At 74.6% G+C, this 57445-nt stretch carries 50 protein-coding genes, 3 tRNA genes, 1 pseudogene and 2 riboswitches (1 of these 56 cut by a window edge); of the genes and pseudogenes, 22 read left to right on the forward strand and 32 right to left on the reverse strand.

The window, feature by feature from the left end:
- Positions 1 to 117: 117 nt before the first annotated feature.
- Genes ACRYR9_RS06490 through ACRYR9_RS06500 form a run of 3 tightly spaced genes read right to left on the reverse strand, consistent with a single transcriptional unit; the run spans position 118 to position 3679 of the window.
- Positions 118 to 999, reverse strand: a complete 882-nt coding sequence (locus tag ACRYR9_RS06490) for a MaoC family dehydratase (RefSeq protein WP_432498640.1) — start codon at positions 997 to 999, stop codon at positions 118 to 120.
- A complete protein-coding gene (locus ACRYR9_RS06495) occupies positions 996 to 2366 on the reverse strand; it encodes a 3-oxoacyl-ACP reductase (protein WP_432498642.1) in 1371 nt (456 codons plus the stop codon). Before ACRYR9_RS06495 ends, ACRYR9_RS06490 begins: the two co-directional genes overlap by 4 nt.
- On the reverse strand, positions 2366 to 3679 hold the full coding sequence (locus ACRYR9_RS06500) for an acetyl-CoA C-acetyltransferase (RefSeq protein WP_432498645.1): 1314 nt from the start codon (positions 3677 to 3679) through the stop codon (positions 2366 to 2368). The genes ACRYR9_RS06495 and ACRYR9_RS06500 overlap by 1 nt, the downstream gene beginning before the upstream one ends.
- An 85-nt stretch (positions 3680 to 3764) precedes the next feature.
- Here ACRYR9_RS06500 and ACRYR9_RS06505 point away from each other — a divergent pair, with 85 nt between their 5' ends.
- From ACRYR9_RS06505 to ACRYR9_RS06520, 4 genes are all read left to right on the forward strand, one after another.
- The gene (locus ACRYR9_RS06505; RefSeq protein WP_432498647.1) at positions 3765 to 4469 is read left to right on the forward strand and encodes a TetR/AcrR family transcriptional regulator; all 705 of its coding nucleotides are present in this window, start codon (positions 3765 to 3767) and stop codon (positions 4467 to 4469) included.
- A gap of 98 nt (positions 4470 to 4567) precedes the next feature.
- Entirely contained in the window at positions 4568 to 6532 is a 1965-nt protein-coding gene (locus tag ACRYR9_RS06510) for an acyl-CoA dehydrogenase family protein (RefSeq protein WP_432498666.1), read from the forward strand.
- 9 nt (positions 6533 to 6541) lie between these two features.
- Positions 6542 to 7591: a lipoate--protein ligase family protein gene (locus ACRYR9_RS06515; RefSeq protein ID WP_432498649.1), complete on the forward strand. Its 1050-nt coding sequence runs from the start codon at positions 6542 to 6544 to the stop codon at positions 7589 to 7591.
- Between the two features lie 55 nt (positions 7592 to 7646).
- A complete protein-coding gene (locus tag ACRYR9_RS06520; protein WP_432498651.1) occupies positions 7647 to 7901 on the forward strand; it encodes a hypothetical protein in 255 nt (84 codons plus the stop codon).
- Here ACRYR9_RS06520 and ACRYR9_RS06525 read toward each other — a convergent pair.
- Positions 7880 to 8575, reverse strand: a complete 696-nt coding sequence (locus tag ACRYR9_RS06525) for an SDR family NAD(P)-dependent oxidoreductase (protein WP_432498654.1) — start codon at positions 8573 to 8575, stop codon at positions 7880 to 7882. The genes ACRYR9_RS06520 and ACRYR9_RS06525 overlap by 22 nt on opposite strands.
- 103 nt (positions 8576 to 8678) lie before the next feature.
- Here ACRYR9_RS06525 and ACRYR9_RS06530 point away from each other — a divergent pair, with 103 nt between their 5' ends.
- The 7 genes from ACRYR9_RS06530 to ACRYR9_RS06560 all read left to right on the forward strand — a co-directional run bounded on the left by ACRYR9_RS06530 (position 8679) and on the right by ACRYR9_RS06560 (position 12449).
- On the forward strand, positions 8679 to 9554 hold the full coding sequence (locus ACRYR9_RS06530) for a helix-turn-helix domain-containing protein (RefSeq protein ID WP_432498656.1): 876 nt from the start codon (positions 8679 to 8681) through the stop codon (positions 9552 to 9554).
- Positions 9555 to 9614: 60 nt separating this feature from the next.
- Positions 9615 to 10733: a DNA topoisomerase IB gene (locus ACRYR9_RS06535; RefSeq protein WP_432498659.1), complete on the forward strand. Its 1119-nt coding sequence runs from the start codon at positions 9615 to 9617 to the stop codon at positions 10731 to 10733.
- A gap of 62 nt (positions 10734 to 10795) precedes the next feature.
- Positions 10796 to 10868, forward strand: a tRNA-Glu gene (locus ACRYR9_RS06540).
- 107 nt (positions 10869 to 10975) lie between these two features.
- Positions 10976 to 11049: transfer RNA gene (locus ACRYR9_RS06545), tRNA-Asp, on the forward strand.
- Positions 11050 to 11079: 30 nt separating this feature from the next.
- A tRNA-Phe gene (locus ACRYR9_RS06550) sits at positions 11080 to 11152 on the forward strand.
- A gap of 98 nt (positions 11153 to 11250) precedes the next feature.
- Positions 11251 to 11556, forward strand: a complete 306-nt coding sequence (locus ACRYR9_RS06555; protein ID WP_432498662.1) for a hypothetical protein — start codon at positions 11251 to 11253, stop codon at positions 11554 to 11556.
- The gene (locus ACRYR9_RS06560) at positions 11553 to 12449 is read left to right on the forward strand and encodes a GGDEF domain-containing protein (RefSeq protein ID WP_432509295.1); all 897 of its coding nucleotides are present in this window, start codon (positions 11553 to 11555) and stop codon (positions 12447 to 12449) included. The genes ACRYR9_RS06555 and ACRYR9_RS06560 overlap by 4 nt, the downstream gene beginning before the upstream one ends.
- Here the strand turns inward: ACRYR9_RS06560 and xylB are convergent.
- The gene (xylB, locus tag ACRYR9_RS06565; protein WP_432494756.1) at positions 12430 to 13854 is read right to left on the reverse strand and encodes a xylulokinase; all 1425 of its coding nucleotides are present in this window, start codon (positions 13852 to 13854) and stop codon (positions 12430 to 12432) included. The genes ACRYR9_RS06560 and xylB overlap by 20 nt on opposite strands.
- 186 nt (positions 13855 to 14040) lie before the next feature.
- On the opposite strand from xylB, the gene ACRYR9_RS06570 reads away from it, so the two are divergent.
- The gene (locus ACRYR9_RS06570; RefSeq protein WP_432494758.1) at positions 14041 to 14289 is read left to right on the forward strand and encodes a DUF3073 domain-containing protein; all 249 of its coding nucleotides are present in this window, start codon (positions 14041 to 14043) and stop codon (positions 14287 to 14289) included.
- 120 nt (positions 14290 to 14409) lie between these two features.
- On the opposite strand, the gene purM is transcribed toward ACRYR9_RS06570, so the two are convergent.
- The 18 genes and pseudogenes from purM to iolC form a co-directional block, all read right to left on the reverse strand.
- Entirely contained in the window at positions 14410 to 15498 is a 1089-nt protein-coding gene (gene purM, locus ACRYR9_RS06575) for a phosphoribosylformylglycinamidine cyclo-ligase (RefSeq protein WP_432494760.1), read from the reverse strand.
- Positions 15495 to 17000 (reverse strand): amidophosphoribosyltransferase, encoded by a 1506-nt coding sequence (gene purF, locus ACRYR9_RS06580; protein WP_432494832.1) that lies wholly within the window; start codon positions 16998 to 17000, stop codon positions 15495 to 15497. The genes purM and purF overlap by 4 nt, the downstream gene beginning before the upstream one ends.
- A gap of 72 nt (positions 17001 to 17072) precedes the next feature.
- Entirely contained in the window at positions 17073 to 17420 is a 348-nt protein-coding gene (locus ACRYR9_RS06585; RefSeq protein ID WP_432494762.1) for a hypothetical protein, read from the reverse strand.
- A gap of 23 nt (positions 17421 to 17443) precedes the next feature.
- Positions 17444 to 17827 (reverse strand): sterol carrier family protein, encoded by a 384-nt coding sequence (locus ACRYR9_RS06590; protein ID WP_432494764.1) that lies wholly within the window; start codon positions 17825 to 17827, stop codon positions 17444 to 17446.
- Positions 17828 to 17864: 37 nt separating this feature from the next.
- A complete protein-coding gene (locus tag ACRYR9_RS06595) occupies positions 17865 to 19286 on the reverse strand; it encodes an L-serine ammonia-lyase (RefSeq protein WP_432494834.1) in 1422 nt (473 codons plus the stop codon).
- A gap of 5 nt (positions 19287 to 19291) precedes the next feature.
- Positions 19292 to 20398 (reverse strand): glycine cleavage system aminomethyltransferase GcvT, encoded by a 1107-nt coding sequence (gcvT, locus tag ACRYR9_RS06600; RefSeq protein ID WP_432494766.1) that lies wholly within the window; start codon positions 20396 to 20398, stop codon positions 19292 to 19294.
- Between the two features lie 44 nt (positions 20399 to 20442).
- Positions 20443 to 20531, reverse strand: a riboswitch (glycine riboswitch).
- A 10-nt stretch (positions 20532 to 20541) separates the two neighbouring features.
- Positions 20542 to 20619, reverse strand: a riboswitch (glycine riboswitch).
- Positions 20620 to 20712: 93 nt separating this feature from the next.
- Positions 20713 to 21102: a tautomerase family protein gene (locus ACRYR9_RS06605; protein WP_337061431.1), complete on the reverse strand. Its 390-nt coding sequence runs from the start codon at positions 21100 to 21102 to the stop codon at positions 20713 to 20715.
- A 69-nt stretch (positions 21103 to 21171) separates the two neighbouring features.
- Positions 21172 to 22171 (reverse strand): annotated as a pseudogene (locus ACRYR9_RS06610) (sugar phosphate isomerase/epimerase family protein).
- 88 nt (positions 22172 to 22259) lie between these two features.
- A complete protein-coding gene (locus ACRYR9_RS06615) occupies positions 22260 to 23114 on the reverse strand; it encodes a sugar phosphate isomerase/epimerase family protein (protein ID WP_432494769.1) in 855 nt (284 codons plus the stop codon).
- Positions 23115 to 23126: 12 nt separating this feature from the next.
- Positions 23127 to 24173 (reverse strand): Gfo/Idh/MocA family protein, encoded by a 1047-nt coding sequence (locus ACRYR9_RS06620; protein WP_432494771.1) that lies wholly within the window; start codon positions 24171 to 24173, stop codon positions 23127 to 23129.
- Positions 24174 to 24183: 10 nt separating this feature from the next.
- The gene (locus ACRYR9_RS06625) at positions 24184 to 25059 is read right to left on the reverse strand and encodes an ATP-binding cassette domain-containing protein (protein ID WP_432494773.1); all 876 of its coding nucleotides are present in this window, start codon (positions 25057 to 25059) and stop codon (positions 24184 to 24186) included.
- Between the two features lie 7 nt (positions 25060 to 25066).
- Positions 25067 to 26128 (reverse strand): ABC transporter permease, encoded by a 1062-nt coding sequence (locus ACRYR9_RS06630; protein ID WP_432494775.1) that lies wholly within the window; start codon positions 26126 to 26128, stop codon positions 25067 to 25069.
- 7 nt (positions 26129 to 26135) lie between these two features.
- Positions 26136 to 27131 carry a sugar ABC transporter substrate-binding protein gene (locus tag ACRYR9_RS06635; protein WP_432494777.1) on the reverse strand — a complete coding sequence of 332 codons (996 nt, stop codon included), beginning with the start codon at positions 27129 to 27131 and terminating at the stop codon, positions 26136 to 26138.
- Between the two features lie 138 nt (positions 27132 to 27269).
- A complete protein-coding gene (locus tag ACRYR9_RS06640; protein ID WP_432494779.1) occupies positions 27270 to 28166 on the reverse strand; it encodes a sugar phosphate isomerase/epimerase family protein in 897 nt (298 codons plus the stop codon).
- A gap of 188 nt (positions 28167 to 28354) precedes the next feature.
- Positions 28355 to 30286: a 3D-(3,5/4)-trihydroxycyclohexane-1,2-dione acylhydrolase (decyclizing) gene (iolD, locus tag ACRYR9_RS06645; RefSeq protein ID WP_432494781.1), complete on the reverse strand. Its 1932-nt coding sequence runs from the start codon at positions 30284 to 30286 to the stop codon at positions 28355 to 28357.
- Positions 30287 to 30323: 37 nt separating this feature from the next.
- A complete protein-coding gene (gene iolB / locus ACRYR9_RS06650) occupies positions 30324 to 31223 on the reverse strand; it encodes a 5-deoxy-glucuronate isomerase (RefSeq protein WP_432494783.1) in 900 nt (299 codons plus the stop codon).
- Positions 31224 to 31258: 35 nt separating this feature from the next.
- Positions 31259 to 32152, reverse strand: a complete 894-nt coding sequence (locus tag ACRYR9_RS06655) for a Cgl0159 family (beta/alpha)8-fold protein (RefSeq protein ID WP_432494785.1) — start codon at positions 32150 to 32152, stop codon at positions 31259 to 31261.
- Positions 32145 to 33086 (reverse strand): 5-dehydro-2-deoxygluconokinase, encoded by a 942-nt coding sequence (gene iolC, locus ACRYR9_RS06660; RefSeq protein WP_432494836.1) that lies wholly within the window; start codon positions 33084 to 33086, stop codon positions 32145 to 32147. Before iolC ends, ACRYR9_RS06655 begins: the two co-directional genes overlap by 8 nt.
- Positions 33087 to 33404: 318 nt before the next feature.
- Between iolC and ACRYR9_RS06665 the strand changes: the two genes are divergently transcribed.
- From ACRYR9_RS06665 to ACRYR9_RS06680, 4 genes are all read left to right on the forward strand, one after another.
- The gene (locus ACRYR9_RS06665) at positions 33405 to 34142 is read left to right on the forward strand and encodes a GntR family transcriptional regulator (RefSeq protein ID WP_432494787.1); all 738 of its coding nucleotides are present in this window, start codon (positions 33405 to 33407) and stop codon (positions 34140 to 34142) included.
- A 50-nt stretch (positions 34143 to 34192) separates the two neighbouring features.
- On the forward strand, positions 34193 to 34969 hold the full coding sequence (locus ACRYR9_RS06670; protein WP_432494789.1) for an SDR family oxidoreductase: 777 nt from the start codon (positions 34193 to 34195) through the stop codon (positions 34967 to 34969).
- Between the two features lie 73 nt (positions 34970 to 35042).
- Positions 35043 to 36065, forward strand: coding sequence for a Gfo/Idh/MocA family protein (locus tag ACRYR9_RS06675; protein ID WP_432494792.1), 1023 nt, complete (start codon positions 35043 to 35045; stop codon positions 36063 to 36065).
- Between the two features lie 43 nt (positions 36066 to 36108).
- A complete protein-coding gene (locus ACRYR9_RS06680; RefSeq protein WP_432494794.1) occupies positions 36109 to 37296 on the forward strand; it encodes a phytanoyl-CoA dioxygenase family protein in 1188 nt (395 codons plus the stop codon).
- A gap of 75 nt (positions 37297 to 37371) precedes the next feature.
- Here ACRYR9_RS06680 and ACRYR9_RS06685 read toward each other — a convergent pair whose 3' ends face one another.
- The 6 genes from ACRYR9_RS06685 to ACRYR9_RS06710 form a co-directional block, all read right to left on the reverse strand.
- Entirely contained in the window at positions 37372 to 37740 is a 369-nt protein-coding gene (locus ACRYR9_RS06685; protein WP_432494796.1) for a universal stress protein, read from the reverse strand.
- A gap of 63 nt (positions 37741 to 37803) precedes the next feature.
- Complete coding sequence (locus ACRYR9_RS06690) at positions 37804 to 39261, reverse strand: sugar porter family MFS transporter (protein ID WP_432494798.1); 1458 nt, start codon at positions 39259 to 39261, stop codon at positions 37804 to 37806.
- Between the two features lie 448 nt (positions 39262 to 39709).
- Positions 39710 to 42055 (reverse strand): phosphoribosylformylglycinamidine synthase subunit PurL, encoded by a 2346-nt coding sequence (gene purL, locus ACRYR9_RS06695; protein ID WP_432494800.1) that lies wholly within the window; start codon positions 42053 to 42055, stop codon positions 39710 to 39712.
- Complete coding sequence (gene purQ, locus ACRYR9_RS06700) at positions 42052 to 42732, reverse strand: phosphoribosylformylglycinamidine synthase subunit PurQ (protein WP_432494802.1); 681 nt, start codon at positions 42730 to 42732, stop codon at positions 42052 to 42054. The genes purL and purQ overlap by 4 nt, the downstream gene beginning before the upstream one ends.
- Positions 42729 to 42989 (reverse strand): phosphoribosylformylglycinamidine synthase subunit PurS, encoded by a 261-nt coding sequence (purS, locus tag ACRYR9_RS06705; protein WP_432494804.1) that lies wholly within the window; start codon positions 42987 to 42989, stop codon positions 42729 to 42731. Before purS ends, purQ begins: the two co-directional genes overlap by 4 nt.
- A gap of 53 nt (positions 42990 to 43042) precedes the next feature.
- Positions 43043 to 44140 carry a VanZ family protein gene (locus tag ACRYR9_RS06710; protein WP_432494806.1) on the reverse strand — a complete coding sequence of 366 codons (1098 nt, stop codon included), beginning with the start codon at positions 44138 to 44140 and terminating at the stop codon, positions 43043 to 43045.
- Positions 44141 to 44353: 213 nt separating this feature from the next.
- Here ACRYR9_RS06710 and ACRYR9_RS06715 point away from each other — a divergent pair, with 213 nt between their 5' ends.
- A complete protein-coding gene (locus tag ACRYR9_RS06715) occupies positions 44354 to 45355 on the forward strand; it encodes a LacI family DNA-binding transcriptional regulator (RefSeq protein WP_432494808.1) in 1002 nt (333 codons plus the stop codon).
- Between the two features lie 30 nt (positions 45356 to 45385).
- Here ACRYR9_RS06715 and ACRYR9_RS06720 read toward each other — a convergent pair whose 3' ends face one another.
- The 3 genes from ACRYR9_RS06720 to ACRYR9_RS06730 form a co-directional block, all read right to left on the reverse strand.
- Entirely contained in the window at positions 45386 to 46372 is a 987-nt protein-coding gene (locus tag ACRYR9_RS06720; protein WP_432494810.1) for a carbohydrate ABC transporter permease, read from the reverse strand.
- A complete protein-coding gene (locus tag ACRYR9_RS06725) occupies positions 46369 to 47277 on the reverse strand; it encodes an ABC transporter permease (protein WP_432494812.1) in 909 nt (302 codons plus the stop codon). Before ACRYR9_RS06725 ends, ACRYR9_RS06720 begins: the two co-directional genes overlap by 4 nt.
- 104 nt (positions 47278 to 47381) lie before the next feature.
- Complete coding sequence (locus tag ACRYR9_RS06730; RefSeq protein WP_432494814.1) at positions 47382 to 49067, reverse strand: extracellular solute-binding protein; 1686 nt, start codon at positions 49065 to 49067, stop codon at positions 47382 to 47384.
- A 233-nt stretch (positions 49068 to 49300) separates the two neighbouring features.
- Between ACRYR9_RS06730 and ACRYR9_RS06735 the strand changes: the two genes are divergently transcribed.
- The 5 genes from ACRYR9_RS06735 to ACRYR9_RS06755 all read left to right on the forward strand — a co-directional run.
- Positions 49301 to 52132 carry a glycoside hydrolase family 3 C-terminal domain-containing protein gene (locus ACRYR9_RS06735; RefSeq protein WP_432494816.1) on the forward strand — a complete coding sequence of 944 codons (2832 nt, stop codon included), beginning with the start codon at positions 49301 to 49303 and terminating at the stop codon, positions 52130 to 52132.
- A 209-nt stretch (positions 52133 to 52341) separates the two neighbouring features.
- Entirely contained in the window at positions 52342 to 53523 is a 1182-nt protein-coding gene (locus tag ACRYR9_RS06740; RefSeq protein ID WP_432494818.1) for an endo-1,4-beta-xylanase, read from the forward strand.
- Positions 53524 to 53584: 61 nt separating this feature from the next.
- Positions 53585 to 54610: a LacI family DNA-binding transcriptional regulator gene (locus ACRYR9_RS06745; protein ID WP_432494820.1), complete on the forward strand. Its 1026-nt coding sequence runs from the start codon at positions 53585 to 53587 to the stop codon at positions 54608 to 54610.
- Positions 54611 to 54640: 30 nt separating this feature from the next.
- Positions 54641 to 56854: a SpoIIE family protein phosphatase gene (locus ACRYR9_RS06750; protein WP_432494822.1), complete on the forward strand. Its 2214-nt coding sequence runs from the start codon at positions 54641 to 54643 to the stop codon at positions 56852 to 56854.
- A 43-nt stretch (positions 56855 to 56897) separates the two neighbouring features.
- On the forward strand, positions 56898 to 57445 hold the 5' portion of the coding sequence (locus ACRYR9_RS06755) for an MBL fold metallo-hydrolase (RefSeq protein WP_432494824.1). It continues 97 nt past the right edge of the window; the window shows 548 of its 645 coding nt (coding positions 1–548); the start codon lies at positions 56898 to 56900; its stop codon lies beyond the right edge, outside the window.

Genomic DNA, 57445 nt, shown 5'->3' on the forward strand with positions numbered 1-57445 from the left:
CGGGCCGCCCCCCCCCCCCCCCCCCCCCCCCCCCCCCCCCCCCCCCCCCCCCCCCCCCCCCCCCCCCCCCCCCCCCCCCCCCCCCCCCCCCCCCCCCCCCCCCGCAGGGGTGGGGGTTCACAGGGGGGTGACGGCGGTGAGCAGGTGGGTGCGGGCGCCGCCGCGGCTGCGCACGGCCGTGCGCCAGGCGCCGCCGTCCGGCCCGGGCACGCGCTCGTGCAGGTGCTCCACCGTCGCGGGCAGCAGCAGCGGCGCCTTGAAGCGCACGTCGGCGCGCACCGCGTCCGGCAGCCGGCCGTCCAGGACCGCCAGGCTGTGCGAGGCCGTCCACAGCCCGTGGGCCAGCGCTCGCGGGAACCCCAGCAGCCGCGCCGCCGGGGCGGCCAGGTGGATCGGGTTCACGTCGCCGCTGACCTCCGCGTAGCGCCGGCCGGTGTCCGCCCCCACCCGCCACCGCCCGACCGCGGCACCGGTCCCGGGGGGCGGCAGCTCCTCCTCGGCCGGCGGTACCGACCCCGGCAGCCGCGCCCCCGGGGCGAGGTAGCGGCTGGTGCCGGACCAGGCCGGCGGCTCGTGCGGACCCTCGGCGGCGCCGCGCACCTCGGTGACCAGTTCCACGACGGCGCCGCGCCGGTGCGGGTACATCGCCACCGCCCGCACCGACACCTCCAGCTCCTCGACGACCCCCAGCGGCCGGCGCTGGGTGAACCCCTGGGCGACGTGCACGAGGCCCAGCAAACGGAAGGGGAACGGCTCGGAGACCAGCAGCTGCACCTGGGCGGCGAAACCCAGCAGGTGCGGGTACGGCAGCGGCAGCCGCGAGCGCAGCGGGTACCCGCACACCCGCGACCACGCCGCCAGGCGGTCGGGGTCCACCCGCAGCCCGCGCTGCTCGTACCGCCGTCGGGGCAGGTCCACCGCACCGCGCGACCGGGGCACCACGAGGGAGCGCAGGTAGTTCACGGCCAGGGGCTTCGGGGAGCCCGGCACGGCGCTCACGCCCCCGTCAGGTGCTGGCCGCACACGCGCAGCACCTGCCCGTCGATCCCGCCGGCTCCCGGCGAGGCCAGCCAGGCGACGGCCTCGGCGACGTCCACGGGCAGCCCGCCCTGCTGCAGGCTGCTGGCGCGCCTGCCCACCTCGCGCGGCACCGGCGGCATCGCCGCGGTCATGGGCGTCTCGATGAAACCCGGGGCGACGGCGTTGACCGCCATCCCGCGCTGCGCCAGCGGACCGGCCAGCGCCTGCACGAACCCCACGAGCCCGGCCTTGCTGGCGGCGTAGTTCGCCTGCCCCTTCGCCCCGGCGAGGCCGTTGATGGACGACAGGCACACGAACCGGGCGCCCGGCGCGAGGGCGCCGTCGGTGCCGAGCAGCCCCTCGGTCAGCCGCAGCGGTGCTGCGAGGTTCACCCCGAGCACGCTGTCCCAGGCCTCGGCGTCGAGGTTCACGAACGAGCGGTCGCGGGTGATGCCGGCGTTGTGGACGACGACGTCGGCGCCGCCGAACCTGCGCCGCAGGTGCTCGGCGAGGACCCGCGGGGCGTCGGCGGCGGTGACGTCGAGCGTCAGCGCGGAACCCCGCACCCGGTTGGCGACCCGGGCGAGCTGCTCCCCGGCGGCGGCGACGTCGGCGCACACGACGTGCGCGCCCTCGCGGGCCAGGACTTCGGCGATCGCCGCGCCGATGCCGCGCGCCGCCCCGGTGACCACGGCCACGCGGCGCTCGCGGCCGGGTGCCGCGGCGGGGACGGCCGGCGCCGGTCCGACCAGCAGGGGCTGGCCGGAGACGAACGCCGCACGGGCCGAGCAGAGGAACTCCACCGGGGAGCGCAGGGCTCCACCCGCCCCCTCGGCGACGCGCAGCAGGTTCACGGTGGTGCCGCCGCGGGCCTCCTTGGCGAGGCTGCGCACCAGGCCGTCCAGGCCCTGCTGCACGGCGCGGGCTTCCACGCCGCCGGGCCCCTCGCCGGCCTCGGCGGGCACGGCGCCCAGCAGCAGGACCCGGCCGTTGCGGGCCGTGCGCCGGAACGCCGGCGCCAGCAGTTCCCGCAACCGCCCCAGGTCCTCGACGCGGCGGGCGGCGGTCGCGTCGACGACCACGGCGCCGAGGCGCTCGTCCCCGGCGGCGTCGAGGTCGGCGAGCACGTGGGCACCGGCGGCGGCCAGCCACACCGCGACGTCGTCGGCCACCGGGGCGGCACCTGCGCGCAGCACCACGGCGGGTCCGGTGAGGAACTCCTGCCCGGGGGCGTACCGGCGCAACCGCGGCGGCACCGGCAGCCCGAGACGCTTCGCCGCCGCGCCGCCCGGGCCGGAGGACACGAGGTCGCCGTACAGGTCGTCGGGGAACCCGGTGCGGGCCATCACGCCTCCACCAGCGCGGCGATGCCCTGCCCGCCGGCGGCGCAGATCGAGATGAGCGCGCGCCCGCCGCCGCGCTCGGCGAGCAGCTTCGCCGTGGTGGCCAGGATGCGCGCGCCCGTGGCGGCGAACGGGTGCCCGGTGGCCAAGGAGGAGCCGGCGACGTTGAGCGTCGAGCGGTCCACGCGCCCCAGCGGCCCGTCCAGCCCGAGCCGCTGGCGGCAGAACTCCTCGTCCTCCCACGCGGCCAGCGTGGCCAGCACGGTGGAGGCGAACGCCTCGTGGACCTCCACGACGTCCAGGTCGTCCAGGCTCCAGCCGTTGCGGCGCAGCAGGACCGGCACGGCGTGCACGGGTGCGGTGAGCAGCCCCTCGCCGCGGTGGACGTGGTCCACGGCAGCGGTCTGGACGTCGACGAGGTGGGCCAGGACGTCCAGGCGGTGCTCGGCGGCCCACTCCTCGGTGGCCAGCAGCACCGCGGCGGCACCGTCGGTCAGCGGGGTGGAGTTGCCCGCCGTCATCGTCGCGGGCGCCTCCAGGTCGCGGCCGAACACGGGTTCCAGCGCCGCGAGCTTGTCCAGCGTGGTGTCCGGGCGCAGCAGCCCGTCGCGGCGCACCCCCAGGTACGGGGTCACCAGGTCGTCGAAGAACCCGCGCTCGTAGGCGGCCGTGAGGTTGCGGTGGCTGGCCAGCGCCAGTTCGTCCTGCGCCTGCCGGCTCACCCCCCAGTGCGCGGCGGTGCGGGCGGCGTGCTCCCCCATCGACAGGCCGGTGCGCGCCTCGGCGTTGCGGGGGAACTCCGGCACCACCTGCCCGGGGCGCAGGCCCGCGAGCGCCTTCAGCCGGGCGCCGGGGGTGCGGGCGCGGTTCAGGGCCAGCAGGACGCGCCGCAGGCCCTCGTCCACGGCGATCGGGGCGTCGCTGGCGCTGTCGGCGCCACCGGCGATCCCGGCGTCCACCTGGCCCAGGGCGATCTTGCCGGCCAGCAGGGCGGCGGTCTCCAGGCCGGTGGCGCACGCCTGGGAGACGTCGAAGGCGGGGGTGGCCGGGTCCAGCGCGGTGGACAGCACGGCCTCGCGGGTGAGGTTGAGGTCGCGGCTGTGCTTGAGCACGGCACCGGCGACGACCTCGCCGAGGCGCTCGCCGGCCAGGCCGGTGCGGGCCACCAGGCCGTCGATCGCGGCGACGAGCAGGTCCTTCGCGGAGGCCTGCGCGTAGCGGCCGCCCGCCTTGGCGAACGGGGTGCGGTTGCCGGCGACCACGGCCACCGGGCGCACGGCCCGGGTGGTGCGGGGCGGGGGCGTGGGTGCGGTCACGGGACCTCCTCGTCGAGCCTGGACCGGGAAAACGTAACAGGTACCGGGGGTACCCGGTACCCGTCGTCCGGGGTACCGTCGAGACGTGGAACCCGTCACCGCCGACGCACCCGCCGCCGCCGTCGCACCGCGACCGGACGGCCGGCGCACGCGCTGGGCCGAGCACCGCCGCGCCCGCCGCGAGGAGCTCGTCACCGCCGCGCTGCGCGCCATCACCACGCACGGCGCCGGGCTCGGCATGGACGAGCTGGCCGCGGCCGCCGGCACCAGCAAGACCGTCCTGTACCGGCACTTCGCCGACAAGGAGGACCTGTACCTGGCGGTCGCGCGCCGGGTGAACCGGCTGATCGTGCGCGAGCTGCGCAGCGCCGTGGAACGGGCCGGCAGCCCCCGCGAGGCGCTCGCCGGGATCGTGACCACCTACCTGGGTCTCGTCGAGGCGGACCCGGAGGTGTACCGGTTCGTCGTCTCCCACCCGTTCGGCGCCACCGCCCGCGATCCCGAGCGCGACCCCGTGCAGCGCCTCACCAGAGCGCTGGCCGACGAGACGGCCCGCACGCTGACCGCGCACCTGCGCGCCGCCGGAGCCGCCGACAGCTCGGCCGACGCCCTCGCGCACGGCCTGGTCGCGCTCATCCGCTCCGCGGCCGACCGCTGGATCTCCACCCCGGGCCGGATCGGTGCCGCCGAGATGAGCGCCGCCCTCACCGACCTCGCCTGGGGCGGCCTCGACGCCGTCCTGGGCGCCACCACCACCCCCACCCGCCCCCAGACCGAGGAGGTCCCGTGACCGCCACCGAGTTCGACACCGCCGTCGACGATCGGGTCGCCGCCGAGCAGGCCGCTGCGACCCCCGCGGCACCGGCCCCCGAGCCCCCCGCCCGCGAGATCGGCCCCGTCGACACCGGCGTGCTGCGCACCGTCCTCGACGGCAGGTCCGCCGCGCTGCGCGAGCGGGCCCGCCGCGAGTTCCCCGCCGACCTGTTCGGCCCGATCGACCACCTGAGCACCGCCGAGCAGCGCGACCTGACCCGCGCCCGGCTGCGGGTGCTGGCCGAGATGGGCGGGCACGAGGCGGGTTTCTCCTCCCGGTACGGCGGCGGCGACTCCCCCGGCGCGCAGGTCGGCCAGTTCGAGGTGCTGGGTTTCGGTGACGCCTCCCTGATGATCAAGTCCGGTGTGCAGTGGGGGCTGTTCGGCGGCGCCGTGCAGGCGCTGGGCACCGATCGCCACCACGCCGAGCTGCTGCCGCGGCTGCTGCGCCTGGAGCTCGTCGGCTGCTTCGCGATGACCGAGACCGGCCACGGCTCCGACGTCGCCTCCCTGGGCACCACGGCGACGTACGACCCCGCCGCGCAGGAGTTCGTCGTCCACACCCCGGACGTCTCCTGCCGCAAGGACTACATCGGCGGGGCGGCCGAGGACGCCGAGGTCGCCGTGGTGTTCGCGCAGCTGATCACCGGCGGGACGTCCCACGGGGTCCACGCGTTCGTCGTCCCGCTGCGCGGCGAGGACGGGAACGACCTGCCCGGGGTGCGGCGCTTCGACGACGGCCGCAAGGCGGGCCTGAACGGCGTGGACAACGGCCGCCTCGAGTTCGACTCCGTGCGGGTGCCGCGCACCGCCCTGCTGGACCGCTACGCGCACGTCGCGCCGGACGGCACGTACTCCAGCCCCATCGCCAGCAAGAACGCCCGGTTCTTCACGATGCTCGGCGCACTGGTCAAGGGCCGCGTCAGCATCTCCGGCGGCGCGATCGGCCAGACGAAGGTGGCCCTGGAGATCGCCCTGCGCTACGCGCTGCGCCGCAAGCAGTTCGCCCGCCCCGGAACGCAGGAGGGGGAACGCGGCGAGGAGGTCGTGCTGCTGGACTACCTGGCCCACCAGCGCCGCCTGCTGATCCCGCTGGCCACCACCTACGCGCTGAGCTTCGCCCAGGACGAGCTGCTGGGCGAGATGGACGACCTGCTGCGCGTGCAGCTGGCGGGCGGTGACCCCGACCCCGCACGCCAGCGCGCCTTCGAGGCGCACGCCGCCGGCATGAAGGTGGCCGCCACCTGGCACGCCACCCGCACCATCCAGACCTGCCGGGAGGCGTGCGGCGGCAACGGCTACCTCGCCGACTCGCGCCTGCCCCAGCTGAAGGCCGACACCGACGTGTTCACCACGTTCGAGGGCGACAACACCGTCCTGCTGCAGCTGGTCGCCAAGAGCCAGCTGACCGCGTACGCGCAGCAGTTCTCCGACATGGACACCCTGGGCATGGCGCGGTTCGCCACCCGCGACTTCGTCACCACCCTCGCCGGGCGCAGCCCCGCCCGTTCCCTGGTCGCCGACGTCGTGGAGGCGGGCCGGGTGCCCGACGACCTGCACGACCGCGCGTGGCAGCTGCGGATGCTCGCCGACCGCGAGCGCCACGTGGTGGAGTCCCTGGCCAAGCGGATGCGCAAGGCCCGCTCCCGCAGCGAGCGGGACGAGTTCGAGGCCGTCGACGGCCTGCAGGACCACCTGCTGCTGACCGGGCGCGCGCACGTCGACCGCGTGGTCGCCGAGGCGTTCGCCGCGGCCATCGCCCGCACCGAGGACCCCGCCGTCGCGGCGCTGCTGGGCGAGGTGCTGGACCTGCACGTGCTGGCGCTGCTGGAGGCGGAGAAGGGCTGGTACCTGGAGCACCGCCGGATGACGACGCTGCGGGCCAAGGCCGTCACCCACGCGGTGAACGAGCTGTGCCGCCGGCTGCGCCCGCGCACCGGGGAACTGCTCGAGGGTCTCGGGATCCCCCGGCACTGGCTGGCGTCCTCCCTGGTGCCCGGGTCCCTGGCCCACGCGCCGGACGGGGGGACGCTCTCGTAGGGTCGGGGCGTGCACGGTGAGTACAAGGTCCCCGGTGGCAAGCTCGTGGTCGCCGACCTGGAGGTGGTCGACGGCGCACTGGCCGCGGTCCGCGTCTCCGGCGACTTCTTCCTCGAGCCGGACGACGCCCTGGAGACCGTCGACGCGGCGCTGACGGGCCTGCCCGCCGACGCGGACGCCGCGGCGATCGCCGGCCGGGTCCGCTCGGCGCTGCCGCCGGACGCCGTCCTGCTGGGTTTCTCCCCCGAGTCGGTGGCGACCGCGGTGCGCCGCGCGGTCGGCGGGGCCAGCGGCTGGCTGGACCACGACTGGCAGCTGGTGCACACCGGCCCGCAGCCGCCGCAGGTGCACATGGCCCTGGACGAGGTGCTGGCCCGCGAGGTCGCCGCGGGCCGGCGCCCGCCGACGCTGCGGGTGTGGGAGTGGGCCAGCTCGGCCGTCGTCATCGGCAGCTTCCAGTCGCTGGCCAACGAGGTGGACGGCGAGGCCGCGCAGCGCCTGGGGGTTCAGGTGGTGCGGCGCATCTCCGGCGGCGGGGCGATGTTCGTCGAACCGGGCAACACCATCACGTACTCGCTGTACGCGCCGGCCTCCCTGGTGGAGGGGTTGTCGTTCACCGAGTCGTACGCGTTCCTCGACGACTGGGTGCTGGTGGCGCTGGGCGACCTGGGCGTGAAGGCCTGGTACCAGCCGATCAACGACATCGCCACCGAGCAGGGCAAGATCGCCGGTGCCGCGCAGAAGCGCCTGGCCGACGGCACCGTCCTGCACCACGTGACGATGTCCTACGACATCGACGCCGCCAAGATGCTGCAGGTGCTGCGCATCGGCCGGGAGAAGCTGCAGGGCAAGGGCCTGGCCAGCGCCGCCAAGCGGGTGGACCCGCTGCGCCGGCAGACGGGCCTGCCGCGCGAGGAGGTCATCGAGCGGATGGCCGCCACGTTCCGCCGCCAGTACGGGCTGACGGGCTCCTCCCTCACCGACGCGGAACTGGCGGCCGCCGACGAGCTCGTGGCCTCGAAGTTCGCCACCCGCGACTGGATCGCCCGCGTCCCCTGACCCGGGCGGCCCAGCACCCCTCGACACCGGGGGCGCCGCGGCGCACCATCGACGGGTGGACGACGCGGCGGTGCGGGCCAGGCACGGGATCCCCACCGGCGTGCTGCGCGACGCCGACCGCCCCGGGCGCGCCCTGCGCGTCAGCGCCCACCCCGACGACGACCGGGTCGTGCTGTCCACCTGGCAGGGCTCCTCCTGCGTGTCCACCGTCCGGCTGGACCGCGCCGAGGTCGTCGAGCTGCTCGCGGCCCTGGGGGCGGCGCTGCTGCCGCCCCCGGAGCGCGGGGTTCACCAGGGCACGACGCCGTAGCGGTCGCGGAACACCCCCGTCGGCCCGTCCGGCCCGATCGTCGCGAGCTCGACGATCGCGTCGGTGCCCTCGGTGACGCTCTGGGTGCCGCTGTGGCCGTTGAGGTCGGTCGCGGTGTACCCGGGGTCGACGGCGTTGAACCTCACCCCCGGCAGCGCCTTGGCGTACTGGGTGGTGAGCATCGTCACCGCCGCCTTCGAGGACGTGTACAGCGGCGCGACGACCCGGCCCTCGATCCGGTCCGGGTCGTGGGTGACGGCGAAGGAGCCAAGCCCGCTGGTGACGTTGACGACGACGGGGCCGGCCGACTTCCGCAGCAGCGGCAGGAACGCGTGGGTGACCCGCACGATCCCGAAGACGTTGACGTCGTAGACGGCGAGGGCGTCGGCCGCGGTGAGGTCCTCGGCGGGGTTCTGCGGGCCGCCGACGCCCGCGTTGTTGACCAGGACGTCGACCGCCCCCTCGTGGGCGGCGACGTCGGCGGCCGCGGCCGCGACGGAGGCGTCGTCGGTGACGTCGACCTGGACGAAGCGAGCGCCGAGCGCCTCGGCGGCCGCTCGGCCGCGCTGCGGGTCGCGGGCGCCGACGATGACGGTGTGCCCGGCATCGACCAGGCGGCGGGCGGTCTCGTACCCGAGGGACTTGTTGGCTCCGGTGATGAACGTGGTGGTCATGGCGCCACCCTCGGCGACGGGCCGGGGGCCGGCCAGTGCCCTGCGCGACGGTGGGACGGCCAGTACCAGGCTGCGGGCGCGGGGCCGGGGGGAGGATGGACCGGTGGTGGAGGGCGAGAACCTGGGCACGGCCCTGCGGCGCTGGCGCGACCGGCTGTCCCCCCTCGACGTGGGCCTGCCCGCCCGCGCCCGGCGCCGTGCCGCGGGGCTGCGCCGGGAGGAGCTGGCCGACCTGGCCGGGCTGTCGGTCGACTACGTCGTGCGCCTGGAGCAGGGCCGGGCGGTGAACCCCTCGGCGCAGGTCGTGGCGACGCTGGCGCGGGCGCTGCAGCTGAGCCCGGCCGAGCGCGACCACGCCCACCGGCTGGCCGGCTTGCTGCCGCCGGCGGACGGCGTCGTCTCGCACCTGGTGCCCGCCGGCGTGCAGCGCATGCTGGCCCGGCTCGTCGACCTCCCCGTGGGCGTCTTCGCCGCCGACTGGACGCTGCTGACGTGGACCCCGTCGTGGGCGGCGCTCATCGGCGACCCCGGCGACCTGCCGCTGGAACAGCGCAACCTCGTGCGCGCGGTCTTCGGCGGCGAGGACGGCGGGCTGGCGAGCTGGCCGGTGCGGCACGCCGACGTCGGGATGCCCGCCGCGCTCGTCTCGGACCTGCGCGAGGCGCTGGCGCGCTACCCGCGGGACGAGGGCCTCGTGGCGCTGACCGAGGAGGTCAGCCGCACCAGCCCGGAGTTCCGGCGACTGTGCCGCGAGGGCACCGTCGGCCGGCACGTCTCGGCGCGCAAGACGATCGAGCACCCCGTCGTGGGCGACGTGACGTGCGACTGCGACGTGCTCACCGCCCCCGGCAGCGACGTCCGGCTCGTGCTGTACAGCGCCGCGGCCGGCTCGCCCGACGCGGAGAAGCTGGAGTTCCTGCGCGTCACCGGGGGGCGACCCGCCGCCGCACCGGCCGCAGCACCCCCGGCGACGCCCTGACGTCGGCCGGTTCGACCGGTTCGAGGTGCGGCTGGTCGCCGCGCTCTGCACCATCACCAGGTGCCCCGCCTGCGCCGCGTCTCCAGCTCCTCCCCCGGTTTCACGCGCCGCCGGTGCGGGCGGGGCTGGACGTACCTCGACACCGCCGGGGAACGGATCACCGACCCCGCGGTGGTCGAGCGGATCTCGAAGCTGGCGATCCCGCCCGCCTACACCGACGTGTGGATCTGCCCGCACCCCAACGGGCACCTGCAGGCCGTCGGCACCGACGACCGCGGCCGGCGGCAGTACCGCTACCACGAGCAGTGGCGCACCGAGCGCGACCGCGCCAAGCACGACCGGGTCCTGGAGGTCGCCGCGCAGCTGCCGCGCGCCCGCGAGGTCGTCGCCGGGCACCTGCAGCTGCCGGGCCTGCCCCGCGAGCGGGTGCTGGCCGCGGCGTTCCGCCTGCTGGACCTGGGGTTCTTCCGCGTCGGCGGCGACACCTACGCCGAGGAGAACGGGTCCTACGGGCTGGCGACGCTCAAGCGCGAGCACGTGGTGCAGCACGGGGGCGAACTGGTGTTCCACTACGTCGCCAAGTCCGGCAAGGACCGCACGGCCGTCATCGCCGACCCCGCCGTGGTGGAGGTGGTGCGCTCCCTCAAGCGCCGCCGCGGCGGCGGTGACGACCTGCTGGCGTGGAAGCACGGCGGCCGCTGGCACGACGTCACCAGCGACGACGTCAACGCCTACCTGCACGAGACGATCGGCCCGGACGTGTCCGCGAAGGACTTCCGCACCTGGCACGCCACGGTGCTGGCCGCCGTGGCGCTCGCGGTGTCCCTGCGGGCCTCGGCGACCCCGACGGCGCGCAGGCGGGCGGTGACCCGGGCGGTGACGGAGGTCTCCGAGTACCTGGGCAACACGCCGTCGGTGTGCCGCAGCAGCTACGTCGACCCGCGCGTGGTGGACCTGTTCGAGGACGGCGTGACGATCGCGCCGGCGCTGGAGCAGCTGGGCGAGGACGCCGCGTTCGGGCACCCCGCCACCCACGGGGCGGTCGAGCGGGCGGTGCTGGACCTGCTGCACACCGACCCCGTGGCCGTCTCGCGGGCGGTCGCCCGCGGGCGGCGGGCCCCGGTGCTCTCGCGGCGGCTGTCGTCGCCGGGCGGTCCGGGGGACGCCGCGGCCGCGTGAGCGGCGAGCGGCACCGCACCGGCACCCCCTATGCTGGACGGGCTCCCGCGAGCGGGAGCTGCGCCCTCATCGTCTAGTGGCCTAGGACGCCGCCCTTTCAAGGCGGTAGCACGGGTTCGAATCCCGTTGGGGGTACGCGAGCGGCACCCGCCGGCGCGGTCCGCAGGACGGTGTCACGAACACCGCCGAGGATCGGGTACTGTTGGTCTCGCAAGCGAGCAAGACAAGCAAGGCCTCCTTGAGGCCCCGTAGCGCAGTTGGTTAGCGCGCCGCCCTGTCACGGCGGAGGTCGCGGGTTCGAGTCCCGTCGGGGTCGCTCGTCGTGCCGGTTGATCCGGCCCGGCACGGCCAGGTAGCTCAGTTGGTAGAGCGTCCGACTGAAAATCGGAAGGTCAGCGGTTCGACCCCGCTCCTGGCCACCTGAGTCCCGCTCCCTGAAGGCCGCCGCGTTCCGCGGCGGCCTTTCGCATGCCCGATTCCCCGCGCGTCAGTGCGCCACTCTCAGTAACCTGCGCCCGTGCCCCGCACCCCCACCTCCCCCGTCGTCGCCGGTGCCGTGCTCGGCGGGTACGCGATCGGCCGCAGCACCGGGGACCGCCGCCTCGCCGGCGTCGCCCTGCTCGCCGCGCTGGGCTGGTCGGCCTCCCGGTGGGCCACCACCTCCGCCTCCCTGGCGGTGGGGCTGAGCGCCGGCACCGTGGCCCTCGTGGGCCTCTCGCACCCGCTGTCCCGGCGCGTGGGCCCCTGGCCCGCCGTGCTCGTCTCCACGGTCGCAGCGGCAGCGCTGGCCGCTGTCGGCGACGGGGCCGCGAGACGCCGGTGAGCACCCCCGGCGACGACCGCACCGACTGGCGCGCCGTCGCGGAGCGCGGGCCGGCCGGCGCGGTCCTCTCCGGCGGCGTCGTCGCCTGGGCCTCCGCGGCCGCCCACGCCCTCGTCGGCGTCCCCGCGGGGACGCTGCCCGGGCGGGACGCGCTGGATCTCCTGGTGGGCGCCGACCGGCCCCGCGCGCGCCGTGCCCTGGAGGAGGCGCGCCGGGCCCCGGGGACCGCGCACCCGCCGCTGCGGGTGCGTGCGGCCACCCGCCCCGAACGCCGGCTGGAGGTGTCGGTGCACCCGCTGGACGGCTCCCTGGTCGCCGTGGCGGCGTGGGACGTCACCGCTCGGGTGCGCCGTGAGCGCGAGCTGCGGCACCGCGCCGGTCACGACGCCCTCACCGGCCTGCCCAACCGCGCGCTGCTGGCCGACCGCTGGGAGGTCTCCCGCTCGCGCAGGCCCGGCCCCGGGGGCAGCGGCACGTACGTGCTGGTGTGCGACGTCGACGGCCTCAAGCAGGTCAACGACCGGCACGGGCACGCCGCCGGGGACCGGCTGCTGCGGGAGGTCGCGCACGCGCTGCGCGCTCACGTGCGCCCCGGCGACACGGTGGCCCGCACCGGCGGCGACGAGTTCGTCGTCCTGGTGGACCGGGTGGCCGCCGAGCACGTCGAGGAGCTGGCCGCCCGGCTGCGCGGGGACGCGCCGGGCGGGACGCCCGGCGCGAGGGTCTCGGTGGGCTGGGCCGCGGACTGCCCCGCCCGCTCCCCGGCGTCCGTGCTCGCCGAGGCGGACGCGCGCATGTACGCCGACAAGCGCGCCGCCCGCGAGCGCGCGGGCGGCGCGCTGCCGGCTCCCCGCCACGGCGAGGAGACCGAGGTCAGGGACGCGTCGCCGTGAGGTCGCGGACCTGGGCGTAGCGCTCGCGCACGGCGGGTCGCGGGTCCGCCTCGAAGGTCTCCTCCGCCCCCAGCGCCCACTGCGGCGGCTGCGCCCCGCCCCGGAGCACCCACGCCGCCTGCCGCGCCGCGCCGTCCGCGACGTACTCGCCCGGCGGGGGGACCACCACGGGCCGGCCCAGCACGGCGGGGGCCAGTCGGCGCACGGCCTCCGAGCGCGCCCCGCCGCCGACCAGCAGCACCCGCTGCACCGGCACGCCCTGGGCGACGAGGGCGTCCAGGCCGTCGGCGAGCCCGCACAGCAGCCCCTCCACGGTGGCGCGGGCCAGGTGGGCGGGGGTGGAGGTCTCCAGGGTCAGCCCGTGCAGGGCGCCGGTGGCGTCGGGGCGCACGGGGGTGCGCTCCCCCTCCAGGTAGGGCACCAGGACCAGCCCGCCGGCACCCGCCGGCGCGCTCAGCGCCAGCCGGGACAGCTCGGCGTGGTCAACGCCGAGCAGCCGGGCCGCGGAGTCCAGCACGCGGGCGGCGTTGAGCGTGCACACCAGCGGCAGGTGCCTGCCGGTGGCGTCGGCGAAGCCGGCGACGGCGCCGCTCGAGTCGCGGGTGGCCACGTCGCTGACCGCGCTGACGACCCCGGAGGTGCCGATGGAGACCACGACGTCGCCCGTGCGGGCCCCCACCCCGAGCGCGGCGGCCATGTTGTCGCCCGTGCCGGGCCCCAGGAGCGCACCGCGGGTCAGGTCCACGGCGCTCTCGCCGGCCGTCTCGCGCGGGCCCAGCACCCGCGGCAGCTGCGGGCGGGCGCCGAAGGCCCGCTCGAGCAGGTCGGTGCGGTACTCGCCGGTGGCGGCGGAGTAGTAGCCGGTGCCGCTGGCGTCGCCGCGGTCGGTGACCGGTTCCGCCCCGCCGGCGGGCCCGCCGGCGAGGCGGGCGGTGAGCCAGTCGTGGGGCAGGCAGACGCTGCGGGTGCGGGCGGCCGCGGCCGGTTCGTGCTCGGCGATCCAGCGCAGCTTGGTGACGGTGAAGGAGGCCACCAGGACGCTGCCGACCTGCTCGGCCCACGCCCGCGGGCCGCCGAGCTCCGCGGTGAGCTCCTCCGCGGCGCGCGCCGAGCGCCCGTCGTTCCACAGCAGCGCCGGGCGCACCACCGCGCCGGCCTCGTCCAGCAGGACGGAGCCGTGCTGCTGGGCCCCCACCGACACGGCGGCGACGTCGTCGAGGCCCCCGGCGTCGGCCACGGCCGCGGTGAGCGCGCGCCACCAGTGCTCGGGGTCCACCTCCGTGCCGGGCGGGTGCGCGGCGCGGCCGGAGCGCAGCAGGCGCCCCGTCGCGGCGTCCCGGACGACCACCTTGCAGGACTGCGTCGAGGAGTCGATCCCGGCCACCGTGGCCGTGCGCTGCGCCATGGGGACCATCGAACACCACGCCCGGCGACGGCGGGGGCGGCCCTCCGTCGCCCGTCCGGGCGCGCGGCGCGCCGACCGGGATGCCGGAAGCTCTCGCGAGCCTGTACGGTTGGCACCACGGAGAGATGACAGCTACTCCGGGGCCCATTCAACCGGCCCCGGCCGACGCGCGAGGGGGTCGACGCCATGGGGCGCGGCCGTCAGAAGGCCAAGCAGACGAAGGTCGCTCGGCAGCTGAAGTACTTCAGCCCGCAGACTGACTACAACGCGTTGCAACGCGAGCTGCACGGTCCTGACCCGTTCCGTCCGTCCGGGCGTGTAGACGCCCAGGAGGCACCGGAAGCTGACGAGGACGAGTCGGACGACGACACGGACTGGTCCCGATACTCCGCGACGGACGACTACGACGACTGGGCGACCAAGCGTCGAGCGTGACGGGGCGTCCCGGGGTGCCGCAGTTGGGCTCCCCCGGACGCGAACCGCACGGCGGGCACCGCCGGCGGTGCGGCACACCGCAGCAGGACCCCAGGGGGTGTGGCTCTGCCCCGGAGGACCTCACCAGCCCTGGTGAGCTCCCCGGAGCAGGGTCACGCCCCCTGCCACGCCCTTGCCGTTGCTGTCCCCGTCGGCGTCCTGGCGCGCCCGGACCCGCCCGCACACCCACGCGGGGATGCCGGCGGCCTCCAGCGAGGCCATCACGGCGTCTGCGGACCCGGGGTCGACGACGGCCACCATGCCCACGCCCAGGTTGAGGGTGCGTTCGAGGTCGTCGGCGGGGACGCCGCCGAGGTCGCGGACCAGGGAGAACACCGCGCCGGGCGTCCAGGTGGAGCGGTCCACCTCGGCGGTCACCCCGGCCGGCAGGCAGCGGGCCAGGTTGGCGGCCAGCCCCCCGCCGGTCACGTGGCTCATCGCGTGGACCCCGCCGGTGGCCAGGGTCGCCAGGGCGGGCCGGGCGTAGATGCGCGTGGGTTCCAGCAGCTCCTCGCCCAGGGTGCGGCCCAGCTCGTCCACGTGGCGCTCGTACGCCCACCCGGCGTCGGCGAAGACCCGGCGCACCAGGGAGTAGCCGTTGGAGTGCAGGCCGGAGGAGGCCATCGCCACGAGGACGTCGCCCTCGCGCACCCGCTCGGCGCCCAGCAGCTCGTCGGCCTCCACCGCGCCGGTGACGGCGCCGGCGACGTCGTACTCGTCCGGGCCCAGCAGGCCCGGGTGCTCGGCGGTCTCGCCGCCGACGAGGGCGACCCCGGCCTCGGAGCAGGCGCGGGCGATGCCGGCGACGATGCCGGCGGTCCGCTCGGGCACCACCCGCCCGCAGGCGATGTAGTCGGTCATGAACAGCGGCGTCGCCCCGCACACCACGACGTCGTCGACGACCATGCCGACGAGGTCGGAGCCGATGGTGTCGTGCTTGTCCATCGCCTGGGCGACGGCGACCTTGGTGCCCACGCCGTCGGTGCTGGTGGCCAGCAGGGGGCGGCGGTAGCCCTTCAGGGCGCTGACGTCGTACAGGCCGGCGAAGCCGCCGAAGCCGCCGACGACGTCGGGGCCGTGGGTGCGGGCGACCGAGGCCTTCATGAGCTCGACGGCGCGGTCACCGGCGACGACGTCGACGCCGGCGGCGGCGTAGGTGGTGCCGGTCAACGGCGGGCTCCCGAGTGGGTGGTGTGGGCGGGGTGCACGGGGGTGATGGGCAGGCGCGGCTTGTCCAGGGCGTGCTCGCCCAGGCGCTGCAGGTCGGGCACGGGCACCGGGTAGGTGCCGGTGAAGCACGCCGTGCAGAGGCGGTCGGCGGGTTGGTCGGTGGCGGCGATCATGCCGTCGGTGGAGATGTAGCCGAGGGAGTCCGCGCCGATGCTGGCGCGCACGTCGTCCACCCCCAGCCCGGTGGCGATGAGCTCGGCGCGGGTGGCGAAGTCGATGCCGTAGAAGCACGGCCACGTCACCGGCGGCGAGGAGATCCGCACGTGGATCTCGGCGGCGCCGGCCTCGCGCAGCATCCGGATCAGCGCCCGCTGGGTGTTGCCGCGCACGATGGAGTCGTCGACGACGATCAGCCGCTTGCCCTGCACGACGTGCTTGAGCGGGTTGAGCTTGAGGCGGATGCCGAGCTGGCGGATGGTCTGGCTGGGCTGGATGAAGGTGCGCCCCACGTAGGCGTTCTTCACCAGGCCCTGCCCGTAGGGGATGCCGGACTCCTCGGCGTAGCCGATGGCCGCGGGCGTGCCCGACTCGGGCGTGGGGATCACCAGGTCGGCCTCGACGGGGTGCTCGCGGGCCAGGGTGCGGCCCATCTCGACGCGGGCCTCCTGCACGACCTTGCCGCTGATGCTGGTGTCCGGCCGGGCGAGGTAGACGTACTCGAACACGCACCCCTTGGGCTTCGCCTCGGCGAAGCGCGTGCTGCGCAGGCCGTCGGCGTCGACGGCGATGAGCTCACCGGGCTCGACCTCGCGCACGACGCTGGCGCCCACGATGTCCAGGGCGGCGGTCTCGGAGGCCACCACCCACCCGCGCTCCAGGCGGCCCAGCACCAGGGGACGGATGCCCTGCGGGTCGCGCGCGGCGTACAGGGTCCGCTCGTCCATGAAGACGAGGCTGAAGGCGCCCTCGACGTGCGGGAGCACCTCGACGGCCGTGGCCTCCAGGGTGTGGTCGGGGTCGCCGGCGAACAGGGCCGTGATGAGCGCGGTGTCGGTGGTGTTGCCGCGCGCGATCTCGCCGCCGGAGCCGGGCCGGGGCCCGCCGGCGCGCTCGGGGTAGCGCTCGGCGATCAGCTCGCGCAGGCGGAAGGCGTTGGTGAGGTTGCCGTTGTGGGCCAGGGCGACGGTGCCGCCGGCCGTGGCGCCCAGGGTGGGCTGGGCGTTCTGCCAGCCGGCGCCGCCGGCGGTGGAGTAGCGGGTGTGCCCGACGGCGATGTGCCCCTGCAGGGACTCCAGGGCCGACTCGTCGAACACCTGCGGCACCAGGCCGGTGTCCTTGAACACGAGGATCTGCTCGCCGTTGCTGACGGCGATGCCGGCGGCCTCCTGCCCCCGGTGCTGCAGGGCGTAGAGGCCGTAGAAGGCGAGCTTGGAGACTTCTTCACCGGGAGCCCAGACCCCGAAGACGCCGCAAGCGTCCTGGGGGCCCTTCTCGCCGGGCATGAGGTCGTGGTTCAGACGTCCGTCACCGCGGGCCACGGCTCGAGTGTGGCACACCGGCGCGGGGCCGGCGGTTCAGCGACGGCCGCGACGACGGCCCCGGCCGCCGGTGCGGTCGGCCAGCACACCCACCAGCCCGCCGAGCAGCCCGCCGGCCAGACCCAGGACGACGAAGAGGTAGCCGAACAGCGCTCGCCGGGAGTACCCGCCGGCGGGGTCGGTGGTCAGCGCCACGACGGCGGCGGCGGCGAGGGCGAGGACCACCCCCGTCAGCACGAAGGCCCGGAACCGGGGGGCGCGGCGCCGCGTCACCTGGACCAGCCGCACCTGCTCGGACCCGTCCCGCGCGCCCTGCCCCTCCCGCTCGTCGGACGGGGTCCGCGTCGGCTGCGCGTCCTGCGGCTGGGGCACCTGCTCGCTCACCCCGGTCACGGTACGCGGCCCGCTCACGCGCCCGGGCCCGTGACCGGCAGCAGCCGCCCGAGGTCGGCGCGCTCACCGCTGGCCCGCACCCGGCCGCTGCCGCGCGCGTCGTCGAAGGCGAGGCGCCCGGTGGCCAGCTCCAGCCACGTCACGGCGTCGGTCTCCACCACCGCGGGCGGGGTGCCGCGGGTGTGCTTCGGGCCGGCGACGACCTGCACGGCCGCGAACGGCGGCACCCGCACCTCCACGCTGCCGCCGGGGTGGCGGGCGGCGAGCTCCTCGAGGGTGAACCGCACGGCGGCGGCCAGGTCGGGACGCGGCGGGGTCGCCCCCGCGTCGAGGGCGTCCAGCGCGGCGCGCAGCGCGGTGCGCCCCTGCGCGGGGTCGGTGCGGCGGCGGGGTGGCACCGGCCCACTGTGGCACCACCCCGCCCCGGCGGGTCCCTCAGCACTCCGGGACGTTGACGCCCACCGCTGCGCCGGGGCCCACGACGGTCAGGGCGAGGCCGCCGCGGGAGGTCTCCTTGTACTCCGAGCGCATGTGCGCCCCCGTGGCGCGCATCGTGGTGATGGCGGTGTCGAGGCTGACGACGTGGGTGCCGTCGCCGCGCAGCGCGGTGCGGGCGGCGTGGACGGCGGTGGTGGCGCCCACCGCGTTGCGCTCGATGCAGGGGATCTGCACCAGCCCGGCGACGGGGTCGCAGGTCAGTCCCAGGTGGTGCTCGATCGCGATCTCGGCGGCGTTCTCGACCTGCTCGGGGGTGCCGCCGAGGACGGTGGTCAGGCCGGCGGCGGCCATGGCGCTGGCGGAACCCACCTCGCCCTGGCAGCCGACCTCGGCGCCGGAGATGGAACCGGTCTCCTTCAGCACGATCCCGACGCCACCGGCGGCGAGCAGGAAGTCCACGGTGCTGGCGTCGTCGGCGCCGGGGGTGAAGCGGCGGTGGAAGTGCAGCACGGCGGGCACGATGCCGGCGGCGCCGTTGGTGGGGGCGGTGACGACGCGGCCACCCGCGGCGTTCTCCTCGTTGACGGCCAGCGCCCACAGGCTCAGCCAGTCCAGCGCCCGCAGCGGGTCGCCGCCCGGCCCCGCGCCCTGCGCCTCGTCCTCGGCGAGGAGCTGGCGGTGCAGGGCGGGCGCGCGGCGGCGCACCCCTAGACCGCCGGGCAGGGTGCCGTCGATCGACAGGCCGCGCTCGACGCAGGCGGCCATCGCGGCGAACACCTCCAGCAGGCCGGTGTCGACCTCCTCGCGGCTGCGGCGGTGCTCCTCGTCGCGCCGCACCAGGTCCGCCACGCCCAGGCCGGTGCGCCGGCACTGCTCCAGCAGTTCGGCGCCGGTGCGGAAGGGGTGCGGCACGTCGTCGCCGCCGGCCAGGACGGGTTCGGCGGTGTCCAGCGGGTCGTCGCGCACGAAACCCCCGCCGACGGAGTACGAGGTGCGCTCGGCGAGCACGCGCCCGCCGTCGCCGAGGGCGGTGAACACCATCCCGTTGGGGTGGGCGGGCAGCGCCTCGCGCAGCAGGCGCACGTCGGTGCCGGGGTCGAAGCGCACCGGGTGCCGGCCCAGCAGCCGCAGTTCCCCGCGCTCGCGCACGGCGTCCAGGAGCACGGGGACCGCGTCGGGGTCGACGGCCTCGGGGCGGTGCCCCAGCAACCCCAGCACGACGGCGCGGTCGGAGCCGTGGCCGCGGCCGGTGGCCCCGAGCGAGCCGTGCAGGTCCACCCGCACCGCGGTGACCCGTTCCAGCAGCCCGTCGTCGGCGAGGCCCTGCGCGAAGCGCAGGGCGGCGCGCATCGGGCCCACGGTGTGGGAGCTGGAGGGGCCGATGCCGATGGAGAACAGGTCGAAGACGCCGGCGGTCACGGGGTTCACCGGGCCCGGCGGTAGAAGGGCAGGTCGACGACCTCGGCGGGTTCGGGGCGCCCGCGCACGTCCACGGCCAGCGCGGTGCCGACCCGCGCGGCGGCCGGTTCGACGTAGGCCATGGCGATCGGGTGCCCGAGGGTGGGTGAGAGCGCGCCGCTGGTGACGGCGCCGACCGGACGCCCCTCGTGCAGCACGGGGTAGCCCTGGCGGCCGGCGCGGCGGCCGGTGCCGCGCAGGCCGACGAGGACGCGCTCGGGGGTGCGCTGCGCGAGGCGCTCCAGCGCGGCCCGGCCGGGGAACCCGGTGGGCTTGTCCAGCTTCACGACGCGGCCGAGCCCTGCGGTGTACGGGTCGACGTCGCGGGACAGCTCGTGCCCGTACAGGGGCATCCCCGCCTCCAGGCGCAGGGTGTCGCGGCAGGCCAGTCCGCACGGCACGGCGTCGTGGGCGCGCCCGGCGGCCAGCAGCGCCTCCCAGACGGAGGCGGCGCGACCGGCCGCGGTGAACACCTCGAACCCGTCCTCGCCGGTGTAGCCGGTGCGGGCGAGCAGCACGTCGACCGCGCCGTCCGCCGTGCGCAGCGATGCGGTGGTGCATCGGTAGTACCCCAGGGCGCCGAGGTCGGCGTCGACGAGCTCGCCGACGATCAGCGCGGCGGTGGGGCCCTGCACGGCCACCAGGGCGGTGCCGGCGGACTCGTCGGTGACGGTGGCGTCGAACCCTGCGGCGCGAGCGGTCAGTTCCGGCGCGACGAGGCCGGCGTTGGAGGCGTTGGCGACGACGAGGAAGTCGTCCTCGCCGAGGCGGTAGGTGACGAGGTCGTCGAGGATGCCGCCGTCCTCGTCGACGAGCAGCCCGTACGCCGCGCGAGCGACGGGCATGGCGGAGGGGCGGCCGACGAGAGCGGCGTCCAGGGCGGCGCCGGCCCGCGGGCCGCGCACGCGCACCTCCCCCATGTGGGACAGGTCGAACACGCCGGCGGTGGCGCGCACGGCGCGGTGCTCGGCCAGGTCGGAGGCGTAGCGCACGGGCATCGACCAGCCGGCGAAGTCGGTGAACGCGGCACCGAGGGCGGCGTGGGCCTCGTGCAGCGGGGAGGTGCGTGGCACGGCGGGACTCCTTCCGGGCGCGGCCGCCGGGCGCGGCTGCGCGGACCCCCTCTGTCGTGGCACCTGAGAGCTTCGCGCCCTGCGGCGCTTTCCCCGTCGGTGAGGGCCGTGCGGACCCTGCTCTCCAGAGCGGCCTGCCCGTGGCGGTCCTGGTACCTGAGAGGTTCCGGGGCGGTTGCTCCTTCGGTGCCCGGCGCTGGTGCGCGTCGGTGCTCTCCCGCCGGGGTGCGTGGCCTGCGGTGTTCGGTTGTGGCGTGCTGCCCCAGCGTCGCACGCGCGGCGGTCCGGCAGCCAGTGGCCGCCGGACCGCCCGCTCAGAGCTCGCCGGTGAGGAACTGCGCGCGCCCGTGGCCGAAGGACCAGTCCGCGTCGGAGTTCTCGACGACCGAGACGACGACGTCGCTGGGCTCGATGCCGCAGCGGTGCTGCAGGTTCTCCACCAGCAGGGCGTAGAAGCGCTCCTTCTGCTCGCGGGTGCGCTGCCTGCTGGTCATCTGCAGGACGACGACGTCGTCGGTGCGCTCGATGCCCAGGCCCGTGTCGTGGACGACCATCTCACCGGGCGCGTGCTGGTGGACGACCTGGTAGCGGTCGCCGTAGGGCACCTCGAAGGCCTCCACGACAGCGTCGTGGGCGGCGTCCAGCAGGACGGTCAGGGCCTCGGGGGTGCGACCGGCGACGAGGTCGAAGCGGAGCAGGGGCACGGGATCCTCCTCAAATATGTCTTTACATTCTGACACATCGAGAGGGTTGTGCGCCGCTGGACGACCTGCTCAGACGCCGGCGGCGCGCGCGGCGGCCTTGAGCACCTCGGCGGCGACCTGCAGGCCCTCGACACGGCCGAGGGAGACGTCCTCGTGCTCGATGTTCACGATCATCTCCGGGTCGACCTCGTGCAGGGCGGTGAGGAAGTCGGCCCAGAAGGCTGTGTCGTGCCCGCGGCCGAGGGCGACGAAGTCCCACGCGGACTCCTTCGGCCACTCGTTGACCCACTCGTCGCCGCCGAGGTTGACCCGCTCCTCGCTCGGGTCGAGGCGCCGGAAGCGGTTGTCCAGGACGCCGTGGATCGCGGCGGCGGGGTTGATGCGCACGTCCTTGGCGGCGGCGTGGAAGACCAGCGGGCCCAGGTCGCGAACGACGGCGACGGGGTCCATCTGCTGCCAGAACAGGTGCGAGGCGTCCAGCTCGACCCCGACGTTGGTGGCGCCGGTGCGCTCGACGAGCTCGCGGATGCCGGCGGGGTTGAAGACGAGGTTCTGCGGGTGCAGCTCCAGGGCGACCTTGACGTCCAGGTCGCGGGCCAGGGCGTCGATCTCGCGCCAGAACGGCGTGGCGACCTGCCACTGGTGCTCGAGCACGTCCAGCGCTGCGGAGTTCCACGCGTTGACGATCCAGTTCGGGCGGGTGGCGCCCGACTCACCGCCGGGCAGCCCGGACATCGTCACCACGCGGTGCTGGCCCAGGCGGTGCGCCAGGCGGATCGAGCGGCGCACGTCCTGGGCGTGGGCGTGGCCGATCACCTCGTTCGGGTGCAGCGGGTTGCCGTTGCAGTTGAGCCCGGCGATGGAGACACCGCTGCCCTCGAAGAGGGCCAGGAAGTCGTCGCGGGCGGCGTCGCTGACCAGCGATGTCGTCGAAGGTGGGCACGTGCACCGCCGGCAGGAAGCCACCGGTGTTCAGCTCGATCCCTTCCAGGCCGAGGTCGGCGATCACCTGGATCGCCTCGGGCAGGGACCTGTCGTGCAGGATCGCGTCGTAGACGCCGAACTTCATCCTCTGCTCCTGTTCTCAACGGTCGGTGCAGACGGCGGGGGCGGGTTCCCGCGGCACCCGCCCCCGTCGTCACGAACTGCTCACCGCCTCACCAGCGGTCGACGTGCTCCTGGATCGCCCCGCGCATCAGCCGGCTGGACTCCTCGCGCTTCTCCTCCCACGCGAAGACGCTGGCGCACAGCGCCCCGTCGAACCCGACCTCGCCGAGCGCGGTGAAGATCCCGTCGAAGTCCACCTCCCCCTCACCGATGTTCAGGTGCTGGTGGATGCGCGCGGTGGAGCCGGGCGGGTTGATGATGTACCGGAGCCCGGAAGAGCCGCGGAAGTCGAACGTGTCCGCCACGTGCACGTGCCGCACGAGGTCCCCGGCGTAGCGGATGATCCCCGGGCCGTCGCCGCCCTGGTGGAAGGTGTGCGGGGTGCAGTACACGAACCCCACCCAGGGGCGGTCCAGACCGCGCACGAGGTCCACCGCGCGGAAGCCGTCCTCGACGAAGTCGTCCGGGTGGGGCTCCAGGCGCAGCTCGATGCCGTTCGCCTCGAAGACGGGAGCCAGTTCCTCGAAGGACTCGAAGAATCGGGCCTCGCTGGCCTCGGGCAGCTCCGGACGGCCGTTGAACTCCGACTGCACCACGGGCACGCCGAGCTCGGTCGTGACCTCCACGATGCGCTTGATGTTGCGCACCGCCTGGCGGCGCTCGTCCTCACCGGGGCCTGACCAGCGCTGCACGAACTGCGTGGAGCACACGCCCACACCGGCTGCGTCCAGGGCCTTGCGGAAGGCGCGCACCGTGGCCAGGTCCACGCGCGGGTGCCGGAAGAACGGGATGAAGTCCTCGCGCGGGGACAGCTCGATCCACTCGTAGCCGAGGTCCGCGACCAGGCCCGGCAGCTTCAGCAGCGGCACGTCGCGGAACATGTAGGTGTCCAGGGCGATCTGCATCGTCGTCGCCCCTCAGACCCGGGCGCCGAGGTCGACCTCGACGCGGCGGCCGGTGCGCAGGGACTCCACGCCCGCGGCGCAGACGGCGGCGGCGGCGTACCCGTCCCACACGCCCGGGCCGTCGACGCCGGCACCGCTGCGGACGGCGTCCACCCAGCGCTGGAACTCGGTGTCGTAGGCGGCGCCGAAGCGCTCCTTGAAGTCGGCGGTGATGTGCCCGCCCCAGCCGGCCGAGGAGTGCTTCACCAGACCGACGCCCAGGCCGATCCGCGCGCTGCCGCGCTCGGCGACCAGCTCGGTGCGGACCTCGTAGCCGAACGTGGTGTTGACGAAGATCTCCACGTCGACCAGGGCGCCGCTCTCGGTCTCCATGAGGACGAACTGCGGGTCCTGCAGGCCCTCGGGGGCGTGGGAGGTGCGCCCCGGCGTCAGCACCGTGATGGCCCTGATCTCCTCGCCGAGCAGGAAGCGGGTCACGTCCACCTCGTGCACCACCGAGTCGAGGATGAGCTGCTCGGAGTTGAAGTTCGGCGGGGTGGTGGCGTTGCGGTGCGCGCAGTGCAGGAACAGCGGGCGGCCCAGCTCCTGCGAGGCGATGAGAGTGCGCAGCTGCTCGTACTCGGCGTCGAAGCGGCGCATGAAACCGACCTGCACCAGCTGGTGGCCCAGGGCGCGCTCGGCCTCCACCACCTTGCGGGAGGTCTCGGGCGACGTGGTCAGCGGCTTCTCGCACAGGGTCGGCTTGCCGGCCTCCAGCGCCGTCAGCACGAGGTCCTCGTGGGTGAAGCCCGGGGTGGCGATGACGACCGCGTCGACCTCGGGGTCCTGGATCGCCGCGACCGGGTCGTGCAGCGCGCGCACGCCGAACTCGGCGGCCACGGCGTCGGTGCGGGCCGCGTCCACGTCGCTGACCGCGACGAGCTGGGCGCCCTTGGTCAGCCGCGCCAGGCGGCGGGCGTGGTCCTGGCCCATCATCCCGACGCCGAGCACGGCGACGCGGAGGTCCCGGTCGTACCCCTGACGCGCGGTGTGCCGGGTGTTCTGCGTCGCCGTGCTCATGTGTCTTCTCCTACCGTGCGTTCTCGTGCGGAGCCGCCAGGGCGGCGGCGTTCTCGGGGGTCTGGCCGGGCACCGAGAGCTCGTGGCTGAGCGCCGCGAGCTCGGCACCACCGGCCATCTCGTTGGTGAGCTCGTCCAGCGTGATCTCCTGACGCGGCTTGTCCAGCGAGACGTGGCCGCGGTTGAGGATCACGAAGTGGTTGCCCACCAGGTACGCGTGGTGCGGGTTGTGGGTGATGAAGATGACGCCGAGGCCCGCGTCGCGGGCCTTGGCGACGTACTTCAGCACCACGCCGGACTGCTTGACGCCCAGCGCTGCGGTCGGCTCGTCGAGGATGAGGACCTTGGCGCCGAAGTAGATGGCGCGGGCGATGGCGATGCACTGGCGCTGGCCGCCCGAGAGGGCACCGACGGGGCGCTCCAGGTCGGGCACGTTGATGCCCATCTTGGTGAGCTCCTCGTCGGTGATCTCCATCATGCGCTTGACGTCGAGGCGCTTGAAGGGCCCGATGCCGGTGCGCAGCTCGGAGCCGAGGAAGAAGTTGCGCCAGATCGACATGAGCGGCACGAGCGCCAGGTCCTGGTAGACGGTGGCGATGCCGCGCTCGAGGGACTCGCGCGGGGAGGAGAAGCGCACCTGCTCCCCGTTGACCTCCAGCGTCCCCTCGGTGTGCTGGTGCAGACCGGCGACGACCTTGATCAGGGTCGACTTGCCGGCACCGTTGTCGCCGAGGACGCAGGTGATCTCCCCCTGCCGGACCGACAGCGACACCCCGCGCAGGGCGTGGACGTTGCCGTAGCTCTTCCCGACGTCCGTCAGGCGCAGGATCTCGGTGTTCGGGTCCTGCCCCGGCGCGCCGGGGCGCTCGTGGGCCTGCGTGCTCATCGGTCCCTCACCTCTTCGCGGCCTGGTTCTTGACGACCAGGTTGACGATCGTGGCCAGCAGGAGCATCACGCCGAGGAACAGCTTGAACCAGTTCGCGTCCCAGCCGGCGTAGACGATGCCCAGGCTGGTCATGCCGAAGATGAGGGCGCCGACGGCCGAACCGACGGCCGAGCCGTACCCGCCGGTGAGCAGGCACCCGCCGACGACGGCGGCGATGATGTAGATGAACTCCTGCCCGACGCCACCGCCGGACTGGATCGAGTCGAAGCTGAACAGCTGGTGCATCCCGACGAACCAGCCGCAGAAGCCGACCGCCATGAACAGGCCGATCTTGGTCTTCCTCACCGGCACGCCGACGGCGCGGGCGGCGGCGTGGTCCCCGCCGACCGCGAAGATCCAGTTGCCCACCCGGGTGCGCAGCAGCGTCCACGTGGCGATCGCGACGAACAGGATCCACCACAGCACGGTGATCCGGATGCCGACCCCGCCGACGGTGATGGTCGAGGCGAACACCGCGCGGGCGGAGTCCCAGCCGTCCATGTCGGACACGGCGCTGGAGGAGACCCCGCCGGTCAGCAGCTTCGTCACACCCAGGTTGATGCCCTGCAGCATGAAGAACGTGCCCAGGGTGATCAGGAAGCTGGGCAGGCCGGTGCGCATGAGCAACCAGCCGTTGAAGGCGCCGATCGCCAGGGCCAGCAGGAGCGAGACGAAGATCCCGACCCACAGGTTCAGCCGCAGCTGGTAGGAGAACGTCGCCGCCGCCAGCGCCGTGGTGGTCACGACCACGCCGGCCGACAGGTCGAACTCCCCGCCGATCATCAGCAGGGCCACCGCCACGGCCATGATGCCGATCGTCGAACCGGCGTAGGCGACCGTGGCCAGCGAGGACGCCTGCCGAAAGGTGGGCGCCACCGCGCAGAAGAGGATGAACACCGCCAGGGCGCCGATGAGGGAGCCGATCTCCGGCCGGGACAGCAGCCGGGAGGCGAAGGACCGGGTCTTGACCCGGTCGTCGCGGTCGCGGACCGCGGGACCGGCGCTGGGAGCGGTGACCGAGGTGCTCACGCGGACGTCACCTGGTCCCGCCGGCGGCGAACTCCGCCACGCGGTCGACGTTGGTGGAGTCGATGAACGACGGGCCGGTCAGCGTGGGCTGCCCACCACCGATGGTGTTGCCGTTGGTGTTGTACAGCCACAGCGAGTCCACGGCCAGGTAGCCCTGCAGGTAGGGCTGCTGGTCGATCGCCCACTGCACGTCGCCGTCCTGGATGGCGCCGATCAGCTCCTCGTTGGTGTCGAAGGTGACCACCTGCGCCTCGCTGCCGGCCGCGTCCACGGACTGCACGGCCGTCATCGCGAACGGCGCACCCAGGGTGACGACGCGGTCGATGCTCGGGGACTGCTGCAGCTTCGAGGTGATCGCCTGCTGCACCGACGGCATGTCGGTGCCGGTCACGTACAGCACCTCGCTGGTGCCGTTGAAGGTGTTGTCCACACCGCGGCAGCGCGCCTCCAGGCCGACGTGGCCCTGCTCCTGGATGACGCAGAGCTCGTGCTGGGCGCCCTCCTCGGTCAGCCTCGTGCCGGCGGCCTCGCCGGCCAGCTCCTCGTCCTGGCCGAAGTAGCCCACGGCACCGGACTCCTGCCAGTCCTCGAAACCGCCGTTGAAGGCGACCACGGGGATGCCCGCCTCCGTGGCCGCCTGCACCACCGGGGTCAGGGCGTCCGCCTTGGCCAGGGTGACCGCGATGCCGTCCACCCCGGAGTCGATCGCGCTCTGGACCAGGTTGACCTGGTCGCCGGCCTCGGGCGCGCCCTGGAAGTTCAGCTCGACGTTGTCCTTGGCCGCGGCGTCCTCGGCTCCGGAGCGCACGATGTCCCAGAAGGTGTCCCCCGGGGCGGCGTGGGTGATCATCGCGATCTCCATGCGGGGGGTGTCGGCGACCCCCGCGGCCGCCTCGTCCCCTCCGGTCTCCTCACGTCCACCGGAGGAGCTGCAGCCGGCCACGGTCATCGCGGCCACGGCCACGAACGCGGCGGCGGCGGTCCTGTGCGAGCGAATCCTCATCGATCCGTTCCCTTCTCCCCGGGCGTCGTCGGCCCGCTGGCGTGGAGCCCGCTGTTCCTCAGCGGGGTGGTGCGGCGGTGCGGGTGGTGCGGGTGGAGCGCGCGCCGGCCACCCGGGTCGGGGGCCGACAGCGCGGGCTCAGGCCTGCGGGAGCCGGCAGGAGCGCAGGTAGCTGAAGGTGCGCTTGGCGATGGGCAGCGGGGCGTCGAAGGCGACCGGGTAGAGGTCCTGCTCGACGATGGCGAAGACGTCACGCCCCAGATCTTCCAGGGCGTCCAGGATGGGCGGCATGTCGGGGACCCCCTGCGGGGGCTCCACCATCGCGCCGAGCTTGACGGCGTCGCCGAAGCCGAGGTCCTCGGCCTTCACCTTCGCGACCACCTGCGGGTCCACCTGCTTGAGGTGGGCGTAGGCGATGCGGTCGGGGTACCGGCGGATGATCTCCAGGTTGTCCCCGCCGGAGTAGCTGACGTGGCCGGTGTCCAGGCAGAGCTTCACCGCGTCGGGGTCGGTCATCTCCAGGAAGCGCTCGATCTCGTCCTGGGTGTCGACGTGGGTGTCGGCGTGGGAGTGGAACGCCATCTGCAGGCCGTAGCCGTCCTTGATCGCCCGGCCGAGGCGGTCCATGCCGGAGGCCAGCCGCTGCCAGCCCTCCTCGTCCAGGGTGCGCGGCTCCAGGGCCTCACCGGTCTTGTCGCTGCGCCACTGGCCGGGGATGACCACCAGGTGGGTGCCGCCCATCGCGCGGGTCAGCTCCGCGACCTCCTCGACCTGGGCCCACGCCTCGTCGTAGTGGTCCGGGCGGTGCAGGGCGGCGAAGATGGTGCCGGCGGAGACCTTGAGGTTCCGCGGCGCCAGCGCGTCGGCCAGCTGCTGCGGATCGGTCGGCAGGTAGCCGTACGGGCCCAGCTCGATCCACTCGTAGCCGGCCTCGGCGACCTCGTCGAGGAAGCGGGTCCACGGGGTCTGCAGCGGGTCGTCGGCGAACCAGACGCCCCAGGAGTCGGGGGCCGATCCGATGGTGATGCGGCTCACTTCAGAACCCTCCACGTCGTCGTGTTCCTGCACCGTCCGCCCAGCACCACCTGCGGGCACGGGAACTGTCGCGCGCCCTGCGCGACCTGTCAAGCATTTGTCCGGACATTCTGACCTGGTGGCGCTCGGCCCGCCCGTTCCCGCCGCGCCCAGGAGCGCGGCGGGAACGTCCCCTCCCCCGGCGGGCGTCAGAGCAGCGGGCGCTGGCGCGCCTTGTGCGCCTCGTACTCCGCGCGGGCGGACTGCGTCGAGGCCAGGTGGGAGACCTCGGAGACGGGCACGTCCCACCAGCCGCCACCGTCGGGCGCCTCGGAGTACAGGTCGGTCTCCACGTGCACCAGCGTGGACTCCTCGGACGCCTTGGCGTCCTGCAGCGCCGCCACGAGCTCGGCGCGGGTGCTCACGCGCAGCACGCGCACCCCCAGGCTCTCGGCGTTGGCGGCCAGGTCCACGGGGAGCTTGTCGCCGGCCAGGTGGCCCTGCTCGTCGCGGTAGCGGTACTTCGTGCCGTAGCGCTGCGAGCCGCGCGACTCCGACAGCGCGCCGATGGAGGCGAAGCCGTGGTTCTGCAGCAGCACCACGATCACCTTCACCCGCTCCTGCACGGCCGTGACCAGCTCGGTGGGCATCATCAGGTAGGAACCGTCCCCGACCGTGATGAAGACGTCCCGGTCCGGCGCGGCCATCCGGACCCCGATGCCGCCGGGGATCTCGTAGCCCATGCAGGAGTACCCGTACTCGACGTGGTAGCCCTTGCGGTCGCGCGTGCGCCACATGCTGTGCAGGTCGCCCGGCAGCGAGCCGGCCGCGCACACCACGACGTCGCGCGCGTCCGCGACCTCGTCGACGGCGCCGAGCACCTCGGCCTGCGCCAGCACGCCGTTGCGCTCCCCCAGCCCGGAGCGGTAGTAGCTCTCCACCACGGCGTCCCACTCGCGGTTCAGGCGCGCTGCGCGCTCCCGGTACTCGTCGGGCGTGGAGAAGCCCTCCAGGGCGGCCCCCAGGGCCTCGAGCGCCTCCCGGGCGTCCGCGAGCACCGGCAGCCCGGCGTGCTTCACGCTGTCCAGCCCGGCGACGTTGATGTTGACGAACCGCACGTCCGGGTTCTGGAACGCCGTGCGCGAGGCCGTGGTGAAGTCCTGGTAGCGGGTCCCGATGCCGATGACGAGGTCCGCCTCGGCGGCGATCTCGTTGGCCGCGGTGGTGCCGGTGGAACCGATCGCCCCCAGGCACAGCGGGTGGTCGTACGGCAGGGTGCCCTTGCCGGCCTGCGACTGGCCCACCGGGATGCCGGTGGCCTCCACGAACGCGCGCAGCGCGTCGTCGGCGCCCGAGTAGGTCACGCCGCCGCCGGCGACGACCATCGGCGCCTTCGCGGCGCGGACCAGCGCGGCCGCCTCCTGGATCAGCGCCTTCTCCGGCACCGGGCGGGCGATGCGCCAGGTGCGCTCGCGGAACAGCTCCGCCGGCCAGTCGTGCGCCTCGGCCTGCACGTCCTGGGGCAGGCAGACCGTGGCCGCGCCGGTCTGCGCGGGATCGGTCAGCACGCGCATCGCCCCCAGCAGGGCCGCGGGCAGCTGCTCGGGGCGCCACACGCGGTCGAAGAAGCGCGACAGCGGCCGGAAGGCGTCGTTGACGGAGACGTCGTAGCCGTAGTCGTGCTCCAGCTCCTGCAGCACCGGGGAGGCGACGCGGGTGGCGAAGACGTCGCTGGGCAGCAGCAGCACGGGGATGCGGTTGACGGTGGCCAGCGCCGCGCCGGTGAGCATGTTCGACGAGCCCGGGCCGATGGATGCCGTCACGGCCATCGCCTGCAGCCGGTCCTTCTGGCGGGCGTAGCCGACGGCGGTGTGCACCATCGCCTGCTCGTTGCGCCCGGTGATGTACGGCACCTGCGCCGCGGGCTTCCAGCCGTCGCCGGCGTCGGCCTCCAGCTCGGCCTCCAGCAGCGCCTGCCCGACGCCGGCCACGTTGCCGTGGCCGAAGATGCCCAGCACGCCGCCGAAGAACTGCTGGCGCTGCCCGTCGCGCTCGGTGAACTGGCAGCTGAGGAACCGCACGACCGCCTGGGCGACGGTCAGGCGGACGGTGCCCGCCGGGTTCGGGGTGGGTGCGCTCATGGCGATCGGCTCCGATCGGTTCGTGCGGGGAGGGGTTTCAGGCGCCGGTGGGCGCGGAGTAGAGGGGCAGCCGGGGGTCGACGTCCTGCTCGTCCCACGTGCCGCGGACCCACCCGTGGGCGGGGTCGTCGCAGATCTTCCAGGCCCGCTCGTCCTCCGGGCCGGCCATGACGTTGAGGTAGTACATGTCGTGCGAGGGCGAGGCGATGGACGGGCCGTGCCAGCCGTGCGGGATGAGCACGACGTCGCCGGAACGCACCTCCTCCAGCACGTCGATCGGCCGCTCCGGGTCGCCGTACACGCGCTGGTAGCCCAGGCCGGCCTCCGCGCCGGGGGTGCCGGTGGGAGCCAGCGAGCGGAACTCGAAGTAGTAGACCTCCTCCAGCTCGCTCTCCACGTCGCTGGTGCGGTCGTGCCGGTGCGGCGGGTACGAGGACCAGTTCGCCGCCGGGGTGAGCACCTCGCAGGCGATGAGCTTGTCGGTCTCGAACGCCTGCGGGGTGGCGAAGTTGTTGACCTGCCGGCTGCACCGGCCCGCCCCCCGCAGCTCCACGGCGACCCCGGAGGCGGGGCCGTAGCGGAACGGCAGGCGGCGGCGGGCACGGGCGCCGGGGAACGAGAGCACTGCGCCGTCGCGGCTGGAGACGCGGACGGTGCTGTCGCGGCCGACGTAGGCGAAGTCGCTGACCGCGTCGAACACGCTGCTGCGGCCGGCCAGGTCGATCACCTCGCCGTCCACCTCGACGCGCGCGGCGCCCGACAGCGGCAGGACGAGCAGTTCCTCCTCCCCCGTGGCGAACTCGTGGGCGGCACCCGGGGCGAGGGTGAGGGTGCGCAGGCTGGAGAAGCCCCAGCCGGCGTCCTCGGGCGTCACCACGAGGTCGAACCCGTCGCGGGCGGCGCTGCCGCGGGGCAGGTGCAGGGCGTTGTCCGCCACGTCGGTCGATCCTCTTCCTCTGTCGGGTGGTGGGTTCAGTGCACGAGCGAGGCGGCGGTGCGCACGGCACCGGCCACGTCGTCGTCCGGCGGGTACAGCAGGGTGCGCCCGACGGTCAGCCCACGCACCGAGGGCAGGGCCAGCGCCTTCTGCCAGGTCGCGAACGTCTCCTCCGGGGAGGTGACCGGGTCCCCGCCCAGCAGGACCGTGGGCAGCGTCGTGGCCTCCATGACGCGCTCCATCCCCTCCACCACGGGCACCTTCAGCCAGGTGTACGCGGTGGTGCGGCCGAGGGCCTGGGCCACGTTGACGGACTTGATGACGCCCTCGGCGGTCAGGTCGTGCACGACCTTGCCGTCCACCCAGCGCGACCAGAACGGCTCGATCATCGCGACGAGCCGACGCTCGGACAGTTCGCTGATGGCCTGCGCGGAGGCGGTCAGGGTCGGCAGCGTGCCGGGGTCGTCCAGCGCGATGCGGGTGAGGAACTTGCCGCCGTCGAGGTTGGCGTCGGCGATCGCCTGCGCGTCGTAGCCGGTGAAGCGGTCGTCGAGCTCGAACGAGGCGCCCTGCAGGCCGCCGCGGTTCATCGAGCCGAAGACGACCTTGCCCTCCAGCGCCCCCATGAGGGTGAGGTCCTCGATGATGTCGGCGCTGCCGAGCAGCCCGTCCACGCCGGGGTCGGCCAGCGCCACGCGCAGGCGGTCCAGCAGTTCGGTGCGGCTGGCCATGGCCATGGGGCGCGCGCCCACGCCGTTGGCGCCGCGCGCCGGGTGGTCGGCGGCCACGATCATCAGGCGGCCGTCGGCGGGCAGCAGCTGCCGGCGGCGGCGGCGCGCCCGGGACAGCTCGGCGATGCGCTCGGGCTGGAACGCGCGGACGTCGGAGACCTCCGCGTAGTCCTTGGCGAAGGAGGGGTTCTCAGGCACGGGCGGCGACCTCCTGCAGCAGGGCCTCGACCTCGGCGGTCGTCGGCATGGCGGTGGAGCACTCGCGGCGGGTGGCGACGATCGCCCCGGCGGCGTTGGCGAACCTCAGCACGTGCTCGAGGTCCCAGCCGGACAGCAGCCCGTGGCACAGGGCGCCGCCGAAACCGTCACCGGCACCCAGGCCGTTGACGACCTCCACGGGGGTCGGGGGCACCTCGACGACCCGGGTGCCGGAGCCGTCGCGGGTCATGCCGAGCACGCCGCGCGGGCCCTGCTTGACGACGGCGATCTCGACGCCGGCGTCCAGCAGCGCCTCGGCGGCGCGGCGGGGCTCGGTCTCGCCGACGGCGACCTCGCACTCCTCCTTGTTGCCGACCGCGACGGTGACGTGCGGCAGTGCCCGACGGACCTGCTCGGTGGCCTCGGCCGGGTCCTCCCAGAACATCGGCCGGTAGTCCAGGTCCAGGACCGTCAGCGGCTTGCGGGCGCGGGCGCCCCACGCGGCGTGGTGGGCACCGCGGCTGGGCTCCTCGCTCAGGCCGGTGACGGTCGCCCAGAACACCCCGGCGCCGGCGATCGCGTCCAGGTCCAGCTCCTCGGCGCGGATCTGCAGGTCCGGCGCGGTCGGCTGGCGGTAGAAGAGCAGCGGGAAGTGGTCCGGCGGGTACATCTCGCAGAACGCCAGCGGGGTGTTCAGCCCGTCGACGCCGGAGACGAAGGCGTCGGAGACGCCGAACTCCGCCAGCGCCTTGTGGACGAACGTGCCGAAGGCGTCGTGGCCGGTGCGGGTGACGACGGCGGCGGACCGGCCGTGGCGGGCGGCGGCGACCGCGACGTTGGTGGCGCTGCCACCCAGGTACTTGCCGAAGGTCTCGACGTCCTCCAGCCCCACACCGTCCTGCAGGGGGTAGATGTCGACCCCGACCCTGCCCATCGTCACCACGTCGAACGCGGCGCTGCTGCTCACGCGAGCCTCCCTCGAATCTCGTCGGGCCTCGTTCCGGCGGAGCCGGAGCACTGCCCGGGAGGGAGCGCTCCGGTGCGCCCTGGAGCGGTGCGTCCCTCCCGGGCACGTGCGTCGCCCGGGCCGCATCGGCGCGGTGACAGCACCCAGCCTGACCTCCCGCCCCGAACGCTGTCAAGCATATGTCAGGACAAATCGACATGCTGACGTGAAAGCCACCCTCGGGCTAGCATGGCGCGACGGCCGGCAGCGGCTGAGCAACGACGCTGAGCACAGGAGCCCCCCGCGGTGGACGACCTCTTCGACGACCTCGACCGGTCAAGCCCGGTCCCCCTCTACTTCCAGGTCGCCCGGCAGATCGAGCAGGCCATCGAGGGCGGCAAGCTGCCCCCCGGTTCCCGGCTGGAGAACGAGATCACCCTGGCCGACCGGCTGGGCCTGTCCCGGCCCACGATGCGGCGGGCCATCCAGCAGCTCGTCGACAAGGGCCTGCTGGTGCGCAAGCGCGGCGTGGGCACGCAGGTCGTGCACGGGCAGGTCACCCGCCCCGTGGAGCTGACCAGCCTGCACGACGACCTCGCGGCCAACGGCCAGCGCCCCGCCACGCAGGTCCTCGTGCACGAGGTCGTCCCCGCCCCCGGCGAGGTCGCCGCCTGCCTGGCGGTCGCCGAGGACAGCCCCGTGCTGCACCTGCGGCGCCTGCGCCTGTCCGCCGACGAGCCGCTGGCCGTGCTGGAGAACTGGCTGCCCGAGCAGTTCACCGACCTGGCCGAGACCAGCCTGGCCGAGCGGGGCCTGTACCAGCTGCTGCGCTCGCGGGGGGTGGGGATGCGCGTGGCCCGCCAGCGCATCGGGGCCCGGCGCGCCACCGTCGAGGAGTGCTCGCTGCTCGACGAGACCCGCGGCAGCCCCCTGCTGACGATGGAGCGCACCACCCACGACGACTCCGGCCGGGCCGTGGAGTGGGGCCGGCACGTCTACCGCGCCAGCCGCTACGCCTTCGAGGTCACCCTCGTCGACCGCTGACCGCACCACGGCGTCCACCCGGCCGCCGATCCCGCACCAGGAGGAGGACCGTGGCGCTGCTGCCCGGCAAAGTCGTGCTCGTCAGCGGAGGGACCCAGGGGGTGGGTGCGGCGGTAGCGCGGGCCGCCGCCCGCGAGGGTGCCGCCGTCGTGGTCACCGGGCGACGACCGGACGTCGGCGAGGCCCTGGTCGCCGGGCTGACCGCCACGGGCGCGCAGGCGTCGTTCGTGCGCACCGACGTCGCCGACGTCACCTCCGCCCGGGCGTCGGTGGCCGCGACCGTCGAGCGGCACGGCCGGGTGGACTGCCTCGTCAACGCCGCCGGGCTCACCGCTCGCGGCACGCTGCTGGACACCACCCCGGAACTGTTCGACGCCCACGTCGCGGTGAACGTGCGCGGGCCCTTCTTCCTGATGCAGGCGGTCGTCCGCGACATGCTCTCCCGCGGTGCGCCCGGGACGGTCGTCAACGTCATCTCCTCCTCGGAGCACGGCGGGCAGCCGTACCTGGCCCCTTACGTCGCGGCCAAGGCGGGGCTCGCCGGGCTGACCCGCAACGTCGCGCACGCGCACCGCTTCGACCGCATCCGCGTCAACGGCCTGGACATCGGCTGGACCGACACGGAGGGCGAGGACGCCACCCAGCGCGAGTTCCACGGCGCGACCGGCGGGTGGGCCGAGCGGGCCGGACGCGACCTCCCGATGGGCCGGCTCGGGCAGGTCGACGAGATCGCCGACATGGTCGTCTTCCTGCTCTCCGACCGTTCCGGCGTCGTCACCGGGTCGGTGCTCGACTGGGACCAGAACGTCCTCGGCGGCCTGGACTGACACTCACCGCCCCGTGGAACCGGCACCACCCGCAGAACCACACCCCGGACCCCGCGCAACCCTGGAGGAACCCGTGCGCCTCGGACTGATCGGCCTGGGGCGCATCGGCGCCTTCCACGCCGCCACCCTCACCGGCCTGGAGGCCGTGGACTCGCTCGTCGTCGCCGACGTGGCCCCCGGCGCGGCGCAGGCGGTGGCCGAGCGCCACCCCGGCCGCGTCGTGGCCGTGTCCGGGACGGGTGAGGTCCTCGCCTCCGGCGTCGACGGCCTCGTCGTCGCCGCCGCGACCGACGCCCACCCCGAGCTGATCCTGGCCGCCGTGGACGCGGGGCTGCCGGTGTTCTGCGAGAAGCCCGTCGCCCGGGCGGCCGCCGACGCGGTGGACGTGCTGCGCCGCGTCGAGGCTGCGGGGGTCCCCGTGCAGATCGGGTACAACCGGCGCTTCGACGCCGCCGTGGCCGCGGCCCGCGAGGCGGTCGCCTCCGGCGCCCTCGGGCGCCTGCACACGGTGCGCTCCACCACGATGGACCCCGCTCCACCGCCGGCGGCGTACGTCGCCGGCTCCGGCGGGATCTTCCGCGACTGCAGCGTCCACGACTTCGACACCGTGCGGTTCGTCACCGGCCGGGAGGTCGTGGAGGTGTACGCCACCGGCAGTGCGAACGGCGACCCGGTCTTCGCCGAGAACGGCGACGTGGACACCTCCGCGGCCGTCCTCACGCTCGACGACGGCGCGCTGGCCCTGGTGTCCAACACCCGCTACAACGCCCGCGGCTACGACGTGCGCCTGGAGCTGCACGGCACGGCCGACAGCGTCGCCGCCGGTCTGGACGACCGCCTGCCGCTGCGCTCGCTGGAGCCGGGCACGACCTTCCCCGCCGGGGCGCCGCACGAGTTCTTCATGGACCGCTTCGCCGACGCCTACCGCGCCGAGCTGTGCGCGTTCACCGAGGTCGTCGCCGGGACCCGCCCCTCGCCGTGCACCGTCGCCGACGCCGTGGAGGCCGGCTGGATCGCCGAGGCGTGCACGCTCTCGCTGCGCGAGCACCGGCCCGTGCGCGTCGACGAGGTCCGGACGGGAGGAACCCCGGCCTGACCCCGATCCGTTCCCCGCCCCAGACGACAGAGAGGCCCGCCCGATGCCCACCTCCCCCACCACGCCGAGCAGCCCCGCCTGGTTCACCCCGGCCGACTGCGACCTGGACGCCTTCCGCGCCGTCGTCGAGCAGGAGACCCAGCTGAGCGGCTACCCGCACGCCGACGCCGTCGAGCAGGGCGTCCTCGTCTACGGCGAGCGGCTGCGCGGCGCCCTGGCCGACGCGACCGCCCGGCGCGAGGTGCAGACCGAACTCGTGCACGCCCTCGCCGACGGCCCCGGGATCGTGGTGTTCTCCGGCGCCTTCGACGCAGGAGCCGTGGATCGCGCCGGCACGGTGTTCCGCGCGCTGATCGACGAGCAGAGGGCCGCCGGGGTCGCCGGCGGCGACCACTTCGCCAAGCCCGGTGCGAACGACCGCGTGTGGGGCGCGCTGGACAAGTTCGCCGTGCGCGATCCAGAGGCGTTCTGCGACTACTACGCCAACGACGTGCTCGCCCTGGTCTGCGAGGCGTGGCTGGGCCGCGGCTACCAGGTCACCTCGCAGGTCAACGTCGTCAACCCCGGCGGCACCGCGCAGCGCGCGCACCGCGACTACCACCTGGGGTTCATGGACCGCGAGCAGGCGCTGGGCTACCCCGCGCACGTGCACGCCCTGTCCCCGGCGCTCACCCTGCAGGGCGCCGTCGCGCACGTGGACATGCCCGTGGAGACCGGACCGACGCTGTACCTGCCGCACTCGCAGAAGTACCCGGCCGGCTACGTCGCCTTCCACCAGCCGGAGTTCACCGCGTACTTCGACGCCCACCGCGTGCAGCTGCCGCTGCGCAAGGGCGACGCGGTGTTCTTCAACCCCGCCCTCTTCCACGGCGCGGGGTCCAACGTGTCCGCCGACGTCAAGCGCATGGCGAACCTGCTGCAGGTCTCCTCCGCGTTCGGCCGGGCCATGGAGACGGTGGACACCACCGCCGCGAGCTCGGCGGTGTTCGGGGCGCTGCGCGCGCAGCGCGCGGCGGGGGCGGGCGAGCGCGCGCTGCGCAACGTCGTGGCCGTGGCCGCCGAGGCGTACGCGTTCCCCACGAACCTCGACCGCGACCAGCCGATCGGGGGGCTGGCACCGCAGACGCAGGCGGAGCTGCTGTGGCAGGCCGTGGAGGAGGGCTGGGAGCAGGACCGCCTGGACGACCAGCTGGCGGCCCACGAGGAGCGCCGGCGCACGGGCCTGCGCTGAGAGCCTCCGGGACGCACCGCGGCCCGCCACCCCGAGGGGGTGGCGGGCCGCGGTGCGTGCGGTGCTCCGGCGCGTTCAGCGCGGGTTCTGGGCGGGCAGCTTGACGGCGAGGATCGGCACGTCGGCCTCCATGAGCAGCTCCTGGGACAGGCTGCCCAGCACCGCCTTGCCGACGGGTGAGCGCCGGCGGACCCCGATCACCAGGCGGTGCACCGAACCCGCCCGCTCGGCGAGCGCGCCGAGCACCGCCTCCTCCCGGGAGCGGCGCGAGGGGCGCTCGACGACCTCCACACCCAGCCCCTCGGGGGCCTCGGAGAGGTCCAGCGGGCCCAGCTGCAGGTTCACGGCGACCAGGTCGGTCCCCAGCAGCTGCGCCTCCGCGTACGCGGCGCGCAGGGCGTTCTGCCCCTCGGCGGAGTCGGTCACGGCGACCATGACGGACATGCGGTCCTGCCTTCCCTCGACGTCTACAGCGTTCTCAGCAGCGCACGACCGGTGACCGCGCGCTCAGGAGTAGTCCCGGCGGAACTGCTCCTCCAGCTCCTCCAGCGACCGACCGCGCGTCTCGGGGACCGAGGTCTTGATGAAGACCAGGGCGGCGACGCCCAGCGCGGCGAAGATGAAGAACGTCGAGGAGATGCCGACCCCGGCGACCAGCTGCGGGAACGACAGGCCCACCAGGAAGTTCGTGACCCACAGCAGGAACACCGCCACGCCCAGGCCGAAGCCGCGCAGCTTCAGCGGGAAGATCTCCGCGAGCATCAGCCAGACGAGCGGGCCGATGGTCCCCTGCATGACGAACACGAACGCGACGACGAGCGCGAGGATGACGTAGCCGCGCAGGAGCCCCGGGGGCAGCACGGTGGAGAAGATCCCGACGAGCAGGTGGGCGACGGTCGTCCCGGTGAAGCCGACCAGCAGCATCGTTCGCCGGTCGACGCGGTTGATCAGCCGCAGGCCGACGAGGACGCCGGCGAGGGAGAAGGCGCCGTTGGCGGTGTTGGCGATGAGGGCGCCGTTGGCCGAGAACCCGACCTCCTGCAGCAGCTGCGTGCCGTAGTACATGATCGAGTTGATGCCGGTGAGCTGCTGGAAGACGGCCAGCCCGATGGCGATGAACAGGACCCGCCGCACCCACTCGGTGCCCAGGTCGGACCACCCGCCGACGTGGGCCTCCTTCTCCTCCTCGGCCAGGGCGTGGACCTCGGCGAGCTCGGCCTGCGCCCGCTCGGGGCTGCGGACCTGGCGCAGGACGTCGAGAGCCTCGGCGTCGCGCCCCTGGGAGACGAGCCAGCGCGGGCTCTCGGGCATGCGGAGCATGCCGAAGAACAGCGCCACGGCAGGCAGCGCCGCCACGGCGAGCATGTACCGCCAGACGTTCTCGTTCTCGCCCCAGACGTTGCCGATGATCGCGTTGACGACGAACGCGGCGAACTGCCCCGTCACGATCATGACCTCGTTGCGGGTGACGAGACCACCACGGCGCTCGGACGGGGAGATCTCCGCCAGGTAGACCGGCACGGTCACCGAGGCTCCACCGACCGCCAGGCCGAGCACGAAGCGGGCCACGACGAGCACGGTGAGGTTCGGGGAGAGCACGCACCCGACGGCGCCGGCGAAGAACAGGCCGGCCAGCAGCAGGATGTTCTTGCGGCGGCCCTGGCGGTCGGAGAGGCGCCCACCGAGGGCGGCACCCAAGGCGGCGCCGAGCAGCAGGATGCTGGTGACGAGCCCCTCGGTGAACGCGGTGAGGCCGAAGTAGGTCTCCATCGGCTCGAGCGCGCCGTTGATGACGCCGGTGTCGTAGCCGAACAGCAGGCCGCCGAAGGTGGCGACCACCGCGACCCGGCCCAGCCGTCGGGAGTGCGGACCGCGGCTGTCCGGGGGCAGCGGCACGGTCGTGGTCGCGCCGTGCCCCTGGACCGGGTGGTGCGCTGAGGAGGCGCCGTGCGTGGGTGAGGCCATGGGAGAACCCTTCGTGCGTGCTGCGTCGCAGCGTCGATCGGGTGCGGACGGCCGGGATCCCCGCCGGTCGTGCCGGCCGGGCCCGCTGCGGCTACGTGCCCGGGGCCGGCGACGCGCGGGTGCCGGGGGTCGCGCCCACGGCGACCCCTCGACCACCTCGTCCAGTCACCGCTGCTCCTCGGGTTCACCGTCGAACTCGTGCGGCCCGCACCGGTGGTGCGAGCGGGACGACCGTACGGACAGCCACGTTCTAATGTCAAGACATTCTGTCACTTGGGGGTGCGAGGCGGTGGAGCGGGATGCAGGCCCGCACTCGTCCAGGACGTGGAAGAACCTCACTCGCGACTGCTCCAACGACACGGTCCCCGCAACCCCCTGAGATCAGGGTGTTGCGGGGACCGATAGAACCCACGTCGCGCTGCGGGGCCCTCGGGACGGTGCCGGACCGTCAGGCGCCGAAGCGCGCCGGCAGCGTCGCGGTGTGCGCGGCGCGCAGCTCGGCGAGCGGCACGGTGAACAGCCCTTGCACGTCCAGGGCCGCCTCCTCGCCCTCGGAACCTGCGTCGGGGGCGTCGGTGACGCCGATGCGCAGGTGCGCCAGGCCGCGCGCGGTGCACATGTCGGTGAAACGGACCTCCTCCTCGCGGGGCACCGCGACGATCGCGCGGCCCGCCGACTCGGAGAACAGCGCCGTGAACGCGTCGACGCCGTCGCGCTCGCACAGCTCGTCCAGCCACACGCGCGCGCCCACGCCGAAGCGCAGCACCGACTCCACCAGGGCCTGGGCCAGGCCGCCGTCGGCGAGGTCGTGCGCGGCGTCCACCAGGCCGTCGCGCGAGCAGTTCACCAGCACGTCGGCCAGCAGCTTCTCGTGCGCGAGGTCCAGCACCGGCGGCAGCCCGCCGAGGTGCCCGTGCTCGGCCCACGCCCACTCCGAGCCGCCCAGCTCGTCGCGGGTGGTGCCCAGCAGGTAGACGTTCCGGCCGGTCTCGCGCCACCCCGACGGGGTGCGGCGCGAGACGTCGTCCAGCACGCCCAGCACGCCGATCACCGGGGTGGGCAGGACCGCGGAGTCCAGGCCGGCATCGCCGGTCTGGTTGTACAGCGAGACGTTGCCACCGGTGACGGGCACGCCCAGCGCCTCGCACGCCTCGGCCAGGCCCTGCACGGCCTCGGCGAACTGCCACATGACGCCCGGGTCCTCCGGGGAACCGAAGTTCAGGCAGTCGGTGACCGCCAGGGGCCTGGCGCCCGCGGTGGCGACGTTGCGGTACGCCTCCGCCAGGCAGAGCTGGGCGCCGGTGCGCGGGTCCAGCTTGGTGTAGCGGCCGTTGCCGTCCAGGCTCAGCGCCACCCCGAGGCCGCTCTCCTCGTCCACGCGCACCACCCCGGCGTCGTCCGGGGTGGCCAGGGTGGTGTTGCCCAGCACGTAGCGGTCGTACTGGTCGGTGACCCACGCGCGGCTGCACAGGTTCGGGGAGGCGAGCATCCGCAGCAGCGTGGCGCGCAGCTCCTCGCCCGTCGCCGGGCGCGGCAGGCGCTGCGCCGTGGGGGCGTCGGCCTGCAGGGCGTCCTGGGAGGCGGGGCGCTCGTACGGGCGCTGGTACACCGGGCCCTCGTGGGCCACCGTGCGCGGCGGCACGTCCACGACCGTCTCGCCGTGCCACTGCACCACGAGGTGGTCGCCGCCGGTGACCTCGCCGAGCACGGCGGCCTCGACGTCCCACCTGGCGGTCACCCGCAGGAACTCGTCGATGTTCGCCGGGGTGACCACGGCCATCATGCGCTCCTGCGACTCGCTCATGAGGATCTCCTCCGGCGAGAGGGAGGGGTCGCGCAGCGGCACCCGGTCCAGGTGGATGAGCATGCCGCCGTCGCCGGCGCTGGCCAGCTCGCTCGTCGCGCAGGACAGGCCCGCGCCGCCGAGGTCCTGGATGCCCTCCACCAGGCCGGCGTGGAACAGCTCCAGGCAGCACTCGATGAGCACCTTCTCCTGGAACGGGTCGCCCACCTGCACGGCGGGGCGCTTGCTGGGGCCGCCGGCCTCGAACGTCTCGGACGCCAGCACCGACACCCCGCCGATGCCGTCGCCGCCGGTGCGGGCGCCGAAGAGCACCACGAGGTTGCCCACGCCGCGCGCGTTCGCCAGGTGCAGGTCCTCGTGCCGCAGGGCGCCCACGCACAGGGCGTTGACCAGCGGGTTGCCCTGGTACGAGGGGTCGAAGAAGACCTCGCCGCCGATGTTGGGCAGACCGATGCAGTTGCCGTACCCGCCGACGCCGGAGACCACGCCGGGCACCACCCGGGCGGTGTCGGGGTGGTCGATCGCCCCGAAGCGCAGCGAGTCCATGACGGCGATCGGGCGCGCACCCATCGCCATGATGTCGCGGATGATGCCGCCGACACCGGTGGCCGCGCCCTGGTAGGGCTCGACGTAGCTGGGGTGGTTGTGGCTCTCCACCTTGAACGTCACGGCCCAGCCGTCGCCGACGTCCACGACGCCGGCGTTCTCGCCGATGCCCACCATGAGGTGCTTCTTCATCTCGTCGGTGGTGTGCTCGCCGAAGGTGCGCAGGTGCACCTTGGAGGACTTGTAGGAGCAGTGCTCGCTCCACATCACCGAGTACATCGCCAGCTCCGCGCCCGTGGGCCGGCGGCCCAGGATCTCGCGGATGCGCTCGTACTCGTCGGCCTTCAGGCCCAGCTCGGCCCACGGCTGCTCGTGCCCGGGGGTGGTGGCGGCCCGCTCGACGGTGTCCAGGGCGCGCGCGGTCGGCACGACGGGGGCGCTCACGCGCCCACCGCCGCCAGGCCGGCGCCCAGCACGGACGCGAACAGGCCCAGCCCGTCGGTGCCGGGGCCGTAGCCGGCCTCCACCGCGTGCTCGGGGTGCGGCATGAGGCCCACGACGTTGCCGCGCTCGTTGGCGATGCCGGCGATGTCGCGCAGCGAGCCGTTGGGGTTGGCGCCCAGGTACCGGAAGACCACGCGGCCCTCGCCCTCCAGGCGGTCCAGGGTCTCGGCGTCGGCGACGAAGCCGCCCTCGCCGTTCTTCAGCGGCACCGTGATCTCGGCGCCGGCCTCGAAGGCGGACGTCCACGCCGTCGCGGTGGACTCCACGCGCAGGCGCTGGTCCGTGCACACGAACTTCTGGTGGTCGTTGCGCACCAGGGCGCCGGGCAGCAGGTGCGACTCGCACAGCACCTGGAAGCCGTTGCAGATGCCCAGGACGGGCAGGCCGCGCTGAGCGCCGGCGACGACCTCGCCCATGACGGGCGCGAAGCTGGCGATGGCCCCGCAGCGCAGGTAGTCGCCGTAGGAGAACCCGCCGGGCAGCACGACGGCGTCCACGCCGCGCAGGTCCGCGTCGGCGTGCCAGAGGGCCACCGGCTCGGCGCCGGCCAGGCGCACCGCGCGCCGGGCGTCGCCGTCGTCCAGGGAGCCGGGGAAGGTGACGACGCCGACCTTCACGCGGGCACCTCCCCCGCGGCGCGGACGGAGACGACGTCCTCGATGACCGGGTTGGACAGCAGCTTCTCGGCCGCGGCGCGAGCCTGCTCGAGGACCTCCGGGGTGACCTCCCCGTCGACCTCCAGCTCGAACCGCTTGCCCTGGCGGACGCCGGTGAAGGCGTCGAAGCCCAGTCGCGGCAGGGCGCCGACGACGGCCTTGCCCTGCGGGTCGAGGATCTCGGGTTTCGGCATGACGTCGATGACGACGCGGCCCATGCGCGGCGCTCCTTCGAGGGGGTGGACCCGGGGGGGGCTCGGATGCGCCCAGGTTACCGCCGCGGCGCGGGCGGCCCGTCCCCCGGGACGTCCCCCGGGACGCGGTCGTCCTGCACGTCCCAGCCCACCAGGCGGTGCGGCAGGCCCCGGTGGCCGCGCGTGGTCCACACCGACACCGCCGCGGCCACCGCGAGCGCGGTGGCCAGGGTGGAGGCGGCACCGGGCCCGGCGGTGTTCAGCAGGTGGTAGCCGCCCGCGCCCGCCAGCCAGCGCACGACCACCCGCGCCGGGCGCAGCGGCCCCCGCGGGCGCAGCCGCACCACCACCTCCCCCGGGGTGCGCCCGGAGCTCAGCAGCCACAGCAGCAGCACCGCCGCCGGCAGCGCGCAGGCCAGCAGCAGCAGCACCGCGCGGTCCGCGGCCGGCGGCACGCGCAGGCCCGCGCCGACCACCAGCACCCGCCAGGTGAAGGCGGCCGCCGCCCCGGCACCCGTCAGCAGGACCACGTCGACGGCCATGCCCAGCAGCCGGCGCCAGGCGGTCACCGGGCGCGGGACCCCCGGGGCCTGCGGCGCCTGACCGGGCAGCAGCCGCAGCAGCGGGGCGAGCAGCGCCCCCGCCAGGGCGCCGGCGGTGTTGGCCAGCAGGTCGTCCACGTCGAAGATGCGGTAGGCGCACGGGTAGAGGGACCACACCCCCGTCAGCTGGGTCAGCTCCACGAGCAGCGAGACCCCCAGGCCCACCGCGGTCGCGCCGGCGGTCCCGCGGCGGGTCAGGTGCCGCACGAAGGCGCCCAGCGGCACGAACAGCGCCACGTTGAAGGCGAACGACTGCAGCGCCGCGTTCGCGACCACGTCGGCGGGGCCGTGCAGGCCCAGGCGCGAGGCGTCCACCAGGAAGCGCCCGAGCTGCAGCTGGGGGTCCTCGCCGCCGTCGGCGCACAGCCGGGCGGTGCTGGACGGCAGCGGCAGCAGGGTGTAGGCCACGACCGCCAGGGCGTGCACCAGCACCGCCAGCGCCAGCACGGAGGGGACCAGGCCCACGCTGCCGCGCCGGCGGAACTGCACGGCCACGTACGGCACGAACAAGGCCACCGCGAGCAGCACGCCACCGGCCACGGCCACCACCGCCGGCAGCAGCACCCGGTTCACGGATCCCCGCCCGCGGGGTCCGCGGCGTCGCGGCGGCGCGTTCGCGGGGGCACGCCCCCAGCCTGGCGCAGGGCGGGGCCCGGGCGCGCCCCGCACCGGGCCGGGGCGCCACCCGCACGGACCAGCCTCGCCGGTGGTGCGGGTCCCCGCCGCCCGCCCCGGCGGTACCGTGCGCTCACCCGCGCACCGGGCGGGAAGGACCGAGGAGCTGCCGTGGCCACCATCATGGACGTCGCCGCGGCCGCGGGGGTCTCCGCGAGCACGGTGTCGTACGTGCTCAGCGGCAAGCGCACGATCTCCGCGGCCACCCGCTCGCGCGTGGAGCGCGCGATCCAGGACCTGGGCTACCGCCCGCACGCCGGCGCCCGCGCACTGGCCTCGAACCGGACGAGCATCATCGGCCTGGTCGTCCCGCTGCGCGAGGACGTCAACGTCAACGTCATCATGCAGTTCGTGCGGTCGGTGACCACGACCGCGCGCGGCCACGACATGGACGTCCTGCTGCTGACGCAGGAGGAGGACGCCGGCCTGCGGCGCGTCAGCAACGGCTCCCTCGTCGACGGGCTGCTCGTCATGGACATCGAGGCGGACGACCCGCGCATCGAGGTGCTGACCTCGATCGAGCGCCCCACGGTCCTCATCGGGGTGCCGGACGACCCCCGGGGGCTGAGCTGCGTCGACTTCGACTTCGCCGGCGCGGTGCGCACCGCCGTGGCGCACCTGACGGCCCTGGGGCACCGGCGGATCGCGGTGCTGGCGTCCCCGCCGCGCTCGCTCACCCGGCACGCCGGGTACGCCGAGCGGGTGCGCGACGGGTTCCGCGAGGCGGTGCGGGCGGCCGGCGCCGAGGGCGCGTACCAGCCGTGCGAGCCGGGCACCGAGGGCGTGCGCGCCAGCCTGGCGGCGGTGCGCGCGGAACTGCCGGGGGTCAGCGCACTGGTCGTGCACAACGAGGCGGCGCTGCCGTCGCTGCTGGCGGTGCTGGCCGAGGAGGGGCTGGACGTGCCCGGGGACGTCTCGGTGGTGACCATCGCCGCCAGCGAGGGCGCGAACCTGCCCCGGCCGCTGACGTCGCTGGACATCCCCGCCCTGGACGTGGGCCGGATCGCGGTGGACATGCTGGTGGCCCGCATCGGCGGCGAGCGGACCGCGGAGACGCGGCTGCTGGCGGCGCGCCTGGTGGACCGCGGCAGCACGGCGGCGCCCCGCGGCTGAGCCGCGGGGCGCCGGGTGGTGCGGGGCGCTTCAGCCCTTGACGGCGCCGATCATGACGCCGGAGGCGAAGTGGCGCTGCACCCACGGGTACACCAGCAGGACCGGGACGATCGCGATGACCACGACGGCCATCTGCACCGCCAGGCTCGCCACCTGCCCCGAGCCCACGTCCACGCTGCCGGGGACGTCCACGCCCTGCAGCACGAAGGAGCGCAGCACGACCTGCAGGGGCTGCTTGGTGGAGTCGTTGATGTACAGCGTCGCCTGGAAGAACGCGTTCCAGTACCCGACGGCGTAGAACAACGCGATGACGGCCGTGACGGCCTTGGACATCGGCAGCACGATCCGCGTGAGGATCCGCCAGTCGCCGGCGCCGTCGATGCGCGCGGAGTCGATGAGCGAGCCGTCGATGCCCATGAAGAACCCGCGCAGGATGAGGATGTTGAACGCGGAGACAGCCGTCGGCAGGATCAGCGACCAGTAGCTGTCGATCAGGCCCAGGCTGCTGACCAGCAGGTAGGTCGGGATCATCCCGGCCCCGAAGAACATGGTGATCAGCAGGGCGAAGAGGATGACCCGGTGCCCGTAGGAACCGGTGCGCGAGAGCCCGTACGCCCCGAGGACCGAGACCACCATGCTCACGGCGGTGCCGACGGTGGTGATGCCCACGCTGACCAGGACCGCGCGGGTGACCACTCCCCCGCTGAGGACCTGCCGGTACGCGTCCAGGGTCAGCTCACCGGGCACCAGCACCAGGCCGCCGGCCCGGGTGATGGAGCCCTGGGTGGAGAAGCTGGTCAGCACGATCGTGTACAGCGGCACGATGACGGCCGCGCAGATGAGGACCAGGGCCAGGCCCTTGAGGCCCTGGCCGACGGCGGTGGGTTCCTCGTCCCACACCGGGCGGGCGGAGCGGCTGCGCTGCACCTGGTCGGCGGGGACGGGGCCCGCGCCGTTGACGTCGCGGTCCACGGGGGCGTCCCCCGCACCGCGGTCGATCCGGTTCGTCGTGCTCATCGCCTCGAGTACACCCCCTGCTCGCCGAACACGTGCGCCACCTTGTTGGCGGCCAGGACGAGCAGCATGCTCACCAGGCCCTTGACGAGGCCCGCGGCCGCGGCGTAGCTCCAGTCGCCGTTGCGCACGCCGCGGTAGTAGACGAACGTGTCCAGGACCTCCGCGACACCCGCGCCGACGGCGTCGCGCTGCAGGATCAGCTGCTCGAACCCGACGGTGAGGGAATCGCCGAGGCGCAGGATGAGCAGCAGGACGATGACGGGCCGCAGCGCCGGCAGCGTGATGTGCCACATCCGGCGCCAGCGGTTGGCCCCGTCCACCGCGGCCGCCTCGTACAGCGAGGGGTTCACCGCGGCCAGCGCCGCGAGGAACACGATGATGCCCCACCCGGCGTCCTTCCAGATCGCCTGGGAGGTGATGAGGAACAGGAACGCGTCCGGGTCGGTGATGACGTCGACGCCGTCGAAGCCTGCCGCGGCCAGCAGCCGGTTGAGCAGCCCGGCGCCGCCGAGGATCTGCTGGAAGATCGAGACGACCAGGACCCAGGAGAAGAAGTGCGGCAGGTACACGATCGACTGCACGGCCACCCGGACCCGGGTGTTGAGCACGCTGTTGAGCAGCAGCGCCAGGGCGATGGGGACGGGGAAGAAGAACACCAGCTGGAACGCGGTGATGGTGAGGGTGTTGCGCACCGCGTCCCAGAACGACGGGTCGGAGAACACGCGCTCGAAGTTCGACCAGCCGACGAACGGGCTGTTGCGGATCCCGATGAACGGCGAGTAGTTCTGCCACGCCACGACGTTGCCGGCGATCGGGATGTAGGCGAAGACGACCAGCAGCACCAGCATCGGCAGGCACATGATGAGCAGGCTGCGGTCGCGGCGCAGGCGCGCCAGGTGCCCCATCCTGTTCTTCGGAGGGTGCGCTTTCCGCGCCCCCTGCGGCGCACCGGCCCCTGGACCGCCGCTGCCCTGGCGGGGCGGCTCCAGGCGGGTCCCCGACGCCACGCTCAGCTCGCCTCGTCGCCGGTGAGGAACTTCTCCCGGTAGGCGCGCAGCTCGTCGCCACCGCTGTTGCGCCAGGTGGTGATGGCCTCGTCGAGGGCGCTGATGTCCTTGCGGCCGCGGGCGACGTCCTTGGCGAGGTCGTCGAACGGCTTGCCCAGGGAGCTGTACTGGCTGGGGTCCTGGATCTGCTGGCCGTAGAACACCGGCTCGGTGACGTGGGGGGCCTGCCGGGCCATCCACTCGCAGAAGTCGCGCACGTACTGGGGGAACTGGACCTTGGCGTTGACGATGGGCGGGCTGGTGAGGAACCCGTAGGTGCTGGTGACCTCGGTGAGGCCGCGGTCGTTCAGCGCCGGCGCACCGGCGGCGTCCCGGTCGAAGGTGACGCCCTCGACGCCGTAGTTGACCAGCTGGAACTCCTCGGACCCGAAGGGCGAGGCGACGTAGTCCGCGATGGCGAGCATCTCGTCGATCGCGGCGGTGTCGTCGGTCTTCTTGAGGAAGCTGAAGATGCTGACCGGCTGACCCTTGAACAGGATCGGCTCGCCGCCGTCGGGGCCGAACCAGTCCAGCGGGTGCTGCTCGAAGGTGGGGTTGGACGGCAGGACCCGCGCCAGCGCCTCGTGCCAGCCGCCGAGGCCGTCGTAGGCGATGAGCGTCTGCCCGGACTCGAAGCGGTCCTTGCCCTGCTGGGTGTTGCCGGCGACGGCGTCGGGGTGCACGGCACCGGAGGCGAAGAGCTCGCGGTTCCACTCCAGGGCGTTGCGGTACGCCTCGGTCTCGAACCGGCTGAGCAGCTTGCCGTCCTGCAGGTGCCAGTCGGCGCCGGAGCCGAACATCATCTGCGCGGCGTCCCACATGTCCTCGGTGCCCCAGCGCCGGGCGGACTCGGAGGTGGCGTCCTTGGCGACCTGGAGCAGCTCGTCCGGGCTGGTGGGGGCGGCCAGGCCGAGCTGGCCGAAGAGGTCGCGCCGGTAGAAGATCGCGTTGCCGACGAGCTCGCCCGGGTAGGGCAGGCCGTAGAGGCGGCCGTTGAAGACGCAGTACTTCCAGGCGTCGGTGGGCAGGTTCGCCAGGTTCGGGTACTTCAGGACCTTGTCGCCGGCCAGGTGGTCGGTGAGGTCGGCGAACAGCGCGGTCACGCCCTGGTCGAAGCGCGGGGGGACGTTCCAGGTGGGGATGACCACCCAGTCCGGCACGTCGTCGGGCGAGGCCAGCACGGCCTGCAGCTTCTCGCCGTAGGTGACGCCGTCGGTGACCTGGAACTCCACGGTGGCGCCGAGGGCCTCGTTGACGGCGTCGTAGTAGACGTTGTCGCCGGGCGGCGCGGTCCACCAGGCGGGGGTCATCGCGGTGTAGGTGCCGCCGGAGCCCGGCACGCCGTCGACGGCCTTGACCAGGGCGGCGGGCATCGTGGTGTAGCCGGGGGTGGAGCCGTCCACGCCGGCGATGTCCGGCTCGACCAGCGTCCGGGGCTGGTACGCCGGCAGGACGGCTGCCAGCTCCGCCTCGGACAGCGGCCCCTCGACCTGCGGGCCGGCCGCCCCCTCGCTCGAGGTGCACGCCGCCAAGCCGCCAGGCAGGGCCGCGAGCGCCGTGCCGGCGGCGACCGTGCCGAGCACGGAGCGCCGGGCCGGGCCCGGGCGGGTTCCCTCGGGGGCCCCCGAGGGGCGGGTGTGCTGGTCCATCCTGTCCACACTCCTTCATGTCGGACGTCGATCGGCGCCGGCTCGGGGTCGCAACCTCGCGACGGGGCGTCGTTGCCGGTCGAAGCGCTTCGATCGATGCCACCGTACGGCCGGTCACCGAGGATGACAAGGAGCGTGATGAAAAAGTCATCACACGAATGCTTGGTGGGGCGCTGGCGGGCGGGCTCCCCCGACGACTACGGTGCAAGCGCTTCGACGCGAAGGGACCGACGATGACCCTGCCGTTCCGCGACACCCGCCTGCCGCTGCGCGAGCGCGTGGACGACCTGCTGGCCCGCCTGGACGCCGACGAGCGCCTGGCGATGCTGCACCAGCACGCCCCGGAGGTCCCCCGCCTGGGGCTGGCCGCCTTCCGCACCGGCACCGAGGCCGCCCACGGGGTGGCCTGGCTGGGGCCGGCGACGGTGTTCCCGCAGACCGTCGGGCTGGCCGCCACCTGGGACGCCGGCCTGCTGCGCCGCGTCGGGGCGGCGGTGGGGCGGGAGGTGCGCGCCAAGAAGCTCACCGACCCGGACGTGAGCCTGAACGTGTGGGCACCGGTGGTGAACCCGCTGCGCAACCCGCTGTGGGGCCGCAACGAGGAGGGTTTCAGCGAGGACCCGCACCTGACCGCGGAACTGGCCACCGCCTACGCGGCGGGACTGCGCGGGGACCACCCGCGGGTGTGGCAGACGGTCCCCACCCTCAAGCACTTCCTGGCCTACGACGGCGAACCGTGGCGGGCGACCGCGTCCGTGCAGGTGCGCGAGCGGGTGCTGCACGAGCTGGAGCTGCCGGCGTTCCGCGGCCCGGTCGAGGCCGGCGTGGTGGGGGCCGCGATGCTCGCGTACAACCTCGTCGACGGGGTTCCCGCGCACGTCAGCCCCCTGGTGCGCGAGCACCTGCGCGCCTGGGCGGGCGACCCGGACGCCCTCGCCGTCGTCACCGACGCCGGCGCGCCCGGGAACCTGGTGCGGCTGGAGCGGTGGGCGCCCGACCTCGCCTCCGCCGACGCGGCCGCGGTGCGCGCCGGCGTGGACTCCTTCACCGACGACGGCGACGACCCCGGCCCCACGCTGCGGGCGCTGCGCACGGCGCTGGAGCGGGGGGAGCTGACGCGGGCCGACGTCGACGCGGCGGTGCGCCGGCTGCTGACGCTGCGCGCGCGCACCGGGGAGTTCGACGAGGACGTCCCCGGCGAGGAGCGGCCCTACGCCGACGTGCGCCCGCAGGACGTCGGGCGCGCCGAGCACGTGGCGCTGGCCCGCGAGGCCGCCGCGGCGCAGGTGGTGCTGCTGCGCGACCGCGACCGGGTGCTGCCGCTGCCCGCGACCGGGACGGTGGCGGTCGTCGGCCCGCTGGCGGAGGTGGTGCTCACCGACTGGTACAGCGGCACGCCGACCGCCGCGACCGGTCTGGCCGCGGCGCTGCGCGAGCGGTTCGGCGAGGACGCGGTGGAGGTGGCCGACGGCAGCGACCGGGTCAGCCTGCGGCACACCGCCTCGGACCGGTTCGTCGCGGCCGCCGCGGACGGCGCCCTGCTGGCCACCGCGGGCCGGGCGGGCGAGGAGGCCCGCTTCGACGTCACCGAGTGGGCCGACGGGGTGGTGGCGCTGCGGCACACCGCGTCCGGCCGGCTGGTCACGAACGCCGAGGGTGTCCTGTCCGCCACCGCCGAGCGGGTCGGCGGCTGGGTGGTGCAGGAGACGTTCCGCCTGGAGGCCGACGGCGGGACGTGCGCGCTGCGGCACGAGGGCACGGGGCGCTGGGTCGTCGTGGACCCCACCACGGGGGCGCTGTCCGCGGAGGCCGTGGACCGCTCGGCGGCCGCGCGGTTCGTGGTGCGCACCCACCGCAGCGGCGCGGCGGTGGCCGCCGAGGCCGCCGCGCGCGCCGACCACGTCGTCGTCGTGGTCGGCAACGACCCGCACGTCGGCGGCCGCGAGACGCAGGACCGCGCGAGCCTGGCCCTGCCGCACGCGAGCGCGGAACTGGTGCGGGCGGTGCGCGAGGCGGCACCGGGGTGCGTGCTCGTGCTGGTCTCGTCCTACCCGTACGCGCTGGGCGGGCTGCTCGACGAGGTCGGTGCCGTCGCGTGGTCCAGCCACGCCGGGCAGGAGCTCGGGCACGGCCTGGCCGACGTGCTGCTCGGCGACGTCGAGCCCTCCGGGCGGTTGCCGCAGACGTGGTTCCGCGAGGACGCCGTGCTGCCGCACCCGGTCGACCACGACGACGTGACCCGCCGCGCGGGGTACGCGTGGGGCGAGCGCGGGGTGCTGTTCCCGCTCGGCCACGGCCTCGGGTACGGCGAGGTGACCTACGCCGGCGCGCGCGCCGACACGGCCGGGACGACGGCGGGGCAGCGGGTTCGGGTGGACGTCGACCTGGTCAACGACGGTGAGCGCGCCGTCGTGGAACTGGTGCAGGTGTACGCGACCGCACCGGGGCTGGCGGTGCCGTTCCCGCGCCGCCGGCTGCTGGCGCACCGGCGGGTGCGCGTGGAACCGGGTTCGCGCGCCACGGCGGTGCTCGACGTGGCGGTGGACCGGCTCGCGGTGCGGGACGTGGCGCGCGAGGAGACTCGCGTGCTGCCGGGCACGTACCACCTGCTGGTGGGTTCCTCCGCCGAGGACGTGCGCGTGGAACTGCCCCTGACCGTCGAGGGCGAGCCCGTGCCACCGCGCGAGCTGCTGCGCGCCGGCGCGTTCGACGCCTGCGAGGGGGTGGATCTGGTGGCGCGCGACGGGACGGGCGGCACGGCGGTGCGGGCCGCGGTTCCCGGCTGGGGCGGGCGGCTGGAGTTCACCGGTTGCGCGACGGCGGGGGTGGTGGCGCTGCGCTGCTGCGTCCGGGCCGAGCACGACGGTGACGAGGTCGTGGTGCAGGTGCGCGGGGCGTCGGGCGCGTGGTTGCCCGCGGGGCGCGCCGGGCTGCCCGCGGGTTCCTGGGGCGAGGTGGAGGTGGCGCTGCGACTGCCCGCCGTGGAGCGCAGCGACCTGCGGATCGCGCTGCCCGCCGGGGCGGTGCTGGACGAGCTGGAGCTGGTGCGCCGCGCGGCCCGGTGACCCCACCGGGAACTCCCCGACCGCACACCTCGCGGTGGTCTTGCACGGTTGAGCTCTCACGCTTGCAAGATCACCGCGGGTGGGCGGTCGGGCGAGGGGCCGTGACGCTGCGCGGACGGGTTGACGCTTCCTGTGCCCTTGCCTAGAGTCCACGGCACCCGCTTCCGGAACGCTTCCGGAACCCTGGCGATGAAGCCGAGGAGCAACGCATGCGCCGAGCACGCACCCCCCGCACCGCCTTCCGGGCCTCCCGGATCACCACCGCCCTCGTGGCCGCCCCCCTGGCCGTGGCCGCGCTCGCCGGGTCGGCGACCGCCGCCCCGGCGCCGGCCGCCGCGGAGCGGGCCACCCAGAGCGCCGAGCGCGCCGGCCACCACGAGCGCGACACGCTGCGCCGCGCCGCCCCGAGGGGTTTCTCCATCGGCACCGCGGTCGCCGGCGGCGGCCACCACGTCGAGCAGCCCTACGCCGACCCCTTCGCCTACGACGTCGAGTACCGCGACGTCATGGCTCGCGAGTTCAACTCGCTGTCGGCGGAGAACCAGATGAAGTGGGAGTACATCCACCCCACCCGCGACTTCTACAACTTCTACCCGGCCGACGCGATCGTGCGCTACGCGCAGGAGAACCGGCAGGTCGTGCGCGGCCACACCCTGCTGTGGCACAGCCAGAACCCCGCCTGGCTGGAGGAGGGCGGCTTCTCGGACGAGGAGCTGCGCGAGATCCTCCACGAGCACATCACGAAGGTCGTCGGCCGCTACGCCGGCCGGATCCAGCAGTGGGACGTCGCCAACGAGATCTTCGACGAGAACGGCGAGTACCGCGAGGAGAACATCTGGATCCGTGAGCTCGGTCCGGAGATCGTCGCCGACGCCTTCCGCTGGGCCCACGAGGCGGACCCGCGCGCGAAGCTGTTCTTCAACGACTACGGCGTGGAGAGCATCAACGCCAAGAGCAACGCGTACTACGAGCTCATCCAAGAGCTCAAGGCCGACGGCGTGCCCGTCCACGGGTTCGCCCCCCAGAGCCACCTGAGCACCCGGTACGGGTTCCCCGGCGACCTGCAGGCGAACCTGCAGCGCTTCGCGGACCTCGGCCTGGAGACCGCCATCACCGAGCTCGACGTGCGGATGGACGTCCCCGAGGGGGGTGAGCCGACCGCCGCCCAGCAGGCGCAGCAGGCCGACTACTACCGCCGGGCCCTCGAGGCCTGCCTGGGCGTGGAGACCTGCAACTCCTTCACGATCTGGGGCTTCACCGACAAGTACTCCTGGGTGCCGGTGTTCTTCCCCGCGGAGGGCTCGGCCACCGTCATGACGGAGGACTACGAACGCAAGCCCGCCTACCACGCGCTGCAGGACACCCTGCGCTCCGTGCGCGGCAGGCGCTGAGCACGAGCCGCTGAGCACGGGCGCGCCCCGGACGGCGCCGGTGACGGCTACCGTTCGGGGCGTGCCCGACTCCAGCACCCGCCACGTGACGATCACCGACATCGCCCGCGAGGCGGGCGTGTCGGTGCCCACCGTCTCCCGCGTCGTCAACGGGCGCGACGACGTGGCCGCGGCGACCCGGGAGCGGGTCGAAGCCCTGCTGCGCCAGCACGGGTACCGCGTGCAACGCGGGCCGCGGCGCTCGCGCGCCTTCCTGCTGGACCTCGTCTTCGACGACCTCGACTCCCCCTGGGCGGTGGAGATCATCCGCGGGGTGGAGGAGGTCGCCCACGCCGCGGGCGCCGGGACGGTCGTCTCGGCCGTGCACGGGCGCACGGCAGCGGCCGAGGCGTGGCTGCAGAACCTGCACCGCCGCGCCAGCGACGGGGTGCTGCTGGTGACCTCCGACCTGCAGCAGGACCTCGGGCCGATGCTGCGCGACAGCTCCGTGCCGCTGGTCGTCGTGGACCCGGCCGGCCTGCCCCCGGTGGACGTGCCGAGCGTGGGGGCCACGAACTGGGCCGGCGGGATGGCCGCGGCCGGCCACCTCGTGCAGCTGGGGCACCGGCGCATCGCCCACCTGGGCGGCCCCGCGCACCTGCTGTGCAGCCGGGCGCGGCTGGACGGGCACCGCGCCGCCCTGGAGGCGGCCGGGCTGGCCCTGGAGGCGGAACTGGTGCGCGAGGGCGACTTCCGGCAGGAGTCGGGGTTGCGCCAGGCGCAGGCGCTGCTGGACCTGGCCGAGCCGCCCACGGCGGTGTTCGCCGCCAGCGACCAGATGGCCCTGGGCGTGTACGAGGCGGTGCGGCGCCGGGGGCTGCGGGTCCCGGAGGACCTCAGCGTGGTGGGCTTCGACGACCTGGACCTGGCGACCTGGGCCTCGCCCCCGCTGACGACCGTGCGCCAGCCGCTGGCCGAGATGGGTGCGGCGGCGGCCCGCACGCTGCTGGACCTGGCCGACGGCCGGGAGGTGCCGCACCCGCGGGTGGAGCTGGCGACGGAGCTGGTGGTGCGCAGCTCGACCGCCCCACCCCGCAACATCGAGTAGTCGGTCATTGACGGGAAGTAAGCTCCTGGGGTGGCTGACCGGCGGCGAGAGCACCAGACGCTCCTGCACGTCACCACGCTGTCCCTGCGGCACGGCACCGACCTGCGCGCCATCCTGCACGCCGCCACCGTCGCCGCCACCGACGTCACCGGCGCCGAGCACGGCGCGTTCTTCTACCACGACCGCGACGAGCACGGCGATCGGCTGGACCTGTTCACCCTGTCCGGCGCCCGCGCGGACGAGTTCCCCGCCAGCGAGCCCGTCCGGCACACCCCCCTGTTCGCGCCGACCTTCACCGGGGCCGACCCGGTGCGCATCGACGACCTGGCCGCCGACCCCCGCTACGGCCACGGCACCACCGGGGGCCTGCCCTCCCACCACCGGCCCGTGCGCAGCTACCTCGCCGTGCCCGTCACCTCCAACGGCGGCCGCGTCATCGGCGCCATGCTCTTCGGCCACTCCGAACCCGGCCGCTTCGACGAGGAGGCCGAGGCCGCGGCCGTCTCGGCGGCCCGGGGCGCCGGGATCGCCGTCGACAACGCCCTCCTGCTCGGCGAGCAGCGCGCCGCCCGCGAGCTCGCCGAGGACCGCGAGGCCGCCGCCGCGGCCGCCGCCGCCCGCACCGCGCTGCTGCAGTCCATCACCGCGCTGCTGTCCACCAGCGCCACCACCGCCGACATCGCCGCCTCGGTGCCGCGGGCCGTCACCGAGGCCGCCGGCTGCACCTCCGCCGCCCTCTACCTGCTCGACCCCGTGCACGGCGTCTTGACCGGCGGCGGCCACCCACCGGTGCCCCCCGAGCTCGCCCGGGCGTTCAGCACCGTGCGCGCCGACGTGGACGACCCCGTGGCCGAAGCGTTCCGCACCGGCGCACCGGTCGTCTCGACCGGCGGCGCCGCCCACCGGTTCACCGGGGCGGGGGCGGCGCTGCCCTGGACGGTGCTGTCCACGCTCGCGGTGCCCCTCGTGGAGCGCAGCGGGCGGCCGATGGGCGCGCTGGCCGTGAACTGGGCCGACGCCGAACCCCGCGACGACGAGGTGACGCTCTTCTCCAGCGTCGCCGCGCAGGTCTCCCTCGCCCTCGAGCGCGCCCAGCTGCTCGACGCCGAGCGCGCCGCGCGGGAGAACCTCGCCACCTCCGTGGCCGCCCTCACCGACCTGGCGCGCACCCTGCAGCGCGGCCTGCTGCCCCAGCGGCTGCCCGTGCTGGAACGGGTGTCCGTCGCGGTGCGCTACCAGCCGGCCGTGGTCGGCGCCGAGGTCGGCGGCGACTGGTACGACGCGATCGCCGTCGACGACGGCGTCGTCTTCGTCATCGGCGACGTGCAGGGCCACAGCACGACCGCCGCCGGGCTCATGGGGCAGCTGCGCACCGCCGTGCGCGCGTACGTCACCGAGGGCCACGGGCCGGGCGCCGCGCTGGAACGCACCAACCGGCTGCTGGTCGACCAGGCCGAGGAGCTGTTCGCCACCTGCTGCCTGGTGCGGCTGGACCAGGGTTCCGGCACCGTCGCGGTCGCCACCGCCGGCCACCCCGCGCCCCTGGTCGCCGACGCCGCCGGCCTGCGCGAGCTGGACGTCGAGCCGGGCCCGCCCCTCGGCGTGGACGCCGCGGCCACCTTCCCCACCGCCGCGCACCGCCTGCGCGGGCGCAGCCGCGTCGTCCTCTACACCGACGGGGTCGTGGAGTCGCGCGCCGACCAGCTGGACGCGGGCGTGGAATCGTTGCGACGCACCGTCGCCGCCGCCACCGGGGCACCCTGCGAGGAGCTGGCCGACCGCATCATGGCGAGCATCCCGCACCGCCTCGACGACGACGCGGCCATGCTCGTGCTGGAGTACGCCGGCCCCAGCGCCGACCTGGAGGAGGCGAACCTCCCGCTGCCCGCGGACGTGCGCGCGGTGGCGCAGGCGCGCACCTTCCTGCGCACCGCGCTGAACGCCTGGGGCGCCGCCGACCTGCTGGACGAGGCGGAACTCGTGCTGAGCGAACTGGTCACCAACGCGCTCGTGCACACCGACTGCGCGACCGGGGTGCTGCTGCGCTACGACCGCGGTGCGCAGCGCCTCACGATCAGCGTGCAGGACCGCTCCACCCGGCACCCGCGCGAGCGGCACGCCGACGCCGACGCCCTGGGCGGGCGCGGGCTCGGCATCGTCGAGGCCGTCGCCGACGACTGGGGCGTCTGGGTGGAGGGCGACGGCAAGACGGTCTGGGCCGAGCTGGCGGTGGAGGTGCCGTGAGCTCGGCCTGCGCCGGCAGGCCCGCCGGGTCCAGCATGGACGCATGCGCATCACCCGCTACGGCCACAGCTGCCTGCTCGTCGAGACCGACCGCGCCCGCGTCCTGCTGGACCCCGGCGTCTTCAGCCGCGGCTGGGAGGAGCTGACCGGCCTCGACGCCGTGGTCGTCACCCACCAGCACCCCGACCACGTCGACGTCGAGAAGCTGCCGCAGCTGCTGGAGGCCGACGACCGGGCCGCCCTGCACGCCGAGCCGGAGACGGCGGCGTCGCTGAGCGGTGCGGGCATCGACGCCTCGGCGCTGCACCCCGGGTCCACGCTCACCGTGGGCGACCTGAGCATCGAGGCGGTCGGCGGCGAGCACGCCCTCATCCACGCCGACGTCCCGCAGGTCGGCAACGTCGGACTGCTGCTGCGCGCGGAGGGCGAGCCCACCGTGTTCCACCCCGGCGACTCCTACGCGGTGGCGCCGCAGGGCGTGGACGTGCTGGCGCTGCCGCTGAGCGCGCCGTGGGCGGCGAGCAGGGAGATGATCGACTTCGTGCGGGCCGTGCGCGCCGGCAGCGGTTTCGCCATCCACGACGCGCTGCT

Source organism: Kineococcus auxinigenes, assembly GCF_050871525.1.
Lineage (GTDB): Bacteria > Actinomycetota > Actinomycetes > Actinomycetales > Kineococcaceae > Kineococcus.

Coding starts and splice junctions, on each gene's coding strand:
- ACRYR9_RS06725 (WP_432494812.1), bottom strand. CDS start 47,277: ATGGGGCACCTGGCGCGCCTGCGCCGCGACCGCAGCCTGCTCATCATG.
- ACRYR9_RS06625 (WP_432494773.1), bottom strand. CDS start 25,059: ATGAGCACGCAGGCCCACGAGCGCCCCGGCGCGCCGGGGCAGGACCCG.
- ACRYR9_RS06690 (WP_432494798.1), bottom strand. CDS start 39,261: ATGGCCTCACCCACGCACGGCGCCTCCTCAGCGCACCACCCGGTCCAG.
- ACRYR9_RS06720 (WP_432494810.1), bottom strand. CDS start 46,372: ATGAGCACGACGAACCGGATCGACCGCGGTGCGGGGGACGCCCCCGTG.
- purF (WP_432494832.1), bottom strand. CDS start 17,000: ATGCCCGGCGAGAAGGGCCCCCAGGACGCTTGCGGCGTCTTCGGGGTC.
- iolD (WP_432494781.1), bottom strand. CDS start 30,286: ATGAGCGCACCCACCCCGAACCCGGCGGGCACCGTCCGCCTGACCGTC.
- ACRYR9_RS06730 (WP_432494814.1), bottom strand. CDS start 49,067: ATGGACCAGCACACCCGCCCCTCGGGGGCCCCCGAGGGAACCCGCCCG.
- ACRYR9_RS06635 (WP_432494777.1), bottom strand. CDS start 27,131: ATGAGGATTCGCTCGCACAGGACCGCCGCCGCCGCGTTCGTGGCCGTG.
- ACRYR9_RS06740 (WP_432494818.1), top strand. CDS start 52,342: ATGCGCCGAGCACGCACCCCCCGCACCGCCTTCCGGGCCTCCCGGATC.
- iolC (WP_432494836.1), bottom strand. CDS start 33,086: ATGGGCAGGGTCGGGGTCGACATCTACCCCCTGCAGGACGGTGTGGGG.
- ACRYR9_RS06735 (WP_432494816.1), top strand. CDS start 49,301: ATGACCCTGCCGTTCCGCGACACCCGCCTGCCGCTGCGCGAGCGCGTG.
- purS (WP_432494804.1), bottom strand. CDS start 42,989: ATGGGCCGCGTCGTCATCGACGTCATGCCGAAACCCGAGATCCTCGAC.
- ACRYR9_RS06570 (WP_432494758.1), top strand. CDS start 14,041: ATGGGGCGCGGCCGTCAGAAGGCCAAGCAGACGAAGGTCGCTCGGCAG.
- ACRYR9_RS06615 (WP_432494769.1), bottom strand. CDS start 23,114: ATGCAGATCGCCCTGGACACCTACATGTTCCGCGACGTGCCGCTGCTG.
- ACRYR9_RS06620 (WP_432494771.1), bottom strand. CDS start 24,173: ATGAGCACGGCGACGCAGAACACCCGGCACACCGCGCGTCAGGGGTAC.
- ACRYR9_RS06495 (WP_432498642.1), bottom strand. CDS start 2,366: ATGGCCCGCACCGGGTTCCCCGACGACCTGTACGGCGACCTCGTGTCC.
- ACRYR9_RS06680 (WP_432494794.1), top strand. CDS start 36,109: ATGCCCACCTCCCCCACCACGCCGAGCAGCCCCGCCTGGTTCACCCCG.
- xylB (WP_432494756.1), bottom strand. CDS start 13,854: ATGGCGCAGCGCACGGCCACGGTGGCCGGGATCGACTCCTCGACGCAG.
- ACRYR9_RS06685 (WP_432494796.1), bottom strand. CDS start 37,740: ATGTCCGTCATGGTCGCCGTGACCGACTCCGCCGAGGGGCAGAACGCC.
- ACRYR9_RS06525 (WP_432498654.1), bottom strand. CDS start 8,575: ATGACCACCACGTTCATCACCGGAGCCAACAAGTCCCTCGGGTACGAG.